Annotated in this window: 43 protein-coding genes and 1 pseudogene; 17 read left to right on the forward strand and 27 right to left on the reverse strand. The window is 68.9% G+C overall.

Going from position 1 to position 52,046, the window contains the following annotated elements:
- The first annotated feature begins 67 nt into the window (after positions 1–67).
- Both ACTWP6_RS07980 and ACTWP6_RS07985 read left to right on the forward strand, forming a co-directional pair.
- Positions 68–1,966: an ABC transporter ATP-binding protein/permease gene (locus ACTWP6_RS07980; protein ID WP_443187311.1), complete on the forward strand. Its 1,899-nt coding sequence runs from the start codon at positions 68–70 to the stop codon at positions 1,964–1,966.
- 45 nt (positions 1,967–2,011) lie between these two features.
- Positions 2,012–3,925 (forward strand): ABC transporter ATP-binding protein/permease, encoded by a 1,914-nt coding sequence (locus ACTWP6_RS07985; protein WP_443187312.1) that lies wholly within the window; start codon positions 2,012–2,014, stop codon positions 3,923–3,925.
- Here the strand turns inward: ACTWP6_RS07985 and ACTWP6_RS07990 are convergent.
- From ACTWP6_RS07990 to ACTWP6_RS08020, 7 genes are all read right to left on the reverse strand, one after another.
- Positions 3,922–5,454: an FAD-binding protein gene (locus ACTWP6_RS07990; RefSeq protein ID WP_443187313.1), complete on the reverse strand. Its 1,533-nt coding sequence runs from the start codon at positions 5,452–5,454 to the stop codon at positions 3,922–3,924. The genes ACTWP6_RS07985 and ACTWP6_RS07990 overlap by 4 nt on opposite strands.
- Positions 5,451–5,927, reverse strand: coding sequence for a VOC family protein (locus ACTWP6_RS07995; RefSeq protein WP_443187314.1), 477 nt, complete (start codon positions 5,925–5,927; stop codon positions 5,451–5,453). Before ACTWP6_RS07995 ends, ACTWP6_RS07990 begins: the two co-directional genes overlap by 4 nt.
- Before the next feature lie 82 nt (positions 5,928–6,009).
- Entirely contained in the window at positions 6,010–6,711 is a 702-nt protein-coding gene (locus tag ACTWP6_RS08000) for an Rv1815 family serine proteinase (protein WP_260752643.1), read from the reverse strand.
- Between the two features lie 72 nt (positions 6,712–6,783).
- Entirely contained in the window at positions 6,784–8,190 is a 1,407-nt protein-coding gene (locus tag ACTWP6_RS08005; RefSeq protein ID WP_260752641.1) for an NAD(P)/FAD-dependent oxidoreductase, read from the reverse strand.
- Positions 8,191–8,200: 10 nt separating this feature from the next.
- Positions 8,201–9,088 carry a sterol desaturase family protein gene (locus ACTWP6_RS08010; protein ID WP_443187339.1) on the reverse strand — a complete coding sequence of 296 codons (888 nt, stop codon included), beginning with the start codon at positions 9,086–9,088 and terminating at the stop codon, positions 8,201–8,203.
- A gap of 60 nt (positions 9,089–9,148) precedes the next feature.
- Positions 9,149–10,720 carry a carboxylesterase/lipase family protein gene (locus ACTWP6_RS08015; RefSeq protein WP_443187315.1) on the reverse strand — a complete coding sequence of 524 codons (1,572 nt, stop codon included), beginning with the start codon at positions 10,718–10,720 and terminating at the stop codon, positions 9,149–9,151.
- A gap of 66 nt (positions 10,721–10,786) precedes the next feature.
- Positions 10,787–11,941 (reverse strand): MFS transporter, encoded by a 1,155-nt coding sequence (locus ACTWP6_RS08020; RefSeq protein ID WP_260752638.1) that lies wholly within the window; start codon positions 11,939–11,941, stop codon positions 10,787–10,789.
- A gap of 78 nt (positions 11,942–12,019) precedes the next feature.
- Between ACTWP6_RS08020 and malQ the strand changes: the two genes are divergently transcribed.
- Entirely contained in the window at positions 12,020–14,182 is a 2,163-nt protein-coding gene (malQ, locus tag ACTWP6_RS08025) for a 4-alpha-glucanotransferase (protein ID WP_443187316.1), read from the forward strand.
- A gap of 7 nt (positions 14,183–14,189) precedes the next feature.
- Here the strand turns inward: malQ and ACTWP6_RS08030 are convergent, their stop codons facing one another.
- Positions 14,190–15,815 carry a DUF222 domain-containing protein gene (locus tag ACTWP6_RS08030; RefSeq protein WP_443187317.1) on the reverse strand — a complete coding sequence of 542 codons (1,626 nt, stop codon included), beginning with the start codon at positions 15,813–15,815 and terminating at the stop codon, positions 14,190–14,192.
- Positions 15,816–16,071: 256 nt separating this feature from the next.
- On the opposite strand from ACTWP6_RS08030, the gene ACTWP6_RS08035 reads away from it, so the two are divergent.
- The 3 genes from ACTWP6_RS08035 (at position 16,072) to ACTWP6_RS08045 (ending at position 18,642) form a co-directional block, all read left to right on the forward strand.
- The gene (locus ACTWP6_RS08035) at positions 16,072–16,554 is read left to right on the forward strand and encodes a hypothetical protein (protein ID WP_260752633.1); all 483 of its coding nucleotides are present in this window, start codon (positions 16,072–16,074) and stop codon (positions 16,552–16,554) included.
- An 88-nt stretch (positions 16,555–16,642) separates the two neighbouring features.
- Complete coding sequence (locus ACTWP6_RS08040) at positions 16,643–17,545, forward strand: metal-dependent hydrolase (protein ID WP_443187318.1); 903 nt, start codon at positions 16,643–16,645, stop codon at positions 17,543–17,545.
- Positions 17,545–18,642, forward strand: a complete 1,098-nt coding sequence (locus tag ACTWP6_RS08045) for a PDR/VanB family oxidoreductase (protein ID WP_443187319.1) — start codon at positions 17,545–17,547, stop codon at positions 18,640–18,642. Before ACTWP6_RS08040 ends, ACTWP6_RS08045 begins: the two co-directional genes overlap by 1 nt.
- Before the next feature lie 3 nt (positions 18,643–18,645).
- Here ACTWP6_RS08045 and ACTWP6_RS08050 read toward each other — a convergent pair whose 3' ends face one another.
- The 3 genes from ACTWP6_RS08050 to ACTWP6_RS08060 form a co-directional block, all read right to left on the reverse strand.
- Positions 18,646–19,110: an NUDIX domain-containing protein gene (locus ACTWP6_RS08050; protein WP_443187320.1), complete on the reverse strand. Its 465-nt coding sequence runs from the start codon at positions 19,108–19,110 to the stop codon at positions 18,646–18,648.
- A 4-nt stretch (positions 19,111–19,114) separates the two neighbouring features.
- The gene (locus ACTWP6_RS08055; RefSeq protein WP_260752627.1) at positions 19,115–19,687 is read right to left on the reverse strand and encodes a hypothetical protein; all 573 of its coding nucleotides are present in this window, start codon (positions 19,685–19,687) and stop codon (positions 19,115–19,117) included.
- 66 nt (positions 19,688–19,753) lie between these two features.
- Positions 19,754–20,560 carry a nuclear transport factor 2 family protein gene (locus ACTWP6_RS08060; RefSeq protein ID WP_443187321.1) on the reverse strand — a complete coding sequence of 269 codons (807 nt, stop codon included), beginning with the start codon at positions 20,558–20,560 and terminating at the stop codon, positions 19,754–19,756.
- A 66-nt stretch (positions 20,561–20,626) separates the two neighbouring features.
- Between ACTWP6_RS08060 and ACTWP6_RS08065 the strand changes: the two genes are divergently transcribed.
- Positions 20,627–21,070 (forward strand): hypothetical protein, encoded by a 444-nt coding sequence (locus ACTWP6_RS08065; RefSeq protein WP_260752625.1) that lies wholly within the window; start codon positions 20,627–20,629, stop codon positions 21,068–21,070.
- Here the strand turns inward: ACTWP6_RS08065 and ACTWP6_RS08070 are convergent.
- Positions 21,050–22,252, reverse strand: coding sequence for a cytochrome P450 (locus ACTWP6_RS08070; protein WP_443187322.1), 1,203 nt, complete (start codon positions 22,250–22,252; stop codon positions 21,050–21,052). The two genes, ACTWP6_RS08065 and ACTWP6_RS08070, sit on opposite strands and share 21 nt — an antisense overlap.
- Positions 22,253–22,478: 226 nt before the next feature.
- Between ACTWP6_RS08070 and ACTWP6_RS08075 the strand changes: the two genes are divergently transcribed.
- The 3 genes from ACTWP6_RS08075 to ACTWP6_RS08085 are packed head-to-tail and all read left to right on the forward strand — an operon-like array spanning position 22,479 to position 26,157.
- Positions 22,479–22,907, forward strand: coding sequence for an MmpS family protein (locus ACTWP6_RS08075; protein ID WP_260752623.1), 429 nt, complete (start codon positions 22,479–22,481; stop codon positions 22,905–22,907).
- Positions 22,904–25,810, forward strand: coding sequence for an MMPL/RND family transporter (locus tag ACTWP6_RS08080; protein ID WP_443187323.1), 2,907 nt, complete (start codon positions 22,904–22,906; stop codon positions 25,808–25,810). The genes ACTWP6_RS08075 and ACTWP6_RS08080 overlap by 4 nt, the downstream gene beginning before the upstream one ends.
- Positions 25,807–26,157 (forward strand): DUF732 domain-containing protein, encoded by a 351-nt coding sequence (locus ACTWP6_RS08085; RefSeq protein ID WP_260752620.1) that lies wholly within the window; start codon positions 25,807–25,809, stop codon positions 26,155–26,157. The genes ACTWP6_RS08080 and ACTWP6_RS08085 overlap by 4 nt, the downstream gene beginning before the upstream one ends.
- Before the next feature lie 102 nt (positions 26,158–26,259).
- On the opposite strand, the gene ACTWP6_RS08090 is transcribed toward ACTWP6_RS08085, so the two are convergent.
- A complete protein-coding gene (locus ACTWP6_RS08090; RefSeq protein ID WP_443187324.1) occupies positions 26,260–26,727 on the reverse strand; it encodes a DUF5078 domain-containing protein in 468 nt (155 codons plus the stop codon).
- Between the two features lie 79 nt (positions 26,728–26,806).
- A complete protein-coding gene (locus ACTWP6_RS08095; RefSeq protein WP_260752618.1) occupies positions 26,807–27,085 on the reverse strand; it encodes a hypothetical protein in 279 nt (92 codons plus the stop codon).
- 152 nt (positions 27,086–27,237) lie between these two features.
- On the opposite strand from ACTWP6_RS08095, the gene ACTWP6_RS08100 reads away from it, so the two are divergent.
- Positions 27,238–28,512, forward strand: coding sequence for a spinster family MFS transporter (locus ACTWP6_RS08100; RefSeq protein ID WP_260752617.1), 1,275 nt, complete (start codon positions 27,238–27,240; stop codon positions 28,510–28,512).
- A 20-nt stretch (positions 28,513–28,532) separates the two neighbouring features.
- Here ACTWP6_RS08100 and ACTWP6_RS08105 read toward each other — a convergent pair whose 3' ends face one another.
- Positions 28,533–29,615, reverse strand: coding sequence for an acyl-CoA dehydrogenase family protein (locus ACTWP6_RS08105; protein WP_443187340.1), 1,083 nt, complete (start codon positions 29,613–29,615; stop codon positions 28,533–28,535).
- 99 nt (positions 29,616–29,714) lie between these two features.
- Positions 29,715–30,539, reverse strand: a complete 825-nt coding sequence (locus ACTWP6_RS08110; RefSeq protein WP_443187325.1) for a hypothetical protein — start codon at positions 30,537–30,539, stop codon at positions 29,715–29,717.
- Positions 30,540–30,908: 369 nt separating this feature from the next.
- On the opposite strand from ACTWP6_RS08110, the gene eat reads away from it, so the two are divergent.
- Genes eat through eutC form a run of 3 tightly spaced genes read left to right on the forward strand, consistent with a single transcriptional unit; the run spans position 30,909 to position 34,503 of the window.
- Positions 30,909–32,348: an ethanolamine permease gene (gene eat, locus ACTWP6_RS08115; protein ID WP_443187326.1), complete on the forward strand. Its 1,440-nt coding sequence runs from the start codon at positions 30,909–30,911 to the stop codon at positions 32,346–32,348.
- Positions 32,345–33,754, forward strand: a complete 1,410-nt coding sequence (locus tag ACTWP6_RS08120; protein ID WP_443187327.1) for an ethanolamine ammonia-lyase subunit EutB — start codon at positions 32,345–32,347, stop codon at positions 33,752–33,754. The genes eat and ACTWP6_RS08120 overlap by 4 nt, the downstream gene beginning before the upstream one ends.
- Entirely contained in the window at positions 33,751–34,503 is a 753-nt protein-coding gene (gene eutC / locus ACTWP6_RS08125; RefSeq protein ID WP_260752613.1) for an ethanolamine ammonia-lyase subunit EutC, read from the forward strand. The genes ACTWP6_RS08120 and eutC overlap by 4 nt, the downstream gene beginning before the upstream one ends.
- On the opposite strand, the gene ACTWP6_RS08130 is transcribed toward eutC, so the two are convergent.
- Both ACTWP6_RS08130 and ACTWP6_RS08135 read right to left on the reverse strand, forming a co-directional pair.
- The gene (locus ACTWP6_RS08130) at positions 34,504–35,151 is read right to left on the reverse strand and encodes a sensor domain-containing protein (protein ID WP_443187328.1); all 648 of its coding nucleotides are present in this window, start codon (positions 35,149–35,151) and stop codon (positions 34,504–34,506) included. It abuts the gene before it with no gap.
- Complete coding sequence (locus tag ACTWP6_RS08135; RefSeq protein WP_443187329.1) at positions 35,148–37,481, reverse strand: Tex family protein; 2,334 nt, start codon at positions 37,479–37,481, stop codon at positions 35,148–35,150. Before ACTWP6_RS08135 ends, ACTWP6_RS08130 begins: the two co-directional genes overlap by 4 nt.
- A gap of 50 nt (positions 37,482–37,531) precedes the next feature.
- Between ACTWP6_RS08135 and ACTWP6_RS08140 the strand changes: the two genes are divergently transcribed.
- On the forward strand, positions 37,532–39,190 hold the full coding sequence (locus tag ACTWP6_RS08140; RefSeq protein ID WP_443187330.1) for a thiamine pyrophosphate-requiring protein: 1,659 nt from the start codon (positions 37,532–37,534) through the stop codon (positions 39,188–39,190).
- Between the two features lie 59 nt (positions 39,191–39,249).
- On the forward strand, positions 39,250–41,400 hold the full coding sequence (locus ACTWP6_RS08145; protein ID WP_443187331.1) for a catalase: 2,151 nt from the start codon (positions 39,250–39,252) through the stop codon (positions 41,398–41,400).
- Positions 41,401–41,444: 44 nt separating this feature from the next.
- Here the strand turns inward: ACTWP6_RS08145 and ACTWP6_RS08150 are convergent, their stop codons facing one another.
- Together ACTWP6_RS08150 and ACTWP6_RS08155 are read right to left on the reverse strand one after the other, a co-directional pair.
- Positions 41,445–42,233 (reverse strand): SigB/SigF/SigG family RNA polymerase sigma factor, encoded by a 789-nt coding sequence (locus ACTWP6_RS08150; protein ID WP_443187332.1) that lies wholly within the window; start codon positions 42,231–42,233, stop codon positions 41,445–41,447.
- 75 nt (positions 42,234–42,308) lie between these two features.
- Positions 42,309–44,067 (reverse strand): annotated as a pseudogene (locus ACTWP6_RS08155) (CheR family methyltransferase).
- A 103-nt stretch (positions 44,068–44,170) separates the two neighbouring features.
- Between ACTWP6_RS08155 and phoU the strand changes: the two are divergent.
- On the forward strand, positions 44,171–44,875 hold the full coding sequence (phoU, locus tag ACTWP6_RS08160) for a phosphate signaling complex protein PhoU (RefSeq protein ID WP_443187333.1): 705 nt from the start codon (positions 44,171–44,173) through the stop codon (positions 44,873–44,875).
- On the opposite strand, the gene ACTWP6_RS08165 is transcribed toward phoU, so the two are convergent.
- From ACTWP6_RS08165 to ACTWP6_RS08195, 7 genes are all read right to left on the reverse strand, one after another.
- Positions 44,842–46,146, reverse strand: a complete 1,305-nt coding sequence (locus ACTWP6_RS08165; RefSeq protein WP_443187334.1) for a UDP-glucose dehydrogenase family protein — start codon at positions 46,144–46,146, stop codon at positions 44,842–44,844. The two genes, phoU and ACTWP6_RS08165, sit on opposite strands and share 34 nt — an antisense overlap.
- Positions 46,143–47,018, reverse strand: coding sequence for a glycosyltransferase family 9 protein (locus tag ACTWP6_RS08170; protein WP_443187335.1), 876 nt, complete (start codon positions 47,016–47,018; stop codon positions 46,143–46,145). Before ACTWP6_RS08170 ends, ACTWP6_RS08165 begins: the two co-directional genes overlap by 4 nt.
- 72 nt (positions 47,019–47,090) lie before the next feature.
- Positions 47,091–47,789 (reverse strand): SDR family oxidoreductase, encoded by a 699-nt coding sequence (locus ACTWP6_RS08175; RefSeq protein WP_260752592.1) that lies wholly within the window; start codon positions 47,787–47,789, stop codon positions 47,091–47,093.
- A gap of 5 nt (positions 47,790–47,794) precedes the next feature.
- Positions 47,795–49,186 carry a D-glycero-beta-D-manno-heptose 1-phosphate adenylyltransferase gene (gene rfaE2, locus ACTWP6_RS08180; RefSeq protein ID WP_260752587.1) on the reverse strand — a complete coding sequence of 464 codons (1,392 nt, stop codon included), beginning with the start codon at positions 49,184–49,186 and terminating at the stop codon, positions 47,795–47,797.
- The gene (locus ACTWP6_RS08185; RefSeq protein WP_260752585.1) at positions 49,183–49,752 is read right to left on the reverse strand and encodes a D-sedoheptulose-7-phosphate isomerase; all 570 of its coding nucleotides are present in this window, start codon (positions 49,750–49,752) and stop codon (positions 49,183–49,185) included. Before ACTWP6_RS08185 ends, rfaE2 begins: the two co-directional genes overlap by 4 nt.
- Positions 49,749–50,759, reverse strand: a complete 1,011-nt coding sequence (locus ACTWP6_RS08190; protein WP_443187336.1) for a glycosyltransferase family 9 protein — start codon at positions 50,757–50,759, stop codon at positions 49,749–49,751. The genes ACTWP6_RS08185 and ACTWP6_RS08190 overlap by 4 nt, the downstream gene beginning before the upstream one ends.
- Positions 50,756–52,046 (reverse strand): HAD-IIIA family hydrolase (locus ACTWP6_RS08195; RefSeq protein ID WP_443187337.1); only part of this gene is annotated, 1,291 nt, incomplete at its 5' end. The genes ACTWP6_RS08190 and ACTWP6_RS08195, both read right to left, overlap by 4 nt.

The following is a 52,046-nucleotide window of genomic DNA, read 5'->3' on the forward strand; positions in this document are numbered from 1 at the left end:
CTGGGCGCGAGCACCTGCGGTAACTTCGCCGCAAGCCGGATCGCATGCGGAGGGGGGTCGCCGGGCGGTGGACACCGTTGACACCCAGACGTTCCGCCCGACCCTCGACTGGGGCCGCGAGTTCTTGCATTCGCTGTCGTGGATCGGCACCACGTTTGCGCTGACCGCGGTGTCGCTGCTGGTGATCCTGGCCCTGCTGGCCCATTTCACCCAGTGGGGGCGTCAGTTCTGGCGCGTCACGGGCGGCTACTTCACCGGACGGCGCAGCGCGGTGGTCTGGCTGATGTTCGCGCTGCTGCTGCTGTCGGTCGTCGTGTCGGTCCGGTTGAACGTGCTGCTGACCTACTACGTCAACGACCTGTTCACCTCGCTGCAGGTGGCGTTCCAGGGCGGCATGAACAGCGGTGTCGCCGGCTTCTGGGCATCGATGCGGGTATTTGCCGTGCTGGCGGTGTGCTTCGTGGTCCGGCTGCTGGCCGACATGTACCTCACCCAGCGGTTCATGATGCGGTGGCGGATCTGGCTGAGCCGGCGCTTCATCGACGACTGGCTCGGCGACCTCGCCTACTACCGCGCACAGTTCGCCGGCCGGCCCATCGACAACCCGGACCAGCGGATCCAGCAGGACATCGACGTGTTCACCACCGGCGTCGGGGGCACGCCGAACAATCCGATCTACAACTCCGGCAACACCCTGCTGTTCGGCGCCGTGGAGGCCGTGCTGTCGGTGCTGTCGTTCGGCCCGATCCTGTGGCGACTGTCCGAACCGGTCACGCTCGGCGGGCTGACGCTGCCGCGCGCGCTGTTCTGGATCGTCGTCATCTACGTGCTGGTGGCCACGATCATCGCGTTCGCCATCGGACGCCCGCTGATCCGGCTCAGCTACGTCAACGAACTGCGCAACGCGGGCTTCCGCTACGCGCTGGTGCGGGTGCGTGACGCCGGCGCCGCGATCGGTCTGTACCGCGGCGAGCCGGCCGAACAGTCGGTGCTCAAGGGTCGGCTGGACGCGGTGATGGCCAACTACCGTCGCTGGCTGAACCGCATGATGCTCTACTTCGGCTGGAACGTGTCGGTGAGCCAGACCATCAACCCGCTGCCGTGGCTCGTGCAGGCGCAGGGCCTGTTCGCAGGCCGCATCACGTTCGGCGACGTGTGGCAGTCATCGAACGCGTTCGGCGCCATCCACGATTCCCTGTCGTTCTTCCGGAACGCCTACGACCAGTTCGCGAGCTATCGGGCGGCGATCATCCGGCTCGACGGACTGGTCGACCAGAACACCAGGGCCGGCACGTTCACGGCGGTCAGCACGGCGCACTCCGACGACGGCGCGCTGGCGGTGAAAGGCGTCGAGGTGCGCAAACCGGACGGCACCCCGCTGGTACGCACCCTCGACCTGCAGGTGCGGACCGGTGAGGCGCTGGTGATCACCGGGCCGTCCGGGATCGGCAAGTCGGTCCTCGTGCAGAGCCTGGCCGGAATGTGGCCGTACGCGTCGGGCCGGGTGCTGTTGCCCGACGGCCGCGACGAGGCGATGTTCGTCCCGCAGCTGCCGTACTTCCCGGTGGGCGACCTGCGCACGGTGGTGTCCTACCCACAGCCGTCGGGCACATTCGACGACACGGTGATCCAGCAGGCCCTGCTCGATGTCGCGCTGCCCAACCTGGTCATCCGGCTCAACGACGAGCAGGACTGGGCCAAGGTGCTGTCGGTCGGCGAGCAGCAACGCATCGCGTTCGCCCGCATCCTGGTCGCGAAACCGAGGACGGTGTTCCTCGACGAGTCCACCTCGGCGATGGACGAGGGTCTGGAGCAGACGCTCTACCGGGTGCTGCGCACCCAGTTGCCCGACACGATCGTGGTCAGCGTGAGCCACCGCGACTCGGTGGCGCCGTTTCATCACAGGCGGTTGGCGCTGGTCGGCGACGGCCAGTGGCGGCTCGAGCGACTCACAGATCCGGCATAGCCACGCCGATACGCCCCCTCGGGGTCGGCGCGGTACCTTGCCCGCATGGAAACGTTCACCCCGACCTTGGATTGGGGCAATGAGCTGTGGACATCGCTGTGGTGGATCGCCCAGGGCTGGGCGTACGCGGCGGTGGCCACAATGGTCGTCCTGTTCCTGATCGTGCGGTTCACCACGTGGGGCAGCCAGTTCTGGCGTGTCACCCGCGGCTACTTCACCGGACCCGAGAGTGTCGTCGTCTGGCTGTGGCTGGCCGGGATCCTGCTGCTGGTGATCCTCAGTGTGCGGCTCTCGGTCCTGTTCAGCTTCCAGGGCAACGACATGATGACCAGCTTCCAGGTCATCGCCGCCGGCCTGGGCTCCGACAACGAGGCGGTCAGGGAATCCGGCGCCGACGGATTCTGGCTCTCGATGACGGTGTTCGCCGTGCTCGCCGTGCTCAACGTCGCCCTCATCATGCTGGACCTGATCGCCACCCAGCGGTTCATGCTGCGGTGGCGGACCTGGTTGACCGACCAGCTGACCGGCGACTGGCTCGACGGCAAGGCCTACTACCGCGCACGGTTCATCGACGACACCATCGACAACCCGGATCAGCGCATCCAGATGGACATCGACATCTTCACCACCGGCGTCGGATCGCTGCCCAACACCCCAAACAACACCTCCCAGTCCACGCTGTTGTTCGGTGCGGTCGCCTCGATCGCGGCGATGATCTCGTTCACCACGATCCTGTGGAACCTCTCGGGTCCGGTGACCTTGCCGCTGGTCGGCGTCGAGTTGCCGCGTGCGATGTTTGTGATCGGCATCGTCTATATCTTGTTCGCCACCGTGGTGGCGTTCTGGATCGGCCGGCCGATCATCACGCTGGCGTTCCTCAACGAGAAGTTCAACGCCGCGTTCCGGTATGCCTTGGTGCGGCTGCGGGACGCCGCCGAGGCGGTGGCTTTCTACCGTGGCGAGCTCGCCGAACGCACCGGGCTGCGCCGCCGCTTCGCGCCGATCGTCGACAACTACAAGCGCTACGTCAACCGGATGGCCAAGTTCCTCGGCTGGAACCTCGGCATCACCCAGGCCCAGGAACTCATCCCCTACATCGTGCAGTTCCCCCGCTTCTACAGCGGAGAGATCACCTTGGGGCAGCTGTCGCAGACCGCGAGCGCGTTCCGGGAGATCCTGTCCGGGCTGTCGTTCTTCCGCAACGCCTACGACAACTTCGCCGGCTACCGCGCGGCCATCATCCGCCTGCACGGCCTCGTCGTCGCCAACGAGGAGGGCCGTGAACTGCCGACGCTGGGTTGCGAGGACTGCGACGGCGGCCGCGTCGAGATGAAGGGCGTCTCGGTGCGCACACCGGACGGGCGGGAGCTGGTCGAACCGCTCGACGTCACCCTGCACCCGGGCGACAGCCTGGTGGTCACCGGACCGTCGGGCAGCGGCAAGACCACGCTGCTGCGCAGCCTGGCCCAGCTCTGGCCGTTCTGCTCTGGGACGCTGCGGCGACCCGGCGGCGAGGGCGCCACGATGTTCCTCTCGCAGCTGCCCTACGTGCCGCTCGGTGATCTCCGCACCGTCGTCGCCTATCCGAACAGCACCGACGACATCACCGACGCGCAGCTGCGTGACGCGCTGACCACCGTCGCGCTGCCGCATCTGGTCGATCGGCTGGACGAGGTGCAGGACTGGGCGAAGGTGCTCTCTCCCGGCGAGCAGCAGCGTGTGGCGTTCGCGCGCATCCTGCTGACCCGGCCCGAGGCGGTGTTCCTGGACGAGTCGACCTCAGCGCTGGACGAGGGTCTGGAGTTGATGCTCTACCAGCTGGTGCGGGACCGGCTGCCGGACACCATCCTCGTCAGCGTCAGCCACCGCAGCACGGTCGAACAGCACCACACCAGGGAGCTCAAGCTCGTCGGCGACGGTCGGTGGGAACTCAGCGAACTGGAGCCGACCCCGGGTTAACGCCGCGCTGCGTGTTCTCCCGCCCGCCTCGCCGCGTGTTCTCCCGCCCGCCGCGCCGCGTGTTCTCCCGCCCGCCGCCCGAAGAACGACCCCTCGCCCAGCTGCGTTCCGCTCGCATATCCTTTGCCGTCCTGGGCGATGTTGCACGCGCACGCCCCCGCGGCGTACAGGCCGGCGACCGCGCTGCCGTCCTCGCGCAGCACCTCACCGTCGACCGACACCTTCAGCCCGCCCATCGTGAACCCGGAGTACATCGCCCGGCCCAGGGACAGATCGAACACCGCCCACGGCCCGTGGTCCTGCGGGGCCACGTATTCGGGCTGCTTGTGAAAGTCCGGGTCGACCCCCTCGGCGGCGTTGGCGTTGTAGCGCTCCAGCGTCGCCGCCAGATTGCCCTCCGGAATGCCCAGCGCGGACTCGATCTCGGCGATCGTCTCGTAGCCGTCGATGAACTTGATCAGCGGCATCTCCGGCATCTGCATATGGTCCTCGTCGACCACCAGATACGCGGTCTGCTCCGGTTGCTCGAGCACGAAAGCCGAAGTGCGCGAATGGTAGGAGTCCTCGGCCACGAAGCGCTTGCCGTCCTTGTTCACGATGACGCCGGTCAGCAGGATCTCCGGCGGGTAGGCCGCCGCGGTGATGAACAGCTGATCGAGATTGGCGGCCACCCCGCCGGCCGAGAGCCCGAGTTTGATCCCGAGGCCGTCGTCGTTGGGGTTGCCCAGGATGTACGGCGCCACCGTGCCGTGGTGCTTGGTCTTGCGTTCCTGGCCCAACGCCGGCGTGTACTCGGCCACCATCTCGGCGTTCATCGCGAAACCGCCGGCGGCGATGACCACCGATTTCGCCTTCACCTCACCGGATTCGGAGAAGTGCTTCCACCGCACACCCACGACCGCGCCGGTGTCGTCGGTGATGAGCGCCGTCGCGCCGGTTTCGTAGCGGATCTGCACGCCCAGTTCGGCGGCGCGCTTGAGCAGCAGGTCGATCACCATGGCCGCACCGCCCAACTCCCCCGGCACCGGCACCGAATGCCCACGCGGTGCAGGCTTGGCCTGCTCGCAGAACGGCCACACCTTCTCGTTGCCGGTGTAGGACAGCCCCTCGGTGCCCGGCGGCACCACCACCTTGCCGGGGTAATAGCTGCGCTCGAACTGAAAGCCAAGCGCCTCAAGCCAGGCGAAGTGCTCCACGCTGCCCTCGCAGTATGCGCGGATCTTGTCGTGTTCCGGGTCGCGCGACTGCGACACCAGATACTTGTACATCTCCTCGGCCGAATCCTCGTGGCCGGTGGCCTGCTGCACGGCGGTGCCACCGCCCAGGTAGAAGTGGCCGCCGGCCATCGACGTGGTCCCGCCGGCGGCGGCCGCCTTCTCCAGAACCAGAACCCGCGCCCCGGCCGCTGCGGCGCTGACGGCCGCACACCCGCCGGCGATGCCGAAGCCGAGCACGACTACGTCGGCCTCGTCGGACCAGGGCGTGACGTCGCCGGCGTGGACCGTGTCCGGGATGTTCTGGATGCTCACTTCTGCTCCTGTTTCACGTACTCGAAGAACGCGCGGATTTCTGCTGGTATGTCGGCGAATTCGATGAACGGCACACCGGCGTCCGCGGCACTGGCGTACGCGAACCGCATGCCGCCGGCCATCGTGCCGGCCATGACGATGTCTGCCTGCGCGGTCGCGGCGTCGAACCCCGCCGAATCGAACGCCCGGCACACGTGGTGCAGTCCGGGTCCGCACCGGTCCAGAAAGTCCCGGTAGATGCTCGGTCCGCGCACCGGGGCGATCACCTCGAGCTGGGTGTCACCGGCGTAGCTGAGCGAGATGTCGGCGACGTGATCGGCCGGTTGTCCGCGGTAGGTGCAGGTGTGCGGGCCGAAGTGCACGCCCGGCATGCGTACCCACCTGCGCGCGCCCAACAACGAGGTCAGCGCCGTCTCGGTGGCGGCGAGGTCGTCGGTCACCCAGGCGATCTGGACAGGTGTCTGGTCGAGCATCGCTTGAGAGGATATCGCCAGCCGCGCCCCACAGGCTAGAACATGTTCTAATTTCGGCACTGCGGCGCGCAGGCCGGAACCGTCAGGGCTGCGGCGCGACGACGGCCGACGCTGCAGAGATGGTGTCGCTGTCGGCCTGCTGGCGGGCGACCTGCCACGACACCGCCGCGGGCAGCGTTCCCCAGGTGCTGTTGAACAGGCCGATCAGGACGGTGCGCCCATCCGGGGTCGGCGTGTACACCGGCCCGCCGGAGTCGCCCTTGCGGCTCACCACGCCGTTGGTCATGGTGAACCAGCCGTTGTTCACCGACTCGATGGTGCCGCAGCTCTCGCCGGTGACGACGCCGAAGTGGCACACCGGCATGCCACGCACGGGCAGCACCGCGGGATCGGTCACCAGCACCTTGCCGCCGGGGAGCACGTTGTTGACCGCGACGTGCGGGGCCAGGTGGATGACCTCCCAGTCGGTGATCTGATGGTTGGTGTCGACTGTCATGCCGTTGGGAGTGTTGTCGCGGAAGGTGCCCTGGGTGCCGATCATGGTGCCGAACTTGTCGGAGACGGTGCCGGAGGCGCGGCAGTGGCCCGCGGTGTAGCCGATTCGGGTCTGCGGGTCGACGTAGCCGAGCGTGCACAGCACGGTGTCCTGATGGATCTCCATTCCCGGAAACACCACCACGGGCGGTTGGGCGTGGGCGGGCGCCGCCTGCAACGCCAACGCGATGGCGGGTGCGAAGACCGCGAACAGCAACTGCAGCACTCGAGATGACGACCGAACAGACACAGCCCCTCCGCCCTACCCGTGATGTGATGTAACCACCTCATCGCGGTCAGATAAAGGTCCGTTACAAACGGTTCAGGAGTCGAATCCCAGGCCGGCGGCGTCGAGTGCGCGCAGCAGCAGGTTGCGCCGGCCGCCGGTGTGATCGGCCCGGTCCAGCGACCAGCGGGTGGCCTGAATGCCCACGCTGGCCAACGGCTCCGGCGGGAACGGCAGCGGCTTGCGACGCACCATTTCGAGCTCGGTGCGACGGGTTGGCGTCCCGTCCAGCAGGTCCAGGCAGACGTCGGCGGCGAACCGGGTGGCGCCGACGCCCAGCCCGGTGAAACCGTTGACATAGGCGACGCGACCCTCGCGGGCCAGTCCCCAGTGCGCACAGAACCTGGTGTTGGTGTCGATCGCGCCCGCCCAGCGGTGGGTGAACCGGACGTCGTCGAGCTGCGGGAACGTGATGAAGAAATGCGCGGCCAACCTGCGATAGGTCTGCCCGCGGTCCTCGTAGGCCGGCTTCACTTTCCGGCCGAAGTGGTAGACAGCGTCGTACCCGCCCCAGACGATCCGATTGTCCCGGGTCAGACGGTAGTAGTGGAACTGGTTGGCGCTGTCGCCGATCCCCTGCCGTCCGCGCCAGCCGATACGGTCCAGTTGCGCGTCGGTGAGCGGTTCGGTGGCCAGCACGTAGTCGTACACCGGCACCGTGTAGTGCTTGTTGCGGCGCAGCAGGCTCGGGAACACGTTGGTGGCCAGCACCGCCTGGCGGCAGGTGATCGTCGGCCCGTCGGTGTGGATGCGCAGCGCGGCACCCCCGGAGTCGATCCGGGTGGCGGCGGTGTGCTCGAAGACCTCCACCCCGGCGTCCTGGCAGGCGCGGGCCAGTTCCAAGGCCAGCTTCGCCGGGTGGACGATCGCGCAGCTGTCCGGACTGAGCAGCCCGGCCCGATAAGTCGGTGAGTTCACCTCGGCGCGCACCTGGGACGCGTCCAGGAACCGGCCCTGGCCGTCGGCGGCCGCGTCGGCCAGCCACTCCACCTGATGCGGCTCGGTCGCCACCGTGAGCATGCCGGTGCGCTCCCACTCGACATCGAGTCCCAGCCGGGTGATGTCGTCCTGCATGCCGTCGAGGTTCTCCCGCCCCATCTCCTCGAGCGTGTCGATCTCGTTGGGCCAGCGCGACTTCCCGTTCTCGTAGCCGTGGGTCAGGCTGGCGTCGACGAAGCCGCCGTTGCGCCCGGATGCGGCCCAGCCGATGCGGTCGGCCTCGACCAGGACGATTCGGCGGTCCGGGTGGCGCCGCGCCGCGCGCAGCGCGCTCCACAGCCCGGTGTAGCCGCCGCCGATGACCACCAGGTCGCAGGTGACCGGACCGGACGGGGACGGGAACTCAGGGCGCGGGATGTTAAGCCACACCGAACCCGGGGTGCTTCCGGCCAGCGACCGGTCCACCAGCACCGGATCCACCTCGGCGTCGAAGACTGTCTGCACAGCGCGCACATTACGGCGTGGCATGCGCCTCCGTCCCGGTTCGGCACTCCACGTTCGGCTGCCATCCGGGCGGGCCGAAGATGTAGCCGAGCTTGGCCCGCCATCCGCGTGCCGAACGCACGTCGCGTCCGATCGCCGCGTACTCGTGGGTCTGGAGTTTCCAGATGTTGAATGTTTCCACCGGTATGGTGAGCCCGTAGCGAGGCCGGAACACCTCGGGCTGGAAGGTGCCGAAGAGGCGATCCCAGATGATCAGGATGCCTCCGTAGTTCTTGTCCAGATACAGCTGGTCCATCCCATGGTGCACCCGATGGTGAGACGGGGTGTTGAAGATGAATTCGACAGGGCGCCAGAGCTTTCCGATCCGCTCGGTGTGGATCCAAAACTGGTAGATCAGGTTGAACGAGAACGCCACGAACACCATCCACGGCGGAACGCCCAACAACGGCAACGGGATCCACATCAGGATCTCGCCGCTGTTGTTCCACTTCTGCCGCAGTGCGGTCGCGAAATTGAAGTACTCGCTGGAGTGGTGGGCCTGATGCGTCGCCCACACCACCCGGACCCGGTGCGCGATGCGGTGATAGAAGTAGAACAGCAGATCGACGCCCACGATCGCGATCACCCACGTGTACCACTGCGTCGCGGGCAGATGCCACGGCGCCAGGTAGGCGTAGATCGCGGCATAACCCAACAGCGCGAGGAACTTCCAGGCGCTCATGGTGGCGACCGAGACCAGCCCCATCGACAGGCTCGCCCACGAGTCGCGGGTGTGGTACGCGCCGACGCCGGGGGTCCCCTCCTCTGTGACCGCGTGCTCGAGCTTGCGTGCCGCCGTCCACTCGATGATGAGCAGCAGCAGGAAGAACGGGATCGCGAACAATACGGGTTCGCGCATCTGCGGTGGCAGGAAGTCCAGGAACTCCACGGCGTGCACCTCCGGGGTGAGTCTACGGCTCTACAGGAAGCTCAGGACGTCGTCGCCCCAAGCCTGCCGGACACCGGCGTCGAGGTCGTCGACCACGATGTCCTGCTTGTCGATCACCAACGTCGCACGGTCCTCGGCGCCGTAGGGACGCCACGCCGGCGCGTCCCCCGGTGCGGTGGGTTCGCCGGTCGCGGCGAAATTGACCCAGCGTGCCCGCATCCGTTCGGAAACCGCCGCGCCGGCCTTGCGGCCGCCGAGCGCGAACGTCGGATCCCTGCGGCCGGCAAGCAGATTGCCCCACACGAACGGCAGTTCGGTGGCGTGCGCGGCGTGCAGACGCAGCAGCCGCAGCAGCGGGGTGTGGAAATCGAAGCGGTACAGGTACACCGGGGCGACCGCGCGGTGCCCGTCCGCGAACCAGATCGACGGCATCCGGAAGCCGAGGTCGCTGGTCAGGCTGAGACCGTGCGTCTTGCCGCGCCCGCGGTAGGTGCCCTTCAGGACGTCCTCGCCGGGCAGCTTCAGGTGCGGCTGTTCGGCAGCGATCTCGGCGAACATCGCCTTGATGGATTCCGGCGCGATCGGCATCAGCGGCGACTTCATGTACCGGAACAGCGCGGCCTCGTTCTTGTTGGTGCCGATGATCAGCGGCACCGGGTGGGTCAGGCCCTTCCTGGCGGCGTTGACCGGGTAATCCGGGAGAAGGTCGCCGTCGACGGTCGGGGCGAAGGCCAGCGTGCCCGGGGTGCGCGCGGGGACCTCGTCGAACACCGCCCGTGACGCCTCGACCAGGGCGTGGATCGGTGCGTCAGCCAGTCGGTGCAGGTCCTCCCGGCTGGCGCCGAGCACTTCCATGAACCGTTGGGCGACCCGCTCCGCGCGCCCCAGATCGTAGGTGGAGGTCACCGGTGAACTCTGCGAGATCGCCGCGCTGAACAGTCCGGCCGCGGCCGGACTCGCCAGCAGGGAAGTGATGATGCCGCCGCCCGCGGACTCGCCGAACACCGTCACCCGTGCCGGGTCTCCGCCGAACGCGGCGATGTTGTCGCGCACCCATTCCAGTGCGGCCAGTACGTCGCGCAACCCGAGGTTGGTCGCGAAGCGCTCCCGGTCGGCGCCGAGGGTGGACAGTTCCAGGAAGCCCAGCGCGCCGAGTCGGTAGTTCACCGTCACGACGATCGCGTCACCGCCGGTGGCCAGGGCACGGCCGTGGTACAGCGGCTGGCTGGCCGAACCCAGGATGTAAGCGCCACCATGGACCCACACCAACACCGGTTTGGCGTCGCCGGCGCGGGTGCCCGACGGCGCCCAGACGTTGAGCGTCAGGAAGTCCTCGCCTTGCGGAGCGCCGAGATCGATCGGGATCTTCGGGTCGGTCGGCTGTGGGCACACCGGGCCCACCCGTCCCGCGTCCGCAGGTTCCGACCACCGCATCGGCGGCTGGGGCGCCCGCCACCGGAGCTCTTCGACCGGGGCCGCCGCGTAGCGAATGGCGCGCCACGACATCGCGCGGCCGTCGTCGACTCCCCGGACCGGCCCGTTGGTGGTGTCCACGACAGGTCGGGCGGCTGCAGCGTTGCGGGTGGATGCCTCCGCGGTCATGCCGAGCTCCTTCGATCGGTTACCGGTACGCCACTGTACCAGCGCCTGGCCGCGGTGCCGGGCCGATCAGGCGCGGCGCCGCGCGCCGAGGGCACCGGCGAGCAGGACGATGGCCACCCCCGCGACGGGGACGGTCAGCAGGCCGACGCGCAGGCTCGTCGCGTCGGCGACGATGCCGACGATCAACGGGGCACCCAGGAAACCCACCCGCATGAGCCATGTCAGGACCGTCAGCCCGGTGCCCGGGCGCAGGCCCGGCAGTTCGTCGGCGGCGCGCATGGCCGCCGGTATCACCGTCGCCACGCCGAGTCCCGCCGCGGCGAACCCGACGACGGTGACGGGCACCGTCGGAAAGGCCAGCGCGGTGCCCATACCGAGCGCTGCGACAAGTCCTCCGCTGCGGGCCACCGCGCGGTCCCCGAACCGGTCGACCAGCCGGTCACCGAGCATCCGTCCGATGAACATGAAACCGACCAGCGCCACATAGCCCATCACCGCGACCGCGCCCGGGGCGCCCAGACTGTCGCGCAGATACAGCGTGGCCCATGAGCTGCCGGCGTCCTCGACCGTCGCTCCTGCCACCGCCATGCCGACCAGTGCCAGCAGCGTCAGCAGCACCGCTGCGCCCACCCCGCTGCGGTCGGTGTCGTGCGTCGACGGATGGTTGTCGTGATCAGGGCCGTGCAGCAGATGCGGGTAAGCGGCCAGCACGACGCCGCAGAACACCACGGCCGCGACGCCGAGATGGACCGGGCGCGGGACCTCGAGCGCGATGGCGGCCGCTCCCATCAGGCCCCCGATGATCGCGCCGACCGCCCACACCGCGTGCAGCGAATTGATGATGGACCGCCCGTAATCACGTTGCAGCCGAAGGCCGTTAACATTCTGGGCGACGTCGGTCACCGAGTCGCACGCACCGGCGGCGAACAGTGCCGCGGCGAACACCCACGGCGTGGAGGCCAGCCCGGCGACCACGATGAACAACCCCAGCGCGACCGTGGTGGCGACCGCCACGCGGGCCGACTGGAACCGTCGGATCAGCGCTGCGGCGGCCGGACCGGCCATCAGCGCACCGGCCGAGAACGAGGCGACGGCTGCGCCGTACACGGCGTTGGACATCGCCAGGTCGGTCTTGATCTCCGGATACCGGGGCAGCAGATTGGCGAAGAGCGCGCCGTTGGTGAGGAAGAGGGCGGCAACCGCGACCCGAGCTGACGCCACGCAGCGACCATACCTCCGTCGCCTTGGGCCGCCGTCTTCGACGTTTGCGATCGCCGTTCACAGGGCAAGATTGGCGCCATGGCGGATGACTGGGGAGTGCCCGCGGAGCTGGTCGACCTCGCGCACCGATACGGAGTGGCCAGTGAGTACACGGACTGGACGGGCAGATCCGTTCCGGTGCCGGCGTCGACGCTGATCGCGGTGCTCGACGCGCTCGGTGTCGCGGCGGCCACCGACCGGGACCGCGCCGAAGCGCTCGCCCGGCACGACCGGGACCACTGGGACCGTCCGCTGCCTCCCTCGATCGTGGGCCGCACCGGGGTCGCGACCCCGTTCTGGGTGCACGTCACCCACGGCGACCCGGCGCGGCTATGGCTGCGGCTCGAAGACGGCAGTGTGCGCACAGGCCTGCGCCAACTCGAAAACAACAGGCCGCCTTTTGATCTGAACGGCAGACTGGTCGGCGAGGCCACCTTCGAGTTGCCCGCCGACCTGCCGATGGGTTACCACACCCTGCACCTGGCGGTCGCCGACTCCGATGTCAGCACCACCGTCATCGTGGCGCCCGCAAGGCTGAACTGTGCGGACCGGCTCGGCTCCGGCCGCACCTGGGGTCTGGCCACCCAGCTCTACAGCGTGCGGTCCCGGAACTCTTGGGGCGTAGGCGATCTGACGGATCTGACAGACCTGGCGGTGTGGTCGGCGGCCCGGCACCGGGCGGGCTTCGTGCTGGTGAACCCGCTGCACGCCGCGGCGCCGGTGGCACCGATGGAGCCGTCGCCGTATCTACCGACGTCGCGCCGGTTCGTCAACCCGATGTATCTGCGGGTGCAGGCGGTGCCCGAGTTCGCCTACGTCCGGCACCGTAGCCGCATTCGCAAGGCACAGACACAGGTGCAGACCCGGGCGGCCAGATCCGAGCAGATCGACCGGGACAGTGCGTGGACGTCCAAGCGGGCGGCGCTGGAGACGGTGTACCTCGTCGAGCTGTCGGCAGGGCGCGAGATCGCTTACGAGGCGTTTCTGGAACGCGAGGGACGCAGCCTCGACGATTTCGCGACCTGGTGTGCGCTGGCCGACCAATACGGGGCCGATTGGCGGCAGTGGCCCGAGGAGTTGCAGCATCCGCGAAGCGCGGCGGTCGCTGCGTTCGTCGACGAACATCCCAACGAGGTCGACTTCCATCGTTGGCTGCAGTGGATTGTCGACGAGCAGTTGTCGGCAGCCCAGGACCGCGCCGTCCAGGCCGGTATGAAGCTTGGCATCATGCACGACCTGGCGGTCGGGGTGGATCCCAACGGTGCCGACGCGTGGGCGCTGCAGGACGTGCTGGCGCTCGGGGTGACCGCGGGTGCGCCTCCGGACGAGTTCAATCAGCTCGGTCAGGACTGGTCGCAGCCGCCGTGGCGCCCGGACCGGCTAGCCGATGAGGCGTACGAACCGTTCCGCGCCCTGGTGAGCGCGGTGCTGCGACATGCGGGCGGGGTGCGTATCGACCACATCATCGGCCTGTTTCGGCTGTGGTGGATTCCGAAGGGCGCGTTGCCGACTGAGGGCACCTATGTGCGGTACGACCACGAGGCGATGATCGGGATCGTCGCGTTGGAGGCGCAACGGGTGGGAGCCGTGGTCGTCGGCGAGGACCTCGGCACGGTGGAACCGTGGGTGCGGGATTATCTGAGCGACCGCGGGCTGTTCGGCACGTCGATTCTGTGGTTCGAGAGCGATCGGGACGGCGACGGTGGTCCTCTGCCCGCCGAGCGGTGGCGGGAGTACTGCCTGTCGGCGGTGACAACCCACGACCTTCCGCCGACGGCGGGCTATCTCGCCGGTGAGCACGTACGCCTGCGTGACGAGCTGGGGTTGCTGACCCGGCCGGCCGAGGAGGAGTTGGCCGGCGACCGCGAACATCAGCGGGGGTGGATGGCCGAGCTGCGCCGAGTGGGCCTGCTCGACAACGGATCCGGTGACGTCGACGAGGCCGATGAAGTCGAGGAGGTCGTGCTGGCGCTGCACCGCTACCTGGGTCGCACACCCTCGCGGCTGCTGTCGCTGTCGTTGGCCGATGCGGTCGGAGAGGTCCGCACGCAGAATCAGCCTGGAACCACCGACGAGTACCCCAACTGGCGGGTCCCGCTGGCCGGCCCGGACGGCAGGCAGATGCTGCTGGAGGACATCTTCGCAGACCCCCGCGCCGCGGCGCTCTGCGAGGCGATGCGCGCCGCCGCGGAAGCCCGCTGAACCCTGCCTAGAAAGGTGGCGGGTCGTCGCCGTGGTGAGAGCCGCGCTCAGGTGGTGGGTCCGGCCGTCGATGTCGTTCGGCGGCCGCGCCGACTTGTGCGGCGACTTGTGCCGCGGTGTGCGCCTCTTCCTCCAGGGCGCGTTGGGCGGCGTTGTGTTCGCGTTCGGCCTTGATCCGCGCGGCGTCCTCGGCGGCGCGGGTGCGGCGTCGTTTGGGCATCCTGGCACTACGGCCGGGATCTGGGGGCGGCCAGGTCCTCGGCGGTAGTTTCGCGGTGGTGGTGTCCCAACCGGGGAACAACACCCGGCTGCCCGGCACCGTGGTGTAGCGCAGCCCGGCCGGGGTCGTCCAGATCACCGTGCCATCAGGAAGTTGTTCATCGCGCCAACCGTCGGCGAACGTTTTCCCGAGGTGGTGGGTGCGGCATTTGCAGTTCAGGTTCGACGGATGGGTGGGTCCGTAGGGCCAGGGCAGCACGTGGTCGAGGTCGCAGTGTTCGGCCGGCACCGTGCAGCCCGGGAAGCGGCAGAACAGGTCCCGGGCGCGCACGAACGCCGCCAGCTTCGCCGAGGGACGGTAGTGCGGCTCGGGTTCCGGGCCGGGCAACCACAACTGTTTGATCGCCGCCCCATCCCGGATCGCCTCGGCCAACGCCACGATCGGCAGCACCTTCACCCCGGGCAACAACGCCAACCCCGAATCCTTCACGCACGCCGCAGGATTCGACTCGGGCTCGGGTTCGAGCTGCTCCTCAGGCTCAGGCTCGGACTGGGGTTGGTTCTGTTGTTGGTGGTCTTGGTCGGTGATCAGCTGGTAGGCGGCGTCGAGCGCGGCGGGATCGGCGAGCACGGAGATCACCACATTCGAGCTGCCCGGAGCCACCGGCGCAGCGCCCGGGCAGTCCGCTTTGCCGCACCGGCACGGCAGATGGTCCTGGCCTCGGATGATCGCCCCCACCGCACACGAGCGCCGCTCCCCCATGTCGCGCGGATCATCGGCACACACGTTCTTGAGCAACTCAGCGATCCGGGCCGCCAGCAGCACGGCATCACAGCCCAGGATCTGACCCCACACCAACACCCACTCGTCGGGATCCTCGTGGGCCCCGATATGAAAATCGCGGCCCGCGATGACCTCCTTGGACCGGATCAGCGCGTCCGGGTCATACCGGTCGATCACCGCATCAATGGCCCGCACCAACGCCTCTTCGGACAACGACCCCCACTGCGGGGCGTGGGTCGCCAACTGCTCGTCGAGCAGCGCCCACACCTGCGCATCCTCGACCAGGCGGGTGCGCCAACAAATCTTGGACACCACCTGGGCGCTGACCCGGCCCTGCAGATACCGTTCGGCCAGCCCAGGCAACCGATCGCGCAACGCCATCGCGATCCGCATCTGCCCCGAGGCCCGCCTGTGCCCGAGATTGAGCACCGCGCCTAGCTCAGAGGCGGTCTGGGCCCAGCAGTCATACACCCAGTCGTCGTGCTCGTCATCCCTGTCCACCGTGGAATACACCAACTCGGCGATCGCGGCGGCTTTCCGCGCCCCGGCCTGGGCCTCCTCACGGGCGCACTGTTCGATCGCAGCAAGCAGCGCGGGCTCCTCCACCCCCGCAAACAGTCGATCAAACATACGTTCGATTATCCCGTCCCGCGCGGGCACAACGGGAAGCCGAAAGCCCCACCTGTGGATGAAACCCAGACTGGGGATAACCGGCGTCAATGCCGAACCGCGTGAGTGAGGAAACGGCGTCGATGGTGACCGGGTGCGATCGGAAACGAGCCGGCGTTGACAGCGAACTGATGTAACGCCCGCGGCTTCTGCAGCGGTTTCACATTCGTCACTGCTGCGATATGTTCGCACCGCATACCGATCCGAGGGAGTTGTAGTGAACAAGCTCGTTGTGCTCAGCGGCGGATTCGTCGCCGCCGGAACAGCCGCGCTGATCGGTGCCGGTGTCGCTATTTCGCAGCCGGCTCAGACGAGCCCGTACAACGTCGTCGGCGAGCAGTACGGTCGTGCGCTGGCCATCCTGAAGAGCCAGGGCGTCAAGGCCTACTTCGGTGGAGCCACCGGTAGTGCCCTTCCTCAGAGCGCCTGCCTGGTCGGCCAGCAGAAAGTGACCAGCCAGGGCCGGATGCTGCTGATGCTGGACTGCACTCAGGCCGCGGCCGACCAGATCAAGGCCATGGGCCCCACCGGCGGACCGACGGTCGGCGCCAACGGCGTCACCACTGTCACGCCGACACCGATGGTGCCGATCGCCGGCGCTCCCGGCGCAGGGATGGCGCCGCCCGCGCCCGGCGTGGTGTCGAATATGCCGGCCGGACAAGGCGCGCCGATCATCGCGAACACCTCGCCGCAGCCCTGATCCCCGTTCCGCCGACCTAACCGGTACCTGCGTTCCCACTAATTCGTCGTAAACTCTCCACGAGTTCATCGACTAACAGGAGCCGCAGATGTTGCGACCGCGCCGTTTCGACACCGAGATCGACCCTGGGCCCGTGCAGATCCAGGCCCGCAAGGTGCACTTCGACGTGGCCGACATCCCGCTGCACTGGATTCCCGGCCACCCCGTCGCCTCGCATCTGGTCAGCGTGCTCAACATCGTCCTGCCCGCCGGCGAGCGTTGGTTCGTCCAGACGTTCAACGAGGCGTTGCCGCTCGTCAAGGATCCGAAGCTGGCCGACGACATTCGCGGTTTCATCGGCCAGGAGGCGATCCACGCCGATGTGCACGACCAGGTTCTGCACGAGTTCATGGTCGGGCACGGCGTTGATCCCACGCCGATCCTGCAGCAGATCGAGCACGTGTTCACCGGTGTGCTGGCCCCGCTGCCCGATTCCGTGGACGAGGCCCGACGGATGAACCATCTGTGCGACCGGCTGTGGTTGATCGCGGCCATAGAGCACTACACCGCGGTGATGGGCGACTTCGCGCTCAACTGCGCCTGGGACGACCACGGCGCCGACCCCACCCTGGTCGACCTGTTCCGCTGGCACGGCAGCGAGGAAGTCGAACACCGAAGCGTCGCCCACGATGTCGCGGTCTACTTCCACGACAGCTATCGCGCCCGGATCCGCGCCATGACCGTCGCGGCGACCATGCTGTTCGTCTTCTTCCAGCGCACCGCCTGGTATCTGGTGAAGACCGACCCGACCGTCGACGCCAACTGGTGGACGTTCAACCGGATGCGGATGCGCGACTCGAAGCTCGGACTGCTTCCGCTGTACCGGACTCTGTTCGGATCCAGCACGCTCGGCTATTTCCGGCCCGGCTACTCCCCGGAGCAACTGGGCTCGACCGCTCAGGCCGTCGCATACCTGGCGGCTTCTCCCGCCGCACGCGCCGCGCACGCGTGATGCCGCTGTTCGACGCGTTCCGCCGGGTCCCGCCGAGCGCATCAGGGCGTGCCCGGCACGACGTCATGCTCGGCCTGGCCGACGCGACGATCTCCGGGCTTTTCGCAGCGACGGCGGCGGTGCGGCGCATCGCGCCACCGGCCCCGGGACCGGACACTTTTCCGCTGACGGTCACCCGCCGCCGCGTGGTCGCACACGATCAGGACGTCGTCGAGCTGACACTGGCCGGAGCAGAGTTGCCGCCTTGGTCCCCCGGCGCTCACCTCGACGTGCACCTGCCCAGCGGTCTGGTGCGGCAGTACTCGCTGTGCGGCGACCCCTGCGCCAGGCAGGAGTACCGCATCGCGGTCCGGCGCATCCCCGACGGTGGCGGCGGCTCGCTCGAAGTGCACCACACGCTGAAGCCCGGCTCGATTGTCCGTACGCACGGGCCGCGCAACGCGTTCCCGCTCACGGTGCCGGGCTACGGCTCGCCGGCACGCCGATTCCGTTTCGTCGCAGGCGGAATCGGGATCACCCCGATCCTGCCGATGCTGCGCCTGGCCGACGGCCTGGGTGTGGACTGGTCGATGGTCTACACCGGACGCACCCTCGACAGCCTCCCGTTCGTCGACGAGGTCGCCGCCTACGGCGACGCGGTCGAGATCCGTACCGACGACCGGCTCGGGCTCCCCGGTGCGCAGGAGCTGCTCGGGGATTGCCCGGGCGGCACCGCGGTCTACGCGTGCGGTCCGGCGCCGATGCTCACCGCGATCCGCACCGCGCTGGTCGGACGCGACGACGTCGAACTGCACTTCGAACGGTTCGCCGCGCCGCCGGTCACCGACGGGCGCCCGTTCCCGGTGACGGTCGCGTCCACCGGTCGGACGGTTGACGTCGGCGCCGACGAGACCCTGCTCGCCGCGTTGCGCCGGGCGGGGGTGCACGCGACGTACTCATGTCAGCAAGGGTTCTGCGGCACGTGCCGGACCAAGGTGCTCGCCGGCGACGTCGACCATCGCGACACGTTGCTGACCGATCCGGAGCGGGCCGCCGGGATGATGCTGACCTGTGTGTCGCGGGCAGCCGACGGCTCGGGTCTCTCGCTGGAGCTGTGAGCGTCAGCGCGCGACGGCCTCCTCGAGCCGGTCGAGCAGCGGGCGCTGCCCCTTCAACAGCTTGGTGCGGGCCGTCGCCAGATCGAACCAGGCCACCCGGTCGATCTCCGGAAACTCCTTGAACGCGCCTGAGCCCCTGGGCCATTCGAGGGTGAAGGTGTTACTGAACGTACCGTCGAGGTCGAGGTCGGCGCGTACCGCGAACGCGGTGACCACCTTTCCGCCCGGCTGGCGCACCGGCTCGAATTCGATCCGGGGACCGGCCGGCACGGGCTTGCCGAGCTCCTCGGTGAACTCGCGCTGAGCGACGGTCCACGGGTCTTCCCCGTCGGTGTACTCGCCCTTGGGGATCGACCAGGCACCGTCGTCTTTACGGGCCCAGAACGGCCCGCCCGGGTGGCCGAGGAGCACTTCGAGCGTCCCGTCGACGTCGCGATAGAGAAGCAGGCCGGCGCTGAGCTTGGGCACGGTCTCAGATGCCGGTCCAGGCCGCGTCGAGACGTTCGGCAACGTCGATGATCTTGGCCTTCTGGGATTCCGGGCTGTCGATCTCCCCCGCGACGTGCATCGCGATGAAGCGCTTGATCTCGGCGTCCACGCCGCCGACGATGCGCACCACCTCGGCGCGCAGGGTTTTCGACGTGACGTGGATCGAGATGTCGGAGGGCCGCGGCTTCTCCACGTCGAGGATCAGGAGCAGCGGGTCGGCGGCCTTGGCGGTGGCGCGCAGCGAGATCTCACCGAACACGATGAATTTGGGTTTGTCGATCCGCAGGTCGACCACCATGTCGATCTCCAAGGGGATCCGGATCCCGAAGGTGATCAACTCGCCGAGCTCCCGACGGACCCTGGGCTGCTGGATCCGCACTTTCGCGGTGACCTTGGCCAGCTTGCCCGGGCCTTGGGCGATGGGGCCCATCTCGAAGGCGTCGCCGGCGATCTCACCGATCGCGCCGCCCACGCGCTCCTCGGTGACGGCGATCTCGAAGAACCGGCGGCCGAACTGCTCGTAGGTCAGGAAGTCGGCGGTATCAGGGTCGGACATGATGCTGCCTACGTTCTCATGCGCGGAGCGTCCGGCGCGACAACGTGGCCGAACTGTTGTAGGGCATCAATCCAGACCGCCGAACAACCGAATCCTGCGCAGCACGGCGCCGTTCCACCCGGCGCGCGCCGTCTCGCCGATGAGCACGGAGGGCCTGCCGTCACGCTCGATGCGCGCCGCGACGGAGTTGCCGGCGACGATGAGTTTGGTCCAGTTGCTGCCGGAGAGGTGTCTGACCAGTTCCGACGGGCTCACCGGCTCGTCGTCACCGCGGGTGACGGGACTGTCGGCGATGAGCCGCCGCATCCCGACTTCATTGCCGCTGCGGGCGTCGTCGAGGAACGTGGTGAACAGCGCCCGCGCGCCCGATCCCAGCCCACGGAAGCCACCGAGAAACCCGAGGGTTCCGGCCAGGTGCTGGTTGGCGGCCATGGTCCGGGCCAGCGATGCGCCGGCCGGCAACGCCACCAGTCCGCCTCGGGCGAACTGCCCGATCATCGCTGGCAATTCCCAGTAGGCCGACAACGCGGCGATCTTGAGCTCGTCGCCGGCGTCACGCAGGTCGTAGCGGATGTAGGTGGGGACATGCAGGGTCACGGTCGGTGCCATCTGGATCTCGAGCTCGAGGTCGCGCAGCACCGTGGTGCCGACGACGATGTCGGTGTCCGGGCGAAAGCTGATGTCGCGGGGGCCGATGAACGTGTCGTAGAACCGGCCGATCGCGACGTGCCCGCGGTGCGGCCTCGAGCCGACCGGATCTTCGACCCGGGCGTCGGCGGTGAACAGGCCGATCCACCCGGCCCGGTCGTGCGCGCCCGCCGCGGCCAGGGACCGCTGGGCCGCCGACAGCACGTCAGCTCGTGTGAAAGGCATATGGTTGCCTACCACCTATCCATGCGGCAGTCGACTGAACGTGCCGTCAGGGGCACACTGGTCTGCATGAGCAGCAACAACGGGCCGTTCGGATTCGACCCCGAGGATTTCGACCGCGTCGTCCGCGAAGCGGGCGAAGGTCTGCGGGAGGCACTCGACGGCATCGGGAGATTCCTCGGGACACCCGGTGAGCGGGCGGGATGGTCGACGTTGTTCGACACCCGGCCGCGGACGCGTCCCGAAACGACCGGTGAGACCGGAGACGGTGTCTGGGCCATCTACACCCTTGACGACTCCGGTGGCGCCCACATCGAGCAGGTGTACCCGACCGAACTGGACGCGCTCCGGGCGAACAAGGACAACACCGATGCGAAGCGACGGGTGCGGTTCCTGCCGTACGGGATCGCCGTCAGCGTGCTGGATGGCGCCGCCGGAGGCGGCGAGACGGGTCCAGCCGAGCACGACTCAGGTACCGGCACCGAAAGCGGTTCAGCCGACCAGAATCCGTAGGTGCTCCCAGCCGCGGACGGTCGAGGTCGGGGCCAGCCGGGCGGAGTCGTAGTCGACATCCCACTCGGGCCAGCGGTTGAGCAGCTCGTCGAGCGCGATCCTGCCTTCCAGGCGGGCCAGGTTGGCGCCCAGGCAGTAGTGCAGCCCCTTGCCGAACGTCAGGTGGCTGATGTTCTCCCGGTCGATGTCGAAGGTGTCCGGATTCTCGTATCGGCGTTCGTCGCGGTTGGCGGCACCGAACAGCAGCAGGATGGCGCTGCCTGCGGGCACGGTGACGTCGCCGTATCCGAAGTCGCGGATGACGTAGCGCGCCACGTGCGGACCCGTGGGCTCGAACCTCAGCGTCTCGTCGATCGTGCGGCCGAGCAGTGAGCGGTCCTCGTGGATGCGGCGGCGTTGATCGGGGTGTTCGGCGAGCACCTTGGCCAGCCAGCCGATCAGCCTTCCGGTCGTCTCGTTACCCGCACCGGCCACCACCTGGGTGTAGTGCAGGACCTCTTTACGGGTGAGCTTGCGCTCCACTCCCGTCTCGTCGGTGAACTCGACGTTGAGCAGCGCGGTCATCAGGTCGTCGGACGGGTTGGCCGCGCGCCACTGGACGTAGTCGGCGTAGATCCGGCCGTCGGCGATCTTGTCGGGGTCGGCGACCTTCATCGGCGCGCCGGGCTTGGTGCGCAGGTTCGCGTCGTTGGCGTCGCGTACGGACACCTGCTCGGACTCTGGGATGCCCAGCAGCATCCCGATCACCCGCATCGGCATCATGGCCGCCAGCTCGGCGATGATGTCGAAGCCGTCGGCGCCGACCAACGGGTCGAGGCAGTTCACGCAGTACTGCCGGATCTGGTCCTCGATCTCGGCCATCCGGCGTGGGGTGAACACCCGCGACATCAGCCCGCGCAGCAGGGTGTGCGTGGGCGGGTCCTCGAACATCATCACGCCCTTGGGCATGTCGAAGTCCGATTTGACCAGTTCCAGGATGTCGCTGCGGCTGTTGGAGAACGTCGACCAGTCCAGCAGCGCTTTCTCGACGTCGGCGTGGCGCGACAGCGCCCAGAAGTCGTAGCGCTCGTTGTAATAGAGCGGCGCCTCGTCGCGCAGCCGCGCGTAGGTCGGGTATGGGTCGGCCACGATGCTCAGGTCGTAGGGGTCATAGTAGAGGTCGTAGTAAAGATCGTCTGCCACCCGACATGCTCCTCACCGACCAACTGTGCGACCGCTCAGCATCTTAGGCGACGATCCGTTGTCAGTGACCTGACTCGCAGGATTCGGCGACGAGTTAGCAGCGCCACATTTTCTTGAGCTAATCTGGCGCCGGGTGAGAACTTATACGGGCTAAGTTACGATCTGCTCAATCGCAGGATACGAATCTCAGGGGTCTAATGCGCGCCACTAGTCGGGGCCGGCAGTCGTGATCGCCATTGCCAAGAAGGTGTGGCTCCCGTTGCTCATCATCGTCGTCGTGGTGATCGCAGGCCTCACCGTCGCGCGCATCCGGACGTTCTTCGGGTCCGAGGGCATCATCGAGACGCCGCGCAACTTCGCCGATCTCCCCGAACCGTTCGACCCCAAAGTCGTCCGTTATGAGATCACCGGCTCGGGTTCCTACGCCGACGTGAACTACCTCGACCTCGACGCCAAGCCGCAGCGCGTCGACGGCGCGCCGCTGCCGTGGTCGCTCACGCTGGAGACCACCGAACCATCCGCAGCTCCCAACATCGTCGCCCAGGGTGACGGCTCGACGATCACGTGCCGGATCTATGTCGACGACGAGTTGAAGGACGAGAGGACGACGGACGGCTTGAACGCCCAGACCTTCTGCTTTGTGAAATCCGCATGAGCACACCAGTTTCCGACGCCCGCACCGACGAGTTCCCCGCTGCGCGTCGACCTCACCGCCCGTTCATCCCCCGGATGATCCGGCTGTTCGCCCTTCCGATCATCCTCGGTTGGATCGCGCTGATCGTCGTGGTCAACGTCACCGTGCCGCAGCTCGAGAAGGTCGGCGAGATGCAGGCCGTGTCGATGAGCCCGCAAGACGCGCCGTCGATGATCTCGATGAAGAAGGTCGGTGAGCTGTTCGAGGAAGGCGACTCGGACAGCTCGGTGATGATCGTGTTCGAGGGCGACGAACCCCTCGGCGACGCCGCGCACGCGTGGTACGACGAGCTCGTCGACCGGCTGGAAGCCGACACCACGCACGTGCAGTCGGTCCAGGACTTCTGGAGCGACCCGCTCACCGCGTCGGGTTCGCAGAGCAACGACGGCAAGTCGGCCTACGTCCAGGTCAAGCTCGCGGGTAACCAGGGCGAGGCGCTGGCCAACGAGTCGGTGAAGGCGGTCCAGCAGATCGTCAACAGCCTGGAGCCGCCGCCGGGTGTGCGGGCGTTCGTGACCGGTCCGGCCGCGCTGGCCGCCGACCAGCACATCGCCGGTGACCGCAGCATGCGGATCATCGAGGCGGCGACGTTCACCGTCATCATCATCATGCTGCTGCTGGTCTACCGGTCCATCGTGACCGTGCTGATCACGCTGGTGATGGTGGTGCTGTCGCTGGCCACGGCCCGCGGCGTGGTGGCGTTCCTGGGCTACCACGAGATCATCGGGCTCTCGACGTTCGCCACCAACCTGCTGGTGACGTTGGCCATCGCCGCGGCGACGGACTACGCGATCTTCCTGATAGGCCGATATCAGGAGGCCCGAACACTCGGCGAGGACAAAGAGACCGCGTACTACACGATGTTCCACGGCACCGCGCACGTGGTGCTGGGGTCGGGTCTGACCATCGCGGGCGCCACGTTCTGCCTGAGCTTCACCCGGCTGCCCTACTTCCAGACCATGGGTATCCCGCTGGCCATCGGCATGTTCGTGGTCGTCATGGCGGGCGTCGTGCTGATGGTCGCGATCATCAGCGTCGCCACCCGGTTCGGCAAACTGCTCGAGCCCAAACGCGCGATGCGCATCCGTGGCTGGCGCAAGATCGGCGCCGCGATCGTCCGCTGGCCGGGCCCGATCCTGGTGGCGGCGATGGCGATCACGCTGGTCGGCCTGCTGGCGCTGCCCGGCTACAAGACCAACTACAACGACCGCGACTACCTGCCGGCGGATTTGCCGGCCAACCAGGGCTATGCCGTCGCCGACGCGCATTTCGACCAGGCCCGGATGAACCCCGAGCTGCTCATGATCGAGAGCGATCACGATCTGCGGAACTCGGCGGACTTCCTCGTCATCGACAAGATCGCCAAGGCGATCTTCCGCGTCGAGGGCATCGCCAGGGTGCAGGCGATCACCCGGCCCGACGGCAAGCCGATCAAGCACACCTCGATTCCGTTCCAGATGAGCATGCAGGGCACGACGCAGCGGCTCAACGAGAAGTACATGCAGGACCGCATGGCCGACATGCTGGTGCAGGCCGACGAGATGGCGAACACGATCGCCACCATGGAGAAGATGTCGAACCTGACCACGCAGATGGCCGACATCACCCACAGCATGGTCAGCAAGATGGAGAACATGCTCACCGACATCGAGGACCTCCGCGACAGCATCGCGAACTTCGATGACTTCTTCCGGCCGATCCGCAACTACTTCTACTGGGAACCGCACTGCTACAACATCCCGGTCTGCTGGGCACTGCGGTCGGTGTTCGACACCCTCGACGGCATCAACGTGATGACCGACGACTTCCGCGAGATCCTGCCGGACATGAAGCGGTTGGACAGCCTGATGCCGCAGATGGTCGCGCTCATGCCCGAGATGATCGAGACCATGAAGACCATGCGGACGATGATGCTGACGATGTATCAGTCGCAGAAGGGTCAGCAGGATCAGATGGCGGCGATGTCGGAGGACGCCGACGCCATGGGTGAGGCGTTCGACGACTCGATGAACGACGACTCCTTCTATCTGCCGCCGGAGATCTTCGAGAACAAGGACTTCCAGCGTGGGCTGGAGCAGTTCCTGTCCCCCGACGGGCATGCGGTGCGCTTCATCATCTCCCATGAGGGTGACCCGCTCAGCCCCGAAGGCGTGGCCAAGATCGACAAGATCAAGACCGCGGCGAAGGAGGCCGTCAAGGGCACCCCACTGGAGGGCTCCAAGATCTATCTCGGTGGAACCGCGGCCACGTTCAAGGACATGCAGGACGGCAACAACTACGACCTGTTGATCGCCGGCATCTCTGCGCTCGGCCTGATCTTCATCATCATGTTGATCCTGACCCGGGCCATCGTGGCGGCTGCGGTGATCGTCGGCACCGTGGTGCTGTCGCTGGCCGCGTCGTTCGGGCTGTCGGTGCTGTTCTGGCAGCACATCCTCGGCCAGCCGCTGCACTGGATGGTGTTGGCCATGGCGGTGATCATCCTGTTGGCCGTGGGCGCGGACTACAACCTGCTGTTGGTGTCCCGCCTCAAAGAAGAGATACACGCCGGCATCGGCACCGGCATCATCCGCGCGATGGGCGGCAGCGGCTCGGTGGTGACGGCGGCGGGGTTGGTCTTCGCGCTGACGATGATGTCGATGGCGGTCAGCGAATTGACCGTGATCGGTCAGGTCGGTACGACGATCGGTCTGGGCCTGTTGTTCGACACACTGGTGATCCGTGCGTTCATGACGCCGTCGATCGCCGCGTTGCTCGGGCCCTGGTTCTGGTGGCCCCAACGGGTCCGCACCCGTCCCGTCCCCGCACCGTGGCCGAGACCCGGTGGGCTGCAATCGGATCCGTCTGAAGGAGTGAAGGTATGAAACGCGCACTGATCGGTGTCGCCGCGGTGGCCGCGGGATTGACGTTCGCGGCGCCGGCGTCGTTGGTCTTCGCCATACCCGCGGCAGCCGACCCCGACACCGCGTTCACCAACGAGCTGAACACGTACGGGATCTACGGCCAGAAGGACTACAACGCCTGGATCGGCAAGATCACCTGCAAGCGGATCGCCACCGGTGTCGACGCCACCGCGTTCGAGGCGGCCGAATTCGTGCGCAATCAGCTGGAGAAGGACACCACGACCGAACAGGCGTGGAAGTTCCTCGCCGCCGGACTGCGGACCTACTGCCCTGACCGGCTGCCGGTGCTGGACCAGGCGCGCCAGTAGGGCTCAACAGTTCCACGCGAGTGTGGGTGTTGTGCACGCATTTCTCTGAAAATCCGTGCACAACCCCCACGTTCGTGCTTCCGACGGGCGGGGCTGGCCCGGTTACCGGGCGACGGGCCAGTGCCACACGGACATGTCGCCGCGCGGATAGTTCATGCAGACGTCGGTGGCGTGCGCCACGACGCCCTTGTTGTTGAAGAACAGCTTGGCCCAGTTGCCCCACCGGGTGGCGACCTGCTCGTAATACACGTTGGTCGCGGTGTTCTCGGAGTACTGGCGGCGGCCCACCGGGTCGAGCGAGAAGAACCAGTGGATGCGGTCGAACGCGGCCTGCTGGACGTCGGCCGGCCGGTTGCTCCGGTCGATCATGTAGCGCTCGAAGTACACCGGGCTGGTGTCCCGGGCAGCCGCCATGTACTGCTCGACGTCGCATGTGGTGTGGATGATCCGACGGGGAATCGGATAGTCCTCGGTGGAATCGGCGACGGCCGGTCCGGCCAGGCTCGCGCTGACCGCGGCGGCGCCGAGGAACCCCAGACCCACCCGTGCGACGCGACTCAGTCCGCTCATCGTTTCTCCAGCTTCATCGTTCGGTCGGGTCTCGAAGATTCTATAGCGCAGCTAGGCAATTCGGGGGCCCCGCTCCCGGTCAGCCACCACCGGTGACCGGGTTGGAGGTCAACGAGATCCATCCACCGTTGATCCACACGCCCCAGCGTCCGCCCCAGCCCGAATTCCAGACCACCGGCTGGCCGATCCAGACCTCGGCGGGCTTCGGAGGCGCCCAGGCCGGTGGCACCTCACCGAGCACGGGAGGCGGTGGCGGAGGCGCCGGTTGCGCGCCGGCGACGGCAGCCGCACCCCAGAGGCCGGCGGCCAGTCCGCATGCGACCGCGGCGACGGACAGCGTGGTCTTGATCGAGGTCATCGCATCACTCTCGGGTCGGTAACCGGGCGGGATAATTAGCATATATAACCAGCGGTGGACGCGGCCAATCCGGGGGGCGCGGTTTGCCTGCCTCGAGCCCGTGCGCATGACATTCTTGGTTCCGTCTGTAACGCGTCCAGCGAGGAGAACTGATGTCGGCACCATCGGCCGTCGAAACAGGCAGCGACACACACGGACCGCGCCGGGCGTGGGCGGCGGTCTCGGTCCTCGCGGTGGTCGGGACACTCAACTACGCCGACCGGTTCCTGCCGGCAGTGCTGGCCGAACCCATCCGGCAGGACCTGTCGCTGTCCGACACCGCCATTGGGGTGATCAACGGCTTCGGCTTTCTCGCCGTGTACGCGCTCATCGGTATCCCGATCGCGCGTGTCTCGGACCGGGGCGCGTACGGCCTGGTGATCTCCGGGTGCCTGTCGCTGTGGGGGGTGATGACGATGCTCGGCGGCGCCGTGCAGTCCGGCTTCCAGCTCGCGCTGACCCGGGTGGGCGTCGCGATCGGGGAGGCCGGTTCCACCCCCGCCGCGCACGCCTACGTCGCCCGCAATTTTGCGCCCGAACGCCGCGCCGCTCCGCTGGCCGTCATCACCCTGGCCATCCCGCTGGCCAGCGCGGCCAGCCTGATCGGCGGCGGCCTGCTGGCCCAGGCGCTCGGCTGGCGCACGGCGTTCGTGGTGATGGGCGTGATCAGCGTTGCGTTCGTTCCGGTGGTGCTGGCCGTCGTCGGGCGCAGGCAGCGGCCTGTGACCGAAGCCGTTGCGGTGCGGCAGGTTCCGGTCAAGTGGTGGGACATCCTGCGCAAGCCCAGCTATCTGGCGATCGTCGCGGGGGCGGCGTCGATCTCGGTGGCCGGTTACGCGCTGACGACGTTCGCCCCCGCGTTCCTGATGCGTGCGCGCGGCATGTCACTGGGTGAGGTCGGGCTGCAGTACGGCCTGGCCAGTGGCGTCACCGGCATCCTCGGGCTGCTGGTCGTCGGCAAGATCGCCGACCGGCTGTCGGCGATCGATCCCCGTTGGCTGTTGTGGCTGGTGGCGGCGATGACGGCGGCGCTTATCCCGTTCTCGACGCTGGGTTTCGTCGTGGGCAGCACGACGCTGTCGGTGTGCTTCATCGCGTTGAGCTACGTCGTCGGGACGGCCTACATGGCACCGTCGATCGCGGCGATCCAGCGGCTGGTTCCGGCCGAGCAGCGCGCCACGGCCTCGGCCATCTTCCTGTTCTTCAGCGCAATCCTGGGTTCGGTGGGCCCGCTCGTGACGGGCATGATCAGCGACGCGCTGAAGAGCGAAGTCGGCGACATGTCACTGGGCCGGGCGATGCTGTGTGTGGTGCCGCTGATGCACCTGGTCGCGATCGGTTGCTACCTGCTGGCGAGCCGGCGCTATCTGCGCGAGATCGTCGCCTGAGCTGATCGAGCGCCCCGCGATCAGAGCCCGAACTGGTCCTCGACGACGCCGAGCCACACCTGGGCGGCGTCGATCGCCACCTTCTCGCTGATGAAGGCGTGCTGGGTTCCCGTGTAGAGATCCCGGAAGGCCCGCTCCAGGCGGCTGCCCTCCCGGATCGAACTGGTCCCGGCGGCCAGATGCGCCCACTCGGCGCAGGCGCGGGAGGTGTCGGTGGCGAACACCGCCGCGACCCGCATGTCCGCGCGCAGGGCGGGGGTCAGCTCACCGCCCGCGGCCACCGCGGATTCGGCGCTACCGAACGCGTCGAGTACGAGCAGCCTTGCGGCGCGCCAGGCCGCGACGTGGTGCGCCAGCGCTTTCTGGAATGTCGGCCGGCTGGCGAGCGCCGCCATGTCGCTCATCCGGAACTTGGTCGCCGCCAGCTCGGTGACATCGTCGAGCATGCTCTTGGCCACGCCGAGTGCCCAGGCCGCGTGACCGGCCGCGGTCACGGGCATCATGCCCATCCGCGTCGCCGGTGAACTCCCCCGCTTCGGTTCACGGGTGAACAACGCGAACGTGCGGTCGTGCGGGACGAACACGTCCTCGATCGCGTAGTCGTAGGAACCGGTGCCCTTGAGACCCTGGACGTGCCAGCCGTCCTTGAACAGCACATCCGCGCGTGGCACGACGGCCACCCGCATATCCGGCACGCCTTCGGCGAGCCACTGCATCTCACCGTCGACCATCGGCAGGAACCCGGCCGCGACGTACTCGGCGTGTCCGGTGCCCGAACCGAAACTCCACGATCCGGTCAGCCGGTAGCCGCCGTCGACCGCGATGCCCTGGCCGTTGGGGAAGAACTGCCCGCCCATCGTGACGCGGTTGTCGTTGGCGGTGAACACCTCGGCGAATCCGCCGTCGGGAAGATAGGCGGCCGCGGCGAAGGACGACGGCAGGTTGGCGATCCCGACCCAGCCGAACGAGCCGTCCTGCCAAGCCATTTCGATCCAGGTCTCGATCATCTCGGCGAATGTCGGTTCCACCCCGCCGGCCGGTACGGGGTTGATCGCGGCCATCAGCCCGCTCGACCACATGGCGTCCACGACCGCCGGCGTCATGGTGCGGATCCGCTCGGATTCTGCCGCCTGTTCGCGCACCAGCTCGCGCAGGCCCCGGGCGCGATCGGTCACCGCCGTCACGGCGTCGACGTTAGCTGTTCAGGGCAGGGCGGTGAACATGTTCGCCGGATCTGTCATGTCCACCGGCACCGGCGTCACGGTGACGACAGTGGCGGGGCCCGGCCATTCGCCGGTGAGATGTTGTTGCGGGGCCTCCGGAGCGGGCAGGTGCGGCACCGCGGCGGGAACGGCGGCCCGGGCCGGCGCCGGCACCGGGACGTATGCCCTGGGCGTGGGTCGCCATGACGGGGTCACGACCTGCTCGGTCGGCTCGACCACCTTGCGGACCATGCCGGCGACACCGCTGGCGGGCGCGGACACGGCGACCCAGCCGGTATCGGCCTGATCAGATGCCGCGGCGGCCGTCTGCTGAACTTCCGGCACCGCGCCCGAGGTCAAGCTCAGGGCGGTCAGCAACGCGGCCGCGGCCGCGCCGAGGACGGCCATCGCGATCCTGCGGCGGCTCAGGCCGCGACGGGGGCCGGCCGTCTCCTCGGCGGGCCTCTCGGCGAGGGCGGCCCCGTAGGCCAGGGCGAGGCGGGGCGCGGTGTCGGGGGCGATCATCACGCGCATCGCGTGTGCCAGCGGCACGGTGTCGACGTCGGCGATCTGGAGCTCGTCGAGCTGCTCACGCAACCGGTGCCCGTCGCGGGTCACATCGTCGCTGAACGTCAGCCGGATCCGGTCGACGTCATGGCCGCCGGCGGTCGCGATCGTGCGGGCGCTCCTGGCGGCGGCCCCGGCGGTCTCCGTGCCGGCCCGGAACTCGAGATCGTCATGATCGAGGACGGCGCCGTCGGTGTCGTCGACCAGCACCCAGGCGACGGCGTGGGCAGTCAGTGAGAGCCCCAGAACCATGCCCACGGCGTCCCCTTCCCGTCGTTCACCGGTGTGTGCGATCTATCGGGCGCCGTCGAACCGGTGTTACAAAAGTCGGCTTCATGCCCGATCGGTACTGGACACGGTCCGCCGCACGCCATAGGCTCCCCCTAAAGGTCGACTCTCAGACCTTTAGGTTTCGCCAGGCGTTCGGCGGACCGGCAGGAGCGTAACGCCGCCCCGCGAGTTCCGCGCGGCGTGCAGGATGTGCACACCGGGGGCCACGCCGGTCCTTTCTGCACCTTCGTTCCGTTCAAAAGAGTTGTGACGCAACCAATTTCGAACCGCATTGCAACGCGCATGCAACGTCACGGGAGTAGTGTGCTACCCCACACGTCGAAGGGAGTTCGGTTCATGAGCGGCGACAGTCGTGCCCACCGCGCCACGCGCGGTGTCGAGGAGCACCGCGAGTCACAGGAATATCTGCAGAAGCGGCAATTGCAGAAGGGTACCGCCGGCTGGATCCTGCTGGCCGGGCTGGGCATCAGCTACGTGGTGTCCGGGGACTACTCCGGATGGAACTTCGGCCTCGGGCAGGGCGGCTTCGGCGGTCTGGCCATCGCCGCGGTCATCATCGCGGCGATGTACCTGGCGATGGTGCTCGGCATGGCCGAGATGTCGTCGGCGCTGCCGGCCGCCGGCGGCGGGTACACGTTCGCGCGCCGGGCACTCGGCCCGTGGGGCGGGTTCGCCACCGGCACCGCCATCCTGATCGAGTACGCGATCGCGCCGGCCGCGATCGCGACGTTCATCGGCGCCTACGTCGAATCGCTCAACCTGTTCGGCATCACCGACGGGTGGTGGGTCTACCTCGCCGCGTACGCCATCTTCATCGGCATCCATCTGTCCGGTGTCGGGGAGGCGCTCAAGGTCATGTTCGTGATCACCGCGATCGCGCTGGTCGGCCTCGTGGTGTTCGCCATCGCGGCGATCCCGCGGTTCGACAGCGCCAACCTGACCGATATCGCGGTCACCGACGCTGCCGGCGCCTCGCCCCTGTTGCCCTTCGGTCTGCTCGGAATCTGGGCGGCGATCCCCTTCGCGATCTGGTTCTTCCTGGCCATCGAAGGCGTCCCGCTGGCCGCCGAGGAGGCCGCCGAACCGGAGCGCAACGTGCCCAAGGGAATCATCGCCGGAATGGCGGTGCTGCTGGTGACGTGCGTGACCGTGCTGGTCCTCACACCGGGCGCCGGCGGCGCGGCCGCGATGTCGGAGTCGGGGAACCCGCTCGTCGAGGCCCTCGGTGACAGCACCTGGGCCAAGGTCGTCAACTACATCGGACTCGCCGGGCTGATCGCCAGCTTCTTCTCGATCATCTATGCCTACTCGCGCCAGCTCTTCGCGCTGTCGCGGGCCGGGTACCTGCCGAAGATCCTGTCGGTGACGAACTCGCGCAAGGCACCGACGCTGGCGTTGATTGTGCCCGGCGTGATCGGGTTCCTGTTGTCGCTGATCGGCCAGGGGGCCCTGCTGTTGAACATGGCGGTGTTCGGAGCCGCGCTGAGTTACGTGCTGATGATGGTCAGCCACATCGTGCTGCGCAAGAACGAGCCGGACATGCCGCGGCCCTACCGCACCCCGGGCGGCGTGATCACGACGGGCTTCGCCCTCGTGATCGCGGTACTGGCGGTCATCGCGACGTTCCTGGTAGACAGCGTCGCCGCGTTGTGGTGCCTATTGGTCTTCGCGGCGTTCATGGCGTACTTCGGTCTCTACAGCCGGCACCATCTGGTGGCCAACTCCCCCGACGAGGAGTTCGCCGCCGTGGCCGCCGCCGAGGACGAGCTCAGGTGACCTACCGCCAACAGGTTTCCGGGCACACCTACCAGTTCGACGGTCTCGTCGAGGTGATGGCCAAGGCCACCCCGGTCCGCTCCGGCGACGAGCTCGCCGGGTGCGCGGCCGAATCCGATGCCGAAAGAGCCGCTGCGGCATGGATTCTCGCCGATTTACCGTTGGCCACCTTCCTCGACGAACAGGTGGTGCCCTACGAGACCGACGACGTCACGCGGCTGATCATCGACACCCACGACCGGCAGGCGTTCGCCCCGGTGGCCCACCTGACCGTCGGCGGCCTACGAGACTGGTTGCTGGACACCGCATGTCAGGCCGGCAGCGCCGAACGCATCGCGGCGGTCGCTCCGGGGCTCACCCCGGAGATGGTGGCGGGGGTGTCGAAGATCATGCGCAACCAGGATCTGATCGCGGTGGCCGCGGGCGCTGCCGTGCACGCCGCGTTCCGGACCTCGATCGGGGTGCCGGGCACGCTGGCGACGCGGCTGCAACCCAACCACCCGACCGACGATCCGCGGGGCATCGCGGCGGCCACGCTGGACGGGTTGCTGATGGGCTGCGGTGACGCGGTCATCGGTATCAACCCGGCCACCGACTCGCCACAGCACACCGAGGATCTGCTGCATCTGCTCGACGAGATCCGGCTGCGGTTCGACATCCCGATGCAGTCCTGCGTGCTGACCCACGTGACCACCACGATGGAGCTCATCGAGCGGGGTGCCCCGGTCGACCTGGTGTTCCAGTCGATCGCCGGAACCCAGGGCGCCAACGCCAGCTTCGGCATCACGCTGCCGATGCTGCAGGAGGCCAACGAGGCAGGCCGTGCGCTGGGCCGCGGCACCGTCGGCGACAACGTGATGTATCTGGAGACCGGGCAGGGTTCGGCACTGTCGGCGGGAGCGCACCTGGGCACCGGCGGCCGCCCGGTGGACCAGCAGACCCTGGAGACCAGGGCCTACGGCGTGGCCCGGGCGCTGGACCCGCTGCTGGTGAACACCGTCGTGGGTTTCATCGGCCCCGAGTATCTCTATGACGGCAAACAGATCATCCGGGCGGGGCTGGAGGACCACTTCTGCGGCAAGCTGCTCGGGCTGCCGATGGGTGTGGACGTGTGCCACACCAACCATGCCGAAGCGGATCAGGACGACATGGACACGCTGCTGACCCTGCTCGGTGTGGCCGGTGCCGCCTTCGTCATCACCGTGCCCGGCGCCGACGACGTGATGCTGGGCTATCAGAGCCTGGCGTTCCATGACGCGCTGTATGTCCGCAATGCGCTGAAGCTGCGGCCGGCGCCGGAGTTCGAGGCGTGGCTCGCCCGGCTGGGCATGGCCGACGACGACGGCAGGGTGCTGCCGGTCGATCCAGCCGCCTCTCCGCTGCTGGCCCTGGCGGCTGGGTCATGAGCGCCGCGAAAGACGTTTCCCCCGAGGATGTCTGGGCGCCGCTGCGCAGCGCCACCCGGGCCCGTATCGGTCTCGGGCGGGCCGGCAACGCCCTGCCGTCGCGTCGCGTGCTGGAGTTCAAGGCCGCCCACTCGGCGGCCCGCGACGCCGTCCATGTGCCGTTGGACACCGACGCATTCGCCGCCGAGGTAGAGGCTCTCGGTCTCGGCGCACCGCTGCTGGTGCGCAGCCGCGCGGCCGACCGTGCCGAATACCTGCGCCGGCCCGACCTCGGGCGCCAACCGGCCGACGTCGACGCGCTGCCCCAGACCGGGGCCGACATCGGCGTCGTGCTGGCCGACGGGCTGTCCCCGCGCGCGCTGGCCGAGCACGGCGTCGGACTGCTCACAGCGCTGGCCGATGAGTTCGACGGCCACTACCGGCTGGCGCCGCCGGTGATCGCCACCCAGGCGCGGGTCGCGCTCGGCGACCACGTCGGCGCGGCACTGGGCGTGACGACACTGCTGATGGTCATCGGCGAGCGTCCGGGCCTGTCGGTTGCGGACAGTCTTGGGATCTACCTGACCCATCAGCCGCGGGTGGGCCGCACCGACGCCGACCGCAACTGCATCTCCAACATCCACCCACCGGACGGTTTGGACTACCGCACCGCCGCCCGCACCGCGGCCGTCCTGGTCGCCGGTGCCCGGCGGCTCGGGCGTTCGGGGGTGGCGCTCAAGGACACCTCGCGGGCCCAGCTGCCCGGCTGATCACGCGGTGGTGTCGGCCAGCGCCTCGATCCGCTTCAGCGCGTCGGCGGCCAGCGCCGGCACGTCATAGCCGGGTGCGCCACCGCAGGTGGTGATCTCGACGGCGGCGTTGTGCGCGGCCACGAACAGGTTGTCGCAGTTCCAATCAGACGCGCGCAGGGACCAGAGCACGGTGCCCTCCGGTGCGGTCGACGGGTGTGGCCGCACCTCGAAGTCGTAGGTGCGGTCCCGCATCGTCGTGACGCTCAACGCGGTGCCGCCGCACAATTTTACGGTCTGCCGCACCGTGTCCAGCGCCGTGGCGGGATCAAAATCCGATCGGTAGACCGCGACCATCTCCTCGACGTAGAACCGGCCGTCCTCGGTCATCCAGTGCCCGCCGTCGGTGGCCAGCGGGCCGGGCGCGTCGAGGAACGGCGGGTCCACCTCGCGGGCCAGCCCGGCGCAGCGCTCCGGCTCGGCGACCACGAACAGATTGCCGTCCTCGCCGGACACCTTCGGGCTGAGCAGCTCGGCGACCTGAAGCGTGGTGATCGGCGCGGCCAGCGATGCGGGCCGCGCCTGCGGGTTGTCCACGTGCCGGGTGCAGGAGGTCAGCAGCGCGACGACCCCGACCCCCGCCGAGCACCAGCGCGCCGCCTTCGTCATCGGCCGAAGCCCGCGTCCCGTAACGCCTGCGCCATCGAGCCGGCCGGGCGGCTCTGCTCACGACGTCCGGAGTTGTTGGTGCGCGGCGGATTCCGCTTCGGCGGTCCCGGCCGTTCGGCGCGCCGGGGGCCGCGCTCGGGCTTGGCCTCGTCGTTGAGGCGCAGGCTCAGGCCGATGCGCTGCCGGTCGACGTCGACGGCGACGACCTTGACCCGCACCACCTGACCTGAGCGCACCACTTCGTGCGGGTCGGAGACGAAGCGGTCGGCCATCGCCGAGACGTGCACGAGCCCGTCCTGGTGCACACCCACGTCGACGAACGCGCCGAACGCGGCCACATTGGTCACCACGCCCTCCAGGATCATCCCGACCTTGAGGTCGGCGACCTTCTCCACTCCGGCGGCGAACGTCGCAGTGGTGAACGCCGGACGAGGGTCGCGGCCGGGCTTCTCCAGCTCGGCGAGGATGTCGGTCACCGTCGGGATGCCGAACCGGTCGTCGGCGAAGTCGACGGGCCGCAGTTGCCGCAGCGCGCGTTCGTTGCCGATGATCTCGGCGAGCGTGACGTTCGAGCGGTCCAGGATGCGCCGCACCACCGGATAGGACTCGGGGTGCACGCCGGACGCGTCCAGCGGGTCCTGCCCGTCGCGGATCCGCAGGAAGCCGGCGCACTGCTCGAAAGCCTTGGGCCCCAGCCGGGGAACGTCGAGCAGCGCGCGGCGGTTCTGGAACCGGCCGGCCTTGTCGCGGTGCGCGACGATCGCCTCGGCCAGCGACTCGGTGATCCCCGAGACCCGCGACAACAGCGGAACCGACGCGGTGTTGAGGTCCACGCCGACGGCGTTCACCGCGTCCTCGACCACCGCGCCAAGGCTTCTGGCCAGGATGCCGGGGGTGATGTCGTGCTGGTACTGCCCCACCCCGATGGACTTGGGCTCGATCTTGACCAGCTCGGCGAGCGGGTCCTGCAGGCGCCGGGCGATGGACACCGCACCCCGCAGGGTGACGTCGAGATCCGGCAGCTCGTGCGCGGCGTAGGCCGACGCCGAGTACACCGACGCGCCGGCCTCGCTGACCATCGCCTTGGCCGGCGCCGTGCCCCCCGCCGCCCGAATGTCGGCGATGAGTTCACTTGCCAACGCGTCGGTTTCGCGGGACGCGGTGCCGTTGCCCACCGCGATCAGCTCGACGCCGTGGCGCACCACCAGTGCTGCCAGCGTCGCCTTGGCCTGGTCCCACTGCTTCTGCGGCTGGTGCGGATAGATCGCGCAGGTGTCGAGCACCTTGCCGGTGCCGTCCACGACGGCGACCTTCACCCCGGTCCGGAAGCCGGGATCGAGCCCCATCGTGGTGCGGTTGCCCGCGGGCGCGGCCAACAGCAGGTCCTTGAGGTTCTTGGCGAACACCGCGACGGCGTCCTGCTCGGCCCGCAGCCGCAGCCGCACCCGGGCGTCCACCGACGCCGACACCGACAGCCGGGTGCGCCACGCGAAGCCGACCGTGGCAGCCAGCCACGGGGTGGCCGGTGCGGCCGCGGTCAGGTCGACGCCCAGCGCGGCGGCGATCATCGCCTGGTAGGTGTCCTCGTCCCCGCCGTCCAGGCTCAGCGCCAGCACCTGCTCCTTCTCGCCGCGCAGCACCGCCAGCACCCGGTGGGACGGCATCGCCCAGAGCTGCTCGCAGTGGTCGAAGTAGTCGCGGAACTTCTGCGCCTTCTCCGCGTTCACGGATCCCTCGGATGCGGGCCTGGTCCTCAGCACGCCGTGCTCCCAGAAGCGTTCCCGCAGTGCGCCCACCAGCTCGGCGTCCTCGGCGGCGCGCTCGACGATGATGTGGCGTGCCCCGTCGAGTGCCGCGGCGGCGTCGGGCACGCTCTCACCGAGGTACTCCGCGGCCGCCTCCTCGGGCACCTGGGCCGGGTCGGTCAGCAGGCTTTCGGCCAGCGGCTGCAGGCCTGCCTCGCGGGCGATCTGCGCCTTGGTCCGCCGCTTCGGTTTGAACGGCAGATAGATGTCCTCGACACGGGCCTTGGTGTCGGCGGCCATCAGCGCCGCGGTCAGGTCATCGGTGAGTTTGCCCTGCTCCTCGATCGAGGCCAGCACCGCGTTGCGCCGGTCGTCGAGCTCGCGCAGATAGGCCAACCGCTCCTCCAGCACACGCAGCTGACCGTCGTCGAGGCTGCCGGTGACCTCCTTGCGGTAGCGGGCGATGAACGGCACCGTCGCACCCTCGTCGAGCAGGCGCACCGCCGCGGCGACCTGCGACTCCCCCACGGCCAGTTCTGCAGCGAGACGGGCGTTTACGGATTTGACCGGGCCAGACTTGATCACGCGCGGAACCCTACTCGGTTTCACTGACAGCCCGGCGGGTAGCCGCCGGTATGCCCACCGATGTGTCCGACTTCATCCTCGACCGCCTCCGCCAGTGGAACATCACCCACGTCTTCGGCTACCCGGGTGACGGCATCAACGGGCTGATCTCGGCGCTGAGCCGCGCCCACGACGATCCCCGGTTCGTCCAGGCCCGCCACGAGGAGATGGCCGCGATGGCCGCCGTCGGGTACGCCAAGTTCTCCGGGCAGGTCGGGGTCTGCCTGGCGACCTCCGGACCGGGCGCGGTCCACCTGCTCAACGGTCTCTACGACGCCAAACTCGACCATGTGCCGGTGGTCGCGATCATCGGGCAGACCGCGCGCAGCGCGATGGGCAGCAGCTACCAGCAGGAGGTGGACCTGCAGGCGCTGTTCGCCGACGTGGCCAGTGACTATGTCGTCGAGGTCAACGTGTCCGAACAGCTGCCCATGGCGCTGGACCGGGCCATCCGGACAGCGAGGACCCGGCGCGCGCCGACGGTCGTCATCGTCCCGTCCGATCTTCAGGACACGGAGTACGAACCGCCAGAGCACCGGGGCAAGCACGTCCCGTCCAGCGATCCCGTCGACGAGTTCGGGGTCATCACGCCCGCCGAGGGCCAGGTGCGGCGGGCGGCGGAGATCCTCAACGACGGCGAACGGGTCGCCATCCTGATCGGCCAGGGCGCACGCGGGGCACGGCGGGAGGTCGTCCGGGTCGCCGAACTCACCGGCGCCGGAGTGGCGAAAGCCTTGCTGGGCAAGGACGTTCTACCGGACGACCTGCCGTTCGTCACCGGCCCGATCGGCATGCTCGGGTCCCGACCGAGCCACAAGATGATGCGCGCCTGCGACACCCTGCTGATCGTCGGCTCGAACTTCCCCTACACCCAGTACCTCCCAGAGTTCGGTCAGGCCCGCGCGGTCCAGATCGACGACGACGGCACCTCGATCGGGATGCGGTATCCGACCGAGCTGAACATCGTCGCCGACGCCCGGGTCACTCTGGCTGGGCTGCAACAGCATCTACGTCCGAAGCCTCATACCCACTGGCGCGAAGGCATCGAAACGGACGTGCGGCGGTGGTGGACTGATCTGGAACAGGAGTGCATGCGTCCGGCTCAGCCGGTGAATCCGATGCGTATCGCCTGGGAGCTGTCGGATCGGTTGCCGGACAACGCGATCGTGACAGCCGATTCCGGATCCTCGACAGCCTGGTATGCGCAGTGTGTGAAGTTCACCGCCGGTGTCCGGGGATCGGTGTCGGGAACGCTGGCCTCGATGGGGTGTGCGGTGCCGTACGCGATCGGCGCGAAATTCGCCCACCCCGACCGTCCCGCGATCGCGCTGGTCGGTGACGGCGCGATACAGATGAACGGCCTCAACGAACTGCTGACCATCGCCCGCTACCGCGACGAGTGGGACGACCAGCGCCTCGTGGTGTGCGTGTTCGGCAACGGTGACCTCAACCAGGTGACCTGGGAGCTGCGCGAGAGCGGCACGCCGAGGTTCGAGCCGTCCCAGACCCTGCCCGCCGTCAGCTACGCCGCGGTGGCGCAGACCATGGGCGTGGACGCCAGGACGGTCGAATCGGAAGACGACCTCGGCCGCGCGTGGGACTGGGCGTTGTCGGCGCCGGGGCCCACCCTGCTCGATGTGCGCTGCGATCCGGAGATCCCGAGCGTTTGACACGTTCTCCAACGGGTACGTCGGAAGGGCTCCCCCACCCGTCGATACGGAGGCACCACATGCCCGCTCCGCGTAAGCGAGACCAGTCCGCCCCTGCCAAGGTCAGTCCCACCGGTGCGTCGAAAAGCACTGACGAACAACCTGATCCGCGCGCACAGACGGGCCGGTTCCTCACCACCGCGCAGGGCGTCCGGATCCCCGACACCGACCACTCGCTGAAGGCGGGCAGCCGCGGCCCCACGCTGATGGAGGACTTCCACCTCCGGGAGAAGATCACCCATTTCGACCACGAACGGATCCCCGAGCGGGTGGTGCACGCCAGAGGCGCTGCGGCCCATGGCGTCTTCGAGGCCTACGGCAACGCCGCCTCGATCACCAAAGCGGCGTTCCTGGCGTCCAAGGGTAAGCAGACCGACGTCTTCTGTCGTTTCTCCACCGTGCTGGGTTCCCGCGGGTCCGCCGACACCGTGCGTGACACCCGGGGTTTCGCGGTCAAGTTCTACACCGACGAAGGCACGTTCGATCTCGTCGGCAACAACATCCCGGTCTTCTTCATCCAGGACGGCATCAAGTTCCCCGACGTGATCCACGCGGGCAAGCCGCATCCCGACCGTGAGATACCGCAGGCCCAGTCGGCGCACGACACGTTCTGGGACTTCGTGTCCCTGCACACCGAGGCCACCCACCACGTGCTGTGGAACATGAGTGACCGCGGCATCCCGCGGTCCTACCGCACCATGGAGGGCTTCGGGGTGCACACCTTCCGGCTGGTCAACGCCAAGGGCGAGACCAGCCTGGTGAAATTCCACTGGAAGCCGGTCGCCGGGGTGCACTCACTGGTGTGGGAGGAGGCCCAGCTGGCCGCCGGTTTCGATCCTGACTTCCACCGCCGCGACATGGCCGACGGCATCGAGGCGGGCGCGCCACTGGAGTATGAGCTCGGCGTGCAGGTGATGCCCGACGACGGCACCGAGACCTTCGAGGGCATCGACCTGCTCGACCCGACCAAGATCGTGCCTGAGGAACTGGTCCCGGTGCAGCTGATCGGGAAGCTCACGCTCAACCGCAACCCCACCAACTATTTCGCCGAGACCGAGCAGGTGGCCTTCCACACCGGCAACCTGGTCCCCGGAATCGAGGTCACCAACGACCCGCTGATGCAGGCCCGGCTGTTCTCGTACCTGGACACACAGCTGACCAGGCTGGGCGGGCCGAATTTCACTCAGCTGCCGATCAACCGGCCCCGCTGCCCGGTCAACGACATGTTGCGCGACGGTATGCACCAGAGCGCGATCCACACCGGGCAGGCGCCGTACCGGCCGAACAGCATCGACGGCGGCGAGCCGGTGGTCGCCGATGCGGACGAGGGCGGCTACGTGCAGACCGCCCGTCCGGTGGAGGGCCGGGTGGCGCGGGTCGCACCGACGTCGTTCGACGACCATTTCACCCAGGCGGCGATGTTCTACCGCTCGCTGACCCCGATCGAGCAGGCACACGTCGTCGAGGCGTTCACCTTCGAGCTCGGCAAGTGCTACGAGCAAGCCATTAAGGAACGGCAGCTGGAGGTGCTGTCCAACGTCGACGCCGAACTCTGCGAGCAGGTGGCGCAGGGACTCGGACTGCCCGCGCCGAAGGGTAATCCACCGGCCGAGGTGACGCTGTCACCGGCCCTGTCGCAGGTCGTCACCACACCGGGCCCGGTGAAGGGGCGCAAGGTGGCGATCATCGCCGACCGGGATTCCGATCTCGCCGGGGTCGCCAAACTCGTCAAGTCGCTGGACAAGGCCGGTGTCATCCCGGCGATCGTCGCGCCGGCGGGCGGCACTCTGAAGTCGGGCCGGCGCACCCTGACCGTGGACCGCACCTTCGACACCGCGCGCTCGATCGAGTTCGACGCCGTCGTGGTGGCCGGCGGCGCACTGGAGAATGTCGACATCAAAATGGTGATCCTGCTGCACGAGATGCTGCGGCACTGCAAGCCGTTGGGCGCGTGGGGCGATGCGCGTGCGGCGTTGCAGAAGGTCGACATCGACCTGCAGGATCCCGGCGTGGTGACCGACGATGACGCCTCGTCGTCGTTCGGTGCCGAACTGCTGGCCGCGCTGGGTCTGCACCGGGTGTGGGACCGCGCCGATTCGGTGATGGCCTCGGCGGTGGCACCGGTGCGCGCGGCGGCACCGGCCACCCGCCGGACTCGCCGCAGGAAGTGATGTTCGCTTTCCGGATACTGCTCCGCACAGCGTAGGACAGAAGATCAGGCGATCGCTGCGTCGTCCGCACCGCCCATTGCGGAGCGCAGGCGGCGCAGCGACTGGGCCAGGAGCCTCGACACGTGCATCTGCGACATCCCCATCCGCTCGGCGATCTCGGTCTGGGTCAGCGACTCGAAGAACCGCATGATGACGATCCGGTACTCCCGCCGCGGAAGTGACGCCAATTGCGCGCGCAGCTCGTCGCATTCGTCGACGAGGTCGAGGGCCGGATCGGGATCGCCGAGTCGGTCGGCGAGCGACGGGCTGTCCTCACCGGAGGTCGACGCGGCGTCGATCGACCGGGTCTTGAATCCCGCGGCGGCGGTGAGCGCCTCGGCGACCTCCATCCGGTCGACCTCCAACAGGGCTGCCAGTTCCGCCGCGTTCGGGGACCGGCCCAGGCGCTGAGTCAGCTCGGCGCTCGCCGGCGCCAGCGAGGGATAGAGGTCCTTGAGCCGCCGCGGCACGTTGACCGCCCAACCGCAGTCCCGGAAATAGCGTTTGACCTCGCCCAGCATCGTCGGGATCGCGAACGACAGGAACTCTGGGCCGGCCGCTGGATCGAACCGGTTGACCGAGTTCACCAGGCCCACCCGTGCCACTTGCACCAGGTCGTCGTGGGTCTCGCCGCGGTGGTCGTAGCGGCGTGCGATCCGGTCGGCGACGGGCAGGCAGCGGCGGATGATCTCGTCGCGCAGCCTGCCGCGCTCGGCCGAGTCCGGGGGCAGCGCGCGCAGCCTGACGAACGCCGCGTGGATCCACGCGAAGTCAAGCTCGTCGCCGGAACTCATGTGGTTCGGGTACCCGTCGCGGTACGGGCGCCACCCGCTTACACGAACGCTTCGTTTGATGGATGACCGGCCGCGTCAGGCTGATCCTCGGGCCGGCGCCTGGCCCTGAGCCTCCATCAGCAGCAGCGCGCCGTTGACCGCATTGTCGGCGGAGCGGAACGCCGTGCACAGCACTCGAACCCGGGTGGCCCGCCCGCGCCTGTTCACCGCATCCACGGTGGTGTGCTCGCTGAGGTCACCGTCGACGAAGACCGCGCCGATGAGTGGTTTCAGCTCTTCGGTGGGCAGCCCGATGTCCAAGGTGGGCAGCGCTTTTCCGACGGCCTCATTCCAGCGCAGCCCCCACAGTTCCTCGCACCCGCGGTTCCACACCACCACCCGCATCTGCCGGTCCACCACCGCGAGGCCGAGCCGGATGGCCCCGATCAGGGATTCGACGAAAGCCGTCGACTCGTCGAGCTCAACGCTGCGCTCCCGCAACGTGTCGTTGATCGTGTGCAGCTCGTCGTTGGTCGACTGGAGTTCCTCGTTCATGGTCTCGAGCTCTTCGTTGGTGGACTGCAGTTCCTCGTTGGTGGTCTCGAGTTCCTCGTTGGTCGACTGAAGTTCTTCGTAGGCGGTCTCCAGCTGCCGGTTGGTCTGCACGATCTTGTCCACCAGCGCGCGGGTCGAGGTCACGTCGAAGAACACCACCGAGACGCCGAGCAGCGCGTTGTCGCCGTCCACCAGCGGGTTGACGTGGATCTCGAACCAGACCGAGTCGCTGCCGGGCCGCTGCCACTGCACGTCCTGGATGCGTGCCGAGCGACGTTCCGACTTCGCCTGGTCGAGGTAGGCGCGCAGCTCGACCGGGCGGTACGAGACGTCGAGGTCGCGCAGCACCCGGCCGATGTCGCGGGCCGACAGCCCGAACGTGGTCTCTGCCTGCTGGTTGATCATGGCCACGGTGTCGTCGGCGGCCAGGACGATCTGCGCCACCGGACTGGCGCGGAAGGCGAGATCTCGGATTGTAGGCAGCCCGGTCGTGTCGGGGTGACGCTCGAACATCATCGCGGCGGGGTGACGCTCGCCGTTGTCGCCGGCCGTCGGCACCCTCCGGAAAGACGCGGTGCCTCAGGTTCAGCGGTGTGAACCGGTCGGTGTGGCTGAGCAGCATCTCGGCGTGCCCGAGGAACAGCACCCCGCGCGGGGCGAGCGCGAAGTGCAGCCGGCTCACCACGTTGCGCTGGGTGTCGGCGTTCAGGTACATCAGGGTGTTGCGGCACACCAGCAGGTCCACGCGGGAAATGGGTGCGTCCTTGACCAGGTCGTTGCGGCCGAAGATCACGGCCCGCCGCAGGTCTTTCCGGAAGACGTACCGCCCGTTGACCTGGTCGAAATGACTTTTCAGAAGATCCACCGGCACCGATTCGACGGCCCTGGCGTCGTAGGAGGCCACACGCGCCTCGGCGAGGATCATCGCCAGCGTGAAGGCCTCCTGACCCGACGCGCACCCGGCGCTCCATACGCGGATCGGGTCGGCGGGGCCTCGCTCGGCCAGCAGTGTGGGCACCACCTCGTCGCGCACGTAGTCCCACGCGTCGGGGTCGCGGAAGAAGCTGGTGACGTTGATCAAGATCGTGTTGAACAGCGCCGCGAACTCGTCGGCGCTGGCCTGCAGCGTGTCCAGGTACTCCTCGTAGCTGCTGAACCCGGCCTGATCCATCCGGTGCCGGACCCGCCGAATCAGCGAGGTGCGCTTGTAACCGGTGAAATCGAAACCCCGGGCGTCGCGGATGTACCGCAACAAGACTTCGAAGGTCTCGTCCGCGTCATTGTCGGGCTGTGCGTTCAACCGTCATCGGTTCGCCGAGGTGCTCGGACGTGTCTGAACTTACTCGGTTTGACATCGTGTTCCCCGGGTACGGGGCCACAACGACGAGACTTCTGGGGACACCATGCGCGACGAATTCCATCAGGCCCTCGAGGTCCTGATCGAGGATCTGGCCGAGATGTGCGGCCGCGCCTCGGCGCTCGCACAGGGTGCCTCCACCGCACTGCTCGAAGGCGACGTCGCCGCCGCCGAGCGTGTCGCGTTCGACCTGAAACGGCTGACGCAGCTCGGTAACGCGGTCCACGAGCGCGCGTACAGCATGCTGGCCCTGCAGGCCCCGGTCGCGCGGGACCTGCGCGCCGTCGTCGCCGCGCTCTACATCGCCGCGGACGCCGACCGGATGGGCGGGCTGGCCTCCAACGTGGCGCGCACGGCGCGCCGCAGGCACCCGGAGTCCGTGGTGCCCGCCGACGTCAATGATCTTTTCGCCGAGATGGCTTCCACAGCAACGGAACTGGCGAATCTGGCGCAGGCGACCGTGCGGAGCCGGGACGCGGATCTGGCGCGCAAGGTCTGTGACAGCGACGTACGGATGAACGATCTGCACCGTGAGTTGTTCGCGCGGTTGATGAGCCCGCAGTGGCCGCACGGTCCGACCGTCGCGGCCGACCTGGTGCTACTCGGACGGTTCTACGAGCGCTTCGCCGACCACGCGGTCGAGATCGCCCGTCGTGTCCATTTCCAGGTCACCGGCACCCAACTCAGCGGCGGCGGGGACGAGCACGGCGCCACCCGTCAGAATCCGTCGGCGCATCCGCTGCCGAGGTAGCCGAGCCCGGCGGACCTGACCGCCGCGGGGTCGAGCATCGTGCGGGTGTCGGCGACCACCGCGCCCGGCGCCTGGTCGGCGATCTGCGACCAATCGAGGTCGCCGAACTCGGGCCACTCGGTGAGCAGCACGATCGCGTCCGCGGACTTGGCGGCGCGGTACGGGTCGTCGACGGCGATCACCCCGACCCGGTCCAGCGCACGGGCGTCTATCGCTGACAGTTGCGGATCGTAGCCGCACACCACCGCACCGTGGGCCGCCAGATGTGCGCACACCGCCAGCGCCGGGGAGTCCCTGGTGTCGCTGGTGTCCGCCTTGAAGGTGAGCCCGAGCGCGGTGATCCGGGCGCCGTCGAGACCGTCCCGCAGCGCTGCGAGCAGCGCGTCGCTGATGCGCCGCGGTTGCGCGGCGTTGGTAGTCCGCGCCGCTTCCACCTCGCCGAGTACCAGATTCCGCGATCGGGCCGTATGCACCAGCGCCGCAGTGTCTTTCGGTAGGCAGGAGCCGCCCCATCCGGGCCCCGGCCGCAGGAACGACGCGCCGATCCTGTCGTCGGCGCCCATGCACGCGGTCACATCCCCGATGTCGGCGCCCAACCGTGCGCACAGCGACGCGATCGAGTTCGCATACGAGAGTTTCACCGCCAGGAAGGCGTTGCTGGCGTACTTGGCCAGCTCCGCGCTCTCGGGGCTCATCCGCAGCACCGGGCCGGCGTCGCCGTACGCGGCGCATACCAGCTCCGCGTCATGACAGGTCAGGGCGCCGACGACGATGCGGTTCGGGTGCACGAAGTCGGCGACCGCGTGACCTTCCCGGAGGAACTCCGGGCTGGACACCACCCCGATCCGCGCCGGCCTCAGTCGTCGCGCGGCCCGGCGCGTGGTGCCCACCGGCACGGTGGATTTCAGTGCGACCACCGCCCCCGGCTGCAGCACCGCCTTCAGCCGGTCCAGCGCCTGGTCGACCGCTCTCAGGTCGGAGGCCCCGTCGTCGCCCTGCGGTGTCGGCACACAGACGAACACCACGTTGCGGTCGGCCAGCCTCGCGAAGTCCGTCGAGAACCGCAGCGTGCCGGCCCGCGTGCCGGCGGCCAGCAGCGGCGCCAGTCCGGGCTCGTCGAGCACCGCGACGCCGGCGCACAAGCGGTCCACCTTGGCCCGGTCGATGTCGACGGCGATGGTGTCCACGCCGCGGTGCCCGCCCAGGCAGACCGCGGTCGTCAGCCCGACGTAGCCGGTGCCGACCACGCCGACGCGCACCGGTCCGCTCATGGATGCCTGGCCAGCACGTCGCGGGCGGCGTCGAGCACCTGTGCGGCCGACAGCTGTAGCAGCCCGGGGTCCGGTTCGCCCGCGTGCGGGTCGCCGCGCTCACCGGCCCATAACGTGACGTGGCACCCGTCGCCGCGCGGGCCCCAGTGCGCGGGCGGGGTGGGGCCGAACAGCAGCACCGACGGCGTCCCGGTGGCCGTCGCCAGGTGCCCGACGCCGGTATCACCGCAGATCAGCAGTCGGCAGTCGCTGACCAGCGCGACCAGCGCGAGCAGATCCGAGGTGTCGGGCCACATCGCCGATCCCGGCAGCCCCGACGCGGCCCGGACCTCCCGGACCAGACCGGCTTCGGCGCCCGACCCGGTGATCACCACCCGCGCACCGTGCTCGGACAATGCCGCGGCGACCTCGGCGAACCGCTGCGCCGGCCACTGCCGCGCCGGCGCCCCGGCGCCGGGGTGGATCACCACCGCATCGGAGTGGTCGGGGTACCCGTCGGGCCGTCTGATCTCCAGATCTCCTGCGCGGCAGGCGATTCCGCCCCAGTGCAGGATCTGGCACCAACGGTCGACCTCGTGCTGGTCGGGTTGCCACGGCGGGCCGGCGATGTGCGGGAAGTCGTCGTGCCGGTGGGTCAGCAGCATTCGTGGCCGCAGGGCCAGCAGCGCCGCGATCGACTGCGGTCCCCGTCCGTGCAGGTTGACCGCCAGGTCCGGCCGGTCCGCAATGCCGCGGATCGGGCCCAGCTCCGGGGTGTCGACGACGTCGTCGACGGCGCCGGTGTGCAGGGCCAGCGCGCGGTACCGTGCGGGTGCGGCCAGCGTGATCCGAGTGTCGGGGTATCGGCGCCGCAGTCCGCGCAGCGCGGGCACCGCGGTGAGCAGGGTCGCCGAGCCCCAGCGCGCGCAGCACCACGATGGTCTGCGGGTCGCGACTGTCCGGCACTAGGGCCATGACGATTCTGTTGACGCGCACACCACGAGTTCGCGTATCTCACAGCCAGGGGGCTGTGAGAGTGCGAACAACACGGCGGCGGCCACATCCGAGGGCTGGTTGAGCTTGGCGTCCGGTGGCGGCTTGTACTGCTCGGTGCGGCTGTCGAAGAACGCGGTGTACATGCCGCCCGGGACCAGCAGGGTGACCCCGATGTCACCGGCAAGTTCGGCGGCCAGCGCGCGGGTGAACCCGACCACCCCGAACTTCGACGCGCAGTAGGCGGTCGCGTCGCTGACCGCCTTGATCCCCAGCGTCGACGCGCAGGTGACGATGCGGCTGCGGCCAGTCGCCAGGTAGGGCAGCGCCGACCTGATCACGGCCGCGGTGCCGAACAGGTTGACCATCACCACCCGCTCCCACTCCTTGGCGGGGACCTGGCGTAGGGTGCCGCAGGCGTCGATGCCCGCCGCGGTGAACACCCCGTCGATCGGCCCGCCGGTCTGCTCGGCCAGCGCGGCGACAGCGGCCTCCACGGCGTCGGTGTCGGCCAGGTCCGCGCACACGTGGGTGACGCCGTCGGCCGGACGGTCCTTGTCGATCACCAGCGGTGTGCCGCCGCGTGCCCGCACCGCATCGGCGACCGCCGCGCCCAGTCCGGACGCGCCGCCGGTGATCAGCACCGTCCCGGGGTTCGCGATGTCTGCCATGTGTCTCACCTTTCTTCGGTTGGCCCGGACCGCGCCGCGGCGATCAGGGCGGACGAGGAGTAGCCGGCCACCGTCGGCACGATGACGACGTCACCGCCGTGGCGTCTCACGACGCCGGCCTCGGGCAGGGCGTCGGCCGTGTAATCGCCGCCCTTGACCCAGATGTCGGGCCGGATATCGGACAGCAGCCGCTCCGGCGTCGCCTCGTCGAACACCGCCACGGCGTCGACGCAGGCCAGCGCGGCAAGCACCCTGGCCCTGTCTGCGGCCGCCACCACCGGCCGGCCGGGACCCTTCAGCGCGCGCACCGACGCGTCGGAGTTGATCAGCACGATCAGCGCATCACCGAATTGCCGTGCGGTGCGCAATAACCGGACATGGCCGGTGTGGAGTAGGTCGAAACATCCACCGGTGGCTACCACCGTGCGCCCCACCGCGCGCAACCGCTGCGCCAGCGCGACCGCATCGGTGGCGTCATGGTCGTCGGTACCCGGGTGCATCTCGCTGCACACCGGCGCCGACACCGCACCCGCCCCGCCCGCGGCGACGAAGCGGGCGGCGGCGTCCACCGCTTCGGTGACGGCGGCCACGGGGCCGGCGCCGGCGCCCAACGCGGCGGTCGCCGCCACGGCGAACCGGTCGCCGGCGCCGCACGCGTCGCCGGCCGATCCGGTGCCGACCGGCGCCGCGGGGCCGATGTGGGTGGCGCAGCCGTCCGCGGTGAAGACCCGGGCGCCGCGGACGCCCAGGGTCACGCACACCGCGTCAGCGTTCCAGCGCTCCCGCAGCACTACCTCGGGTAGTCCTTCGGTACCGCAGAAGTGTTGGGCCTCAGCCTCATTCGGCGTGACCAACCGGCATCTCGGGGTGGGTACGGCGCCGCGCGGGTGCGGATCCCACACCACCGGAACGCCGCGCGCGGCGTGGCCGAGCGCGGCACGCAGCGCCGGCAGTGCCGCGACTCCCCCGCCGTAGTCGGCGACGCAGACCGCCTGCGCGTGGGACAGCGCGTGCACCGCCTCGTCGGGCAGCGGCGCGGCAACCGGGGTGGCTGTGCCGCGGTCGATGCGCAGCACCGACTGACCGCGCGCCCTGACCCGGGTCTTGGTCACGGTGGCCCCCCGCATCGGCAGCGCGATCAGCCGCACCCCGGCCGACCGCAGTAGTTCGCGGAGTTGTTGTGCCGCAGCGTCTTCGGCGATTCCGGCGATGAGGACGACGTCGTCGCGGGTGCGCGCCGCCAACTGTGCGGCCAGCCCGGCCCCTCCCGGCCGCTGCCAGCTGCGTTCGACGTCGACCACCGGGACGGGGGCTTCCGGGCTGAGTCGCGTCGCGGACCCCTCGACGTCCAGGTCGAGCATCACGTCGCCGACGACGACCAGCGGTGCGGCGCTCATGCCGGCACCGATCCGAGGATGCGCTCGTCGACCGCCATGCACAGGGCGTGGACCAGCAGCAGATGCACCTCCTGCACGGTGGCCGTGCCCGGTGCGTCCACGCTGATCGCGTGGTCGCACATGGCCGCCAGCGGATTGGGCGCCGGCCCGGTGAGGGCCCAGGTGCTCATCCCGATCTCATGCGCGGCCTTGACCGCCGTCAGCACGTTGTGACTGGTGCCGCTCGTCGACAGCGCCATCAGGACGTCGTCGCGGCGGCCGTGGGCGCGGACGCCCCTGGCGAAAATCTCGTCGCCGCCGTAGTCGTTGACCACCGCGGTCAGCGCGGACGTATCGGCGTGCAGCGCGATGGCCGACAGCGGCTGCCGCTCGTCCTTGAACCGCCCGACCAGTTCGGCGGTCAGGTGCTGGGCCTCGGCGGCGCTGCCGCCGTTGCCGCACGCCAGCAGCCGTCCGCCGCCGAGCAGGACCTCGGCGAGCCGGTGCCCCCAGGTGTCGACCAGGCGGATGTGACCGCGGGTTCGATCCACCGCCTCGATGAGATCGTCGAAATGGGTCGCGATCATGGTGTACCTCCCCACTCGTGCACCGCGGCCAGCAGTTCGATGTCGGTGATGTCGTCGAGACAGGTGTGTCGGCTCAACGGGCAGGTGCGAGCCCGCGAGCCACGGCACGCGGCGTTCTGGTCGCCGAGGACGGTGACCGGGACCCCGTACGGGGCCCACTGGGACGGGGGCACCACCGGGGCGAACAGCGACACCACCGGGGTTCCGACTGCCGCGGCCAGGTGTGCTGCCCCGGTGTTGGGCGCCACCACCACCCGGGCGCCCTCCAGCACCGCCGCGAGCTCCGCGAAGCCGGTGCGGCCGCCGAGGTCGAGCGCGTGGTCGGCGGCGACCTCGGCGGTCAGGTCCCGTTCGTCGGCACCGCCCGTCACCACGACGCGGTATCCGGCCCGGTCCAGGGCGGTCACCATGGCCGCGCTGCGGTGTGCGCTGGGCCGGCGGGCCGGGACCGCCGCGCCGGGATGGAACACGATGTAACCGCCGGTGCCGGGCAGCGCGGGCGCCGGAGTCGCCGGCCGCAGGACGCGCAGCGCGCCGTCGTCCCCGTCGGGCAGCCGGCAGCCGGCCGCTTCGGTCAGCGACAGCGCGCGCAACGGTTCTGGGATCCCGTCGGGCACCTGGTGGCGCAGATCCAGCAGGCTGCCCGGGTAGTCGACGCTGATCGCCCCGACCCACGGCACGCCGGCCATGCGGCACAGCAGCGCCAGCGGCAGCGGCGACTGGTGGAACGACGTGAAGATGTAGGCGCGGTCCGGGGCGGTGTCGCGCAGTCGTTTGATCAGGCCGTCGGCGTGCGCCGCGGTGAGCTCGGGGGCGTCGAAATCGACCCAGGGCGCCTGCCATTCGATGATCTCGTCGACTCCTGGCAGCAACTGGGCGGCGGCGTGCCCGCGCGGGCCGGCCAGCATCACCACCCGGTCGTGTGACGCGGCGACGGCGCGGATCGCCGGGCCGGTGACGAGCACGTCGCCGGCGCTGTCCAGGCGGGCGACCAGGGCCGAGGTCATCGCGCCTCCCGCAGCACCAGATCCACCGCCGCGGCCAGCGTGGGCGCCACCGCGGCGCGCGGATGCGCACGTGCGGCGACGATCTCCTCGGGGCGGGTCCGCCCGGTGGGTACCAGCACCGCCCGCGCCCCCGCCGACAGCGCGGCAGTGACGTCGCCTCCGGTGTCGCCGATCATCACGCACCGCTGCGGTGGCACCCCGAGCTCGGCGGCCGCCGACAGCACCATCCCGGGCGCCGGTTTGCGGCAACGACATCCGTCGTCCTCGCCGTGCACACACACCTGCCAGCAGTCGAACGGGCCGAGCGCTCCGTTCACGGCCGCGTTGACCGCGACGAGCTGGCGCGGGGTGATCAGCCCGCGCGCAACGCCGGACTGATTGGTCACCACCGCCAGCAGCAGCCCGTGTCTGCGCAGCCGGTCCAGCGCGCGGTCGGCGCCGGGCATCGGCACGACACCGTCCGGGTCGTTGAGGTATGGACCGTCCTCGATCAGCGTGTCGTCGCGGTCGAGCAGCACGGCCAGCGGCGGCTCCGGCCGCGCGTGCCGGTGCTGCCACTCCCCGACCACCCTGTGCGCCACCGCCGCCGGAGGAATCATGGTGCTGCTCAATAGGATCCGGCTGAACTCCGGAACCGTTCGGGGACCGTGCAGGAACCGGCGGGCGGTGAACTCGGCGGTCAGCCCGGCCCACAGCAGCCCGGACACGGCGGCGGCGGCGCGCCGCCGCCAGAGCGCGGCGGCCAGGCCCGCGACGGCGCTCGCCGTGGTCGCCAGGTGCCCGGGAAGCCGTCCCCGGCCCTCCCCGCTCCGGGACCGCCAGTGGCGGCCGAACTTGCGGCGCATCAGTGCGTTGTCCCGGTTGCCGATCTGCACCCGGACCGACGTCAGCCAGGTCGCCGGCGCCACCGGGTGGCTGCAGCGGCGCGAGCCGTCCACGATCCGGTGCCCGGCCGAGACGATGCGCAGCGCGAGATCGGAGTCCTCGCGGTAAGCGCGGGGGAATCGCTCGTCGAAACCTCCGACGCCGACCAGGACGTCGCGCCGGTAGGCCATGTCGGCGGTGATCCACCGCGCGCCGGCCAGCCGCAGCGTGCGCTGCTCATCGTCGCTGGGCGCCCGGCTTGCCTCTGCGCGGGGCACCTCGATGCCGCCCTGCGATCCGGCCGCCCGCACCGACTCGGCGACCGTGAGGTCCTGTCGCAGTGCCCCCAGCCAGCCCGCGCACGGCAGCACGTCGTCGTCGAGGAAGCACACCCACCGGGTGGCGGTGGCCCGCCACCCGACG

Source organism: Mycobacterium sp. 4D054, from assembly GCF_052245755.1.
In the GTDB taxonomy this organism is placed as follows: Bacteria; Actinomycetota; Actinomycetes; order Mycobacteriales; family Mycobacteriaceae; genus Mycobacterium.

What these genes read in the sequence shown, in the direction of transcription:
- ACTWP6_RS07985 (WP_443187312.1), top strand. Translation starts at nt 2,012, where the DNA reads ATGGAAACGTTCACCCCGACCTTGGATTGGGGCAATGAGCTGTGGACA.
- ACTWP6_RS07995 (WP_443187314.1), bottom strand. Translation starts at nt 5,927, where the DNA reads ATGCTCGACCAGACACCTGTCCAGATCGCCTGGGTGACCGACGACCTC.
- ACTWP6_RS08010 (WP_443187339.1), bottom strand. Translation starts at nt 9,088, where the DNA reads ATGCGCGAACCCGTATTGTTCGCGATCCCGTTCTTCCTGCTGCTGCTC.
- ACTWP6_RS08015 (WP_443187315.1), bottom strand. Translation starts at nt 10,720, where the DNA reads ATGACCGCGGAGGCATCCACCCGCAACGCTGCAGCCGCCCGACCTGTC.
- malQ (WP_443187316.1), top strand. Translation starts at nt 12,020, where the DNA reads ATGGCGGATGACTGGGGAGTGCCCGCGGAGCTGGTCGACCTCGCGCAC.
- ACTWP6_RS08030 (WP_443187317.1), bottom strand. Translation starts at nt 15,815, where the DNA reads ATGTTTGATCGACTGTTTGCGGGGGTGGAGGAGCCCGCGCTGCTTGCT.
- ACTWP6_RS08040 (WP_443187318.1), top strand. Translation starts at nt 16,643, where the DNA reads ATGTTGCGACCGCGCCGTTTCGACACCGAGATCGACCCTGGGCCCGTG.
- ACTWP6_RS08045 (WP_443187319.1), top strand. Translation starts at nt 17,545, where the DNA reads ATGCCGCTGTTCGACGCGTTCCGCCGGGTCCCGCCGAGCGCATCAGGG.
- ACTWP6_RS08055 (WP_260752627.1), bottom strand. Translation starts at nt 19,687, where the DNA reads ATGTCCGACCCTGATACCGCCGACTTCCTGACCTACGAGCAGTTCGGC.
- ACTWP6_RS08060 (WP_443187321.1), bottom strand. Translation starts at nt 20,560, where the DNA reads ATGCCTTTCACACGAGCTGACGTGCTGTCGGCGGCCCAGCGGTCCCTG.
- ACTWP6_RS08065 (WP_260752625.1), top strand. Translation starts at nt 20,627, where the DNA reads ATGAGCAGCAACAACGGGCCGTTCGGATTCGACCCCGAGGATTTCGAC.
- ACTWP6_RS08080 (WP_443187323.1), top strand. Translation starts at nt 22,904, where the DNA reads ATGAGCACACCAGTTTCCGACGCCCGCACCGACGAGTTCCCCGCTGCG.
- ACTWP6_RS08085 (WP_260752620.1), top strand. Translation starts at nt 25,807, where the DNA reads ATGAAACGCGCACTGATCGGTGTCGCCGCGGTGGCCGCGGGATTGACG.
- ACTWP6_RS08090 (WP_443187324.1), bottom strand. Translation starts at nt 26,727, where the DNA reads ATGAGCGGACTGAGTCGCGTCGCACGGGTGGGTCTGGGGTTCCTCGGC.
- ACTWP6_RS08095 (WP_260752618.1), bottom strand. Translation starts at nt 27,085, where the DNA reads ATGACCTCGATCAAGACCACGCTGTCCGTCGCCGCGGTCGCATGCGGA.
- ACTWP6_RS08100 (WP_260752617.1), top strand. Translation starts at nt 27,238, where the DNA reads ATGTCGGCACCATCGGCCGTCGAAACAGGCAGCGACACACACGGACCG.
- ACTWP6_RS08105 (WP_443187340.1), bottom strand. Translation starts at nt 29,615, where the DNA reads ATGACGCCGGCGGTCGTGGACGCCATGTGGTCGAGCGGGCTGATGGCC.
- eat (WP_443187326.1), top strand. Translation starts at nt 30,909, where the DNA reads ATGAGCGGCGACAGTCGTGCCCACCGCGCCACGCGCGGTGTCGAGGAG.
- eutC (WP_260752613.1), top strand. Translation starts at nt 33,751, where the DNA reads ATGAGCGCCGCGAAAGACGTTTCCCCCGAGGATGTCTGGGCGCCGCTG.
- ACTWP6_RS08130 (WP_443187328.1), bottom strand. Translation starts at nt 35,151, where the DNA reads ATGACGAAGGCGGCGCGCTGGTGCTCGGCGGGGGTCGGGGTCGTCGCG.
- ACTWP6_RS08140 (WP_443187330.1), top strand. Translation starts at nt 37,532, where the DNA reads ATGCCCACCGATGTGTCCGACTTCATCCTCGACCGCCTCCGCCAGTGG.
- ACTWP6_RS08145 (WP_443187331.1), top strand. Translation starts at nt 39,250, where the DNA reads ATGCCCGCTCCGCGTAAGCGAGACCAGTCCGCCCCTGCCAAGGTCAGT.
- ACTWP6_RS08150 (WP_443187332.1), bottom strand. Translation starts at nt 42,233, where the DNA reads ATGAGTTCCGGCGACGAGCTTGACTTCGCGTGGATCCACGCGGCGTTC.
- phoU (WP_443187333.1), top strand. Translation starts at nt 44,171, where the DNA reads ATGCGCGACGAATTCCATCAGGCCCTCGAGGTCCTGATCGAGGATCTG.
- ACTWP6_RS08165 (WP_443187334.1), bottom strand. Translation starts at nt 46,146, where the DNA reads ATGAGCGGACCGGTGCGCGTCGGCGTGGTCGGCACCGGCTACGTCGGG.
- ACTWP6_RS08175 (WP_260752592.1), bottom strand. Translation starts at nt 47,789, where the DNA reads ATGGCAGACATCGCGAACCCCGGGACGGTGCTGATCACCGGCGGCGCG.
- rfaE2 (WP_260752587.1), bottom strand. Translation starts at nt 49,186, where the DNA reads ATGAGCGCCGCACCGCTGGTCGTCGTCGGCGACGTGATGCTCGACCTG.
- ACTWP6_RS08185 (WP_260752585.1), bottom strand. Translation starts at nt 49,752, where the DNA reads ATGATCGCGACCCATTTCGACGATCTCATCGAGGCGGTGGATCGAACC.
- ACTWP6_RS08190 (WP_443187336.1), bottom strand. Translation starts at nt 50,759, where the DNA reads ATGACCTCGGCCCTGGTCGCCCGCCTGGACAGCGCCGGCGACGTGCTC.